The 57,671-nt window shown below is 49.3% G+C and carries 51 protein-coding genes, 4 tRNA genes and 1 pseudogene (1 of these 56 running past the window's edge); 32 read left to right on the top strand and 24 right to left on the bottom strand.

Annotation, left to right across the window (positions count from 1 at the left end):
- The 6 genes from RDU59_00005 to hisD form a co-directional block, all read right to left on the bottom strand.
- On the bottom strand, nucleotides 1-301 hold a 301-nt coding region (locus RDU59_00005), incomplete at its 3' end, for a GTP-binding protein (GenBank protein MDQ7836870.1).
- Between the two features lie 65 nt (nucleotides 302-366).
- Nucleotides 367-442, bottom strand: a tRNA-Thr gene (locus RDU59_00010).
- A gap of 101 nt (nucleotides 443-543) precedes the next feature.
- Nucleotides 544-620 (bottom strand) — tRNA-Gly (locus RDU59_00015).
- Nucleotides 621-738: 118 nt separating this feature from the next.
- Nucleotides 739-823, bottom strand: a tRNA-Tyr gene (locus tag RDU59_00020).
- 18 nt (nucleotides 824-841) lie between these two features.
- A tRNA-Thr gene (locus tag RDU59_00025) sits at nucleotides 842-917 on the bottom strand.
- Nucleotides 918-1,337: 420 nt separating this feature from the next.
- Nucleotides 1,338-2,642: a histidinol dehydrogenase gene (gene hisD, locus RDU59_00030; GenBank protein ID MDQ7836871.1), complete on the bottom strand. Its 1,305-nt coding sequence runs from the start codon at nucleotides 2,640-2,642 to the stop codon at nucleotides 1,338-1,340.
- Nucleotides 2,643-2,966: 324 nt separating this feature from the next.
- Between hisD and RDU59_00035 the strand changes: the two genes are divergently transcribed.
- From RDU59_00035 to RDU59_00060, 6 genes are all read left to right on the top strand, one after another.
- Nucleotides 2,967-3,761 (top strand): glucose-1-phosphate thymidylyltransferase, encoded by a 795-nt coding sequence (locus tag RDU59_00035; protein ID MDQ7836872.1) that lies wholly within the window; start codon nucleotides 2,967-2,969, stop codon nucleotides 3,759-3,761.
- A 28-nt stretch (nucleotides 3,762-3,789) separates the two neighbouring features.
- Complete coding sequence (locus tag RDU59_00040; GenBank protein MDQ7836873.1) at nucleotides 3,790-4,671, top strand: peptidylprolyl isomerase; 882 nt, start codon at nucleotides 3,790-3,792, stop codon at nucleotides 4,669-4,671.
- 204 nt (nucleotides 4,672-4,875) lie between these two features.
- A complete protein-coding gene (locus tag RDU59_00045) occupies nucleotides 4,876-5,361 on the top strand; it encodes an adenosine-specific kinase (protein MDQ7836874.1) in 486 nt (161 codons plus the stop codon).
- A 45-nt stretch (nucleotides 5,362-5,406) separates the two neighbouring features.
- A complete protein-coding gene (locus tag RDU59_00050) occupies nucleotides 5,407-5,706 on the top strand; it encodes a hypothetical protein (GenBank protein ID MDQ7836875.1) in 300 nt (99 codons plus the stop codon).
- A gap of 747 nt (nucleotides 5,707-6,453) precedes the next feature.
- The gene (locus RDU59_00055) at nucleotides 6,454-7,341 is read left to right on the top strand and encodes a diguanylate cyclase (protein MDQ7836876.1); all 888 of its coding nucleotides are present in this window, start codon (nucleotides 6,454-6,456) and stop codon (nucleotides 7,339-7,341) included.
- Between the two features lie 117 nt (nucleotides 7,342-7,458).
- On the top strand, nucleotides 7,459-7,623 hold the full coding sequence (locus RDU59_00060) for a zinc ribbon domain-containing protein (GenBank protein ID MDQ7836877.1): 165 nt from the start codon (nucleotides 7,459-7,461) through the stop codon (nucleotides 7,621-7,623).
- A gap of 158 nt (nucleotides 7,624-7,781) precedes the next feature.
- On the opposite strand, the gene hisA is transcribed toward RDU59_00060, so the two are convergent.
- From hisA to hisB, 3 genes are all read right to left on the bottom strand, one after another.
- A complete protein-coding gene (gene hisA, locus RDU59_00065) occupies nucleotides 7,782-8,522 on the bottom strand; it encodes a 1-(5-phosphoribosyl)-5-[(5-phosphoribosylamino)methylideneamino]imidazole-4-carboxamide isomerase (GenBank protein ID MDQ7836878.1) in 741 nt (246 codons plus the stop codon).
- 193 nt (nucleotides 8,523-8,715) lie between these two features.
- Nucleotides 8,716-9,390: a hypothetical protein gene (locus RDU59_00070; protein MDQ7836879.1), complete on the bottom strand. Its 675-nt coding sequence runs from the start codon at nucleotides 9,388-9,390 to the stop codon at nucleotides 8,716-8,718.
- A gap of 29 nt (nucleotides 9,391-9,419) precedes the next feature.
- Nucleotides 9,420-10,019 carry an imidazoleglycerol-phosphate dehydratase HisB gene (hisB, locus tag RDU59_00075; protein ID MDQ7836880.1) on the bottom strand — a complete coding sequence of 200 codons (600 nt, stop codon included), beginning with the start codon at nucleotides 10,017-10,019 and terminating at the stop codon, nucleotides 9,420-9,422.
- Between the two features lie 121 nt (nucleotides 10,020-10,140).
- On the opposite strand from hisB, the gene RDU59_00080 reads away from it, so the two are divergent.
- Together RDU59_00080 and RDU59_00085 are read left to right on the top strand one after the other, a co-directional pair.
- Nucleotides 10,141-10,701 carry a hypothetical protein gene (locus RDU59_00080; protein ID MDQ7836881.1) on the top strand — a complete coding sequence of 187 codons (561 nt, stop codon included), beginning with the start codon at nucleotides 10,141-10,143 and terminating at the stop codon, nucleotides 10,699-10,701.
- A 213-nt stretch (nucleotides 10,702-10,914) separates the two neighbouring features.
- Nucleotides 10,915-11,220: a hypothetical protein gene (locus RDU59_00085; GenBank protein MDQ7836882.1), complete on the top strand. Its 306-nt coding sequence runs from the start codon at nucleotides 10,915-10,917 to the stop codon at nucleotides 11,218-11,220.
- Between the two features lie 42 nt (nucleotides 11,221-11,262).
- Here RDU59_00085 and RDU59_00090 read toward each other — a convergent pair whose 3' ends face one another.
- Nucleotides 11,263-11,778, bottom strand: coding sequence for a hypothetical protein (locus tag RDU59_00090; protein MDQ7836883.1), 516 nt, complete (start codon nucleotides 11,776-11,778; stop codon nucleotides 11,263-11,265).
- 193 nt (nucleotides 11,779-11,971) lie between these two features.
- Nucleotides 11,972-12,685, bottom strand: a complete 714-nt coding sequence (locus tag RDU59_00095; protein MDQ7836884.1) for a hypothetical protein — start codon at nucleotides 12,683-12,685, stop codon at nucleotides 11,972-11,974.
- A gap of 276 nt (nucleotides 12,686-12,961) precedes the next feature.
- Between RDU59_00095 and RDU59_00100 the strand changes: the two are divergent.
- From RDU59_00100 to RDU59_00115, 4 genes and pseudogenes are all read left to right on the top strand, one after another.
- Nucleotides 12,962-13,072, top strand: a pseudogene (locus RDU59_00100) (phage integrase N-terminal SAM-like domain-containing protein).
- A 94-nt stretch (nucleotides 13,073-13,166) separates the two neighbouring features.
- The gene (locus RDU59_00105; GenBank protein MDQ7836885.1) at nucleotides 13,167-15,914 is read left to right on the top strand and encodes a PD-(D/E)XK nuclease family protein; all 2,748 of its coding nucleotides are present in this window, start codon (nucleotides 13,167-13,169) and stop codon (nucleotides 15,912-15,914) included.
- A complete protein-coding gene (locus RDU59_00110; protein MDQ7836886.1) occupies nucleotides 15,907-19,311 on the top strand; it encodes a UvrD-helicase domain-containing protein in 3,405 nt (1,134 codons plus the stop codon). Before RDU59_00105 ends, RDU59_00110 begins: the two co-directional genes overlap by 8 nt.
- Nucleotides 19,312-19,317: 6 nt before the next feature.
- Complete coding sequence (locus RDU59_00115; protein ID MDQ7836887.1) at nucleotides 19,318-21,270, top strand: ATP-dependent DNA helicase; 1,953 nt, start codon at nucleotides 19,318-19,320, stop codon at nucleotides 21,268-21,270.
- On the opposite strand, the gene serS is transcribed toward RDU59_00115, so the two are convergent.
- On the bottom strand, nucleotides 21,236-22,516 hold the full coding sequence (serS, locus tag RDU59_00120; GenBank protein MDQ7836888.1) for a serine--tRNA ligase: 1,281 nt from the start codon (nucleotides 22,514-22,516) through the stop codon (nucleotides 21,236-21,238). The genes RDU59_00115 and serS overlap by 35 nt on opposite strands.
- Nucleotides 22,517-22,875: 359 nt before the next feature.
- On the opposite strand from serS, the gene deoC reads away from it, so the two are divergent.
- Nucleotides 22,876-23,559: a deoxyribose-phosphate aldolase gene (gene deoC / locus RDU59_00125; protein MDQ7836889.1), complete on the top strand. Its 684-nt coding sequence runs from the start codon at nucleotides 22,876-22,878 to the stop codon at nucleotides 23,557-23,559.
- Between the two features lie 14 nt (nucleotides 23,560-23,573).
- On the opposite strand, the gene RDU59_00130 is transcribed toward deoC, so the two are convergent.
- The gene (locus RDU59_00130; protein MDQ7836890.1) at nucleotides 23,574-24,209 is read right to left on the bottom strand and encodes an MBL fold metallo-hydrolase; all 636 of its coding nucleotides are present in this window, start codon (nucleotides 24,207-24,209) and stop codon (nucleotides 23,574-23,576) included.
- Between the two features lie 212 nt (nucleotides 24,210-24,421).
- On the opposite strand from RDU59_00130, the gene RDU59_00135 reads away from it, so the two are divergent.
- The gene (locus RDU59_00135; protein ID MDQ7836891.1) at nucleotides 24,422-24,571 is read left to right on the top strand and encodes a hypothetical protein; all 150 of its coding nucleotides are present in this window, start codon (nucleotides 24,422-24,424) and stop codon (nucleotides 24,569-24,571) included.
- An 87-nt stretch (nucleotides 24,572-24,658) separates the two neighbouring features.
- Here the strand turns inward: RDU59_00135 and RDU59_00140 are convergent, their stop codons facing one another.
- Both RDU59_00140 and RDU59_00145 read right to left on the bottom strand, forming a co-directional pair.
- The gene (locus tag RDU59_00140) at nucleotides 24,659-25,363 is read right to left on the bottom strand and encodes a nuclease-related domain-containing protein (GenBank protein ID MDQ7836892.1); all 705 of its coding nucleotides are present in this window, start codon (nucleotides 25,361-25,363) and stop codon (nucleotides 24,659-24,661) included.
- 139 nt (nucleotides 25,364-25,502) lie between these two features.
- A complete protein-coding gene (locus tag RDU59_00145; GenBank protein MDQ7836893.1) occupies nucleotides 25,503-26,063 on the bottom strand; it encodes a hypothetical protein in 561 nt (186 codons plus the stop codon).
- Nucleotides 26,064-26,243: 180 nt separating this feature from the next.
- On the opposite strand from RDU59_00145, the gene RDU59_00150 reads away from it, so the two are divergent.
- Nucleotides 26,244-27,092, top strand: coding sequence for an HDOD domain-containing protein (locus RDU59_00150; GenBank protein ID MDQ7836894.1), 849 nt, complete (start codon nucleotides 26,244-26,246; stop codon nucleotides 27,090-27,092).
- A 121-nt stretch (nucleotides 27,093-27,213) separates the two neighbouring features.
- Here the strand turns inward: RDU59_00150 and RDU59_00155 are convergent, their stop codons facing one another.
- On the bottom strand, nucleotides 27,214-28,884 hold the full coding sequence (locus RDU59_00155) for a LysM peptidoglycan-binding domain-containing protein (protein ID MDQ7836895.1): 1,671 nt from the start codon (nucleotides 28,882-28,884) through the stop codon (nucleotides 27,214-27,216).
- 815 nt (nucleotides 28,885-29,699) lie between these two features.
- Between RDU59_00155 and RDU59_00160 the strand changes: the two genes are divergently transcribed.
- The 17 genes from RDU59_00160 to RDU59_00240 all read left to right on the top strand — a co-directional run bounded on the left by RDU59_00160 (nucleotide 29,700) and on the right by RDU59_00240 (nucleotide 48,591).
- The gene (locus RDU59_00160) at nucleotides 29,700-30,635 is read left to right on the top strand and encodes an aspartate carbamoyltransferase catalytic subunit (GenBank protein MDQ7836896.1); all 936 of its coding nucleotides are present in this window, start codon (nucleotides 29,700-29,702) and stop codon (nucleotides 30,633-30,635) included.
- Complete coding sequence (locus RDU59_00165; protein MDQ7836897.1) at nucleotides 30,632-31,945, top strand: dihydroorotase; 1,314 nt, start codon at nucleotides 30,632-30,634, stop codon at nucleotides 31,943-31,945. The genes RDU59_00160 and RDU59_00165 overlap by 4 nt, the downstream gene beginning before the upstream one ends.
- A gap of 287 nt (nucleotides 31,946-32,232) precedes the next feature.
- A complete protein-coding gene (locus tag RDU59_00170) occupies nucleotides 32,233-33,612 on the top strand; it encodes a sigma-54 dependent transcriptional regulator (protein MDQ7836898.1) in 1,380 nt (459 codons plus the stop codon).
- 628 nt (nucleotides 33,613-34,240) lie between these two features.
- A complete protein-coding gene (locus tag RDU59_00175) occupies nucleotides 34,241-34,618 on the top strand; it encodes a prepilin-type N-terminal cleavage/methylation domain-containing protein (protein MDQ7836899.1) in 378 nt (125 codons plus the stop codon).
- Nucleotides 34,619-34,937: 319 nt separating this feature from the next.
- Nucleotides 34,938-35,714, top strand: a complete 777-nt coding sequence (locus tag RDU59_00180) for a prepilin peptidase (GenBank protein ID MDQ7836900.1) — start codon at nucleotides 34,938-34,940, stop codon at nucleotides 35,712-35,714.
- A gap of 122 nt (nucleotides 35,715-35,836) precedes the next feature.
- Nucleotides 35,837-37,411 (top strand): ATP-binding protein, encoded by a 1,575-nt coding sequence (locus RDU59_00185; protein ID MDQ7836901.1) that lies wholly within the window; start codon nucleotides 35,837-35,839, stop codon nucleotides 37,409-37,411.
- 170 nt (nucleotides 37,412-37,581) lie between these two features.
- Nucleotides 37,582-38,946, top strand: coding sequence for a sigma-54 dependent transcriptional regulator (locus tag RDU59_00190; GenBank protein ID MDQ7836902.1), 1,365 nt, complete (start codon nucleotides 37,582-37,584; stop codon nucleotides 38,944-38,946).
- A gap of 51 nt (nucleotides 38,947-38,997) precedes the next feature.
- Nucleotides 38,998-39,567 carry a transposase gene (locus RDU59_00195; protein MDQ7836903.1) on the top strand — a complete coding sequence of 190 codons (570 nt, stop codon included), beginning with the start codon at nucleotides 38,998-39,000 and terminating at the stop codon, nucleotides 39,565-39,567.
- A gap of 140 nt (nucleotides 39,568-39,707) precedes the next feature.
- Nucleotides 39,708-40,184 carry a GspH/FimT family pseudopilin gene (locus RDU59_00200; protein MDQ7836904.1) on the top strand — a complete coding sequence of 159 codons (477 nt, stop codon included), beginning with the start codon at nucleotides 39,708-39,710 and terminating at the stop codon, nucleotides 40,182-40,184.
- 8 nt (nucleotides 40,185-40,192) lie between these two features.
- The gene (pilV, locus tag RDU59_00205) at nucleotides 40,193-40,579 is read left to right on the top strand and encodes a type IV pilus modification protein PilV (protein ID MDQ7836905.1); all 387 of its coding nucleotides are present in this window, start codon (nucleotides 40,193-40,195) and stop codon (nucleotides 40,577-40,579) included.
- Nucleotides 40,580-40,707: 128 nt separating this feature from the next.
- Nucleotides 40,708-41,319 carry a prepilin-type N-terminal cleavage/methylation domain-containing protein gene (locus RDU59_00210; protein MDQ7836906.1) on the top strand — a complete coding sequence of 204 codons (612 nt, stop codon included), beginning with the start codon at nucleotides 40,708-40,710 and terminating at the stop codon, nucleotides 41,317-41,319.
- A gap of 17 nt (nucleotides 41,320-41,336) precedes the next feature.
- Entirely contained in the window at nucleotides 41,337-42,587 is a 1,251-nt protein-coding gene (locus RDU59_00215; GenBank protein ID MDQ7836907.1) for a pilus assembly PilX N-terminal domain-containing protein, read from the top strand.
- Nucleotides 42,588-42,613: 26 nt separating this feature from the next.
- Nucleotides 42,614-43,882, top strand: coding sequence for a pilus assembly PilX N-terminal domain-containing protein (locus tag RDU59_00220; protein MDQ7836908.1), 1,269 nt, complete (start codon nucleotides 42,614-42,616; stop codon nucleotides 43,880-43,882).
- Between the two features lie 116 nt (nucleotides 43,883-43,998).
- Nucleotides 43,999-45,357 (top strand): TolC family protein, encoded by a 1,359-nt coding sequence (locus RDU59_00225; protein MDQ7836909.1) that lies wholly within the window; start codon nucleotides 43,999-44,001, stop codon nucleotides 45,355-45,357.
- A gap of 97 nt (nucleotides 45,358-45,454) precedes the next feature.
- Nucleotides 45,455-46,636 carry an efflux RND transporter periplasmic adaptor subunit gene (locus tag RDU59_00230; protein ID MDQ7836910.1) on the top strand — a complete coding sequence of 394 codons (1,182 nt, stop codon included), beginning with the start codon at nucleotides 45,455-45,457 and terminating at the stop codon, nucleotides 46,634-46,636.
- A gap of 8 nt (nucleotides 46,637-46,644) precedes the next feature.
- Complete coding sequence (locus RDU59_00235; protein ID MDQ7836911.1) at nucleotides 46,645-47,349, top strand: ABC transporter ATP-binding protein; 705 nt, start codon at nucleotides 46,645-46,647, stop codon at nucleotides 47,347-47,349.
- A gap of 69 nt (nucleotides 47,350-47,418) precedes the next feature.
- Nucleotides 47,419-48,591 (top strand): ABC transporter permease, encoded by a 1,173-nt coding sequence (locus RDU59_00240; GenBank protein MDQ7836912.1) that lies wholly within the window; start codon nucleotides 47,419-47,421, stop codon nucleotides 48,589-48,591.
- 193 nt (nucleotides 48,592-48,784) lie between these two features.
- Here RDU59_00240 and RDU59_00245 read toward each other — a convergent pair whose 3' ends face one another.
- The 8 genes from RDU59_00245 to RDU59_00280 form a co-directional block, all read right to left on the bottom strand.
- The gene (locus RDU59_00245) at nucleotides 48,785-50,098 is read right to left on the bottom strand and encodes a Ni/Fe hydrogenase subunit alpha (protein ID MDQ7836913.1); all 1,314 of its coding nucleotides are present in this window, start codon (nucleotides 50,096-50,098) and stop codon (nucleotides 48,785-48,787) included.
- Nucleotides 50,095-50,835, bottom strand: coding sequence for an NADH:ubiquinone oxidoreductase (locus RDU59_00250; protein MDQ7836914.1), 741 nt, complete (start codon nucleotides 50,833-50,835; stop codon nucleotides 50,095-50,097). The genes RDU59_00245 and RDU59_00250 overlap by 4 nt, the downstream gene beginning before the upstream one ends.
- Complete coding sequence (locus RDU59_00255) at nucleotides 50,832-51,659, bottom strand: FAD/NAD(P)-binding protein (protein MDQ7836915.1); 828 nt, start codon at nucleotides 51,657-51,659, stop codon at nucleotides 50,832-50,834. Before RDU59_00255 ends, RDU59_00250 begins: the two co-directional genes overlap by 4 nt.
- A 2-nt stretch (nucleotides 51,660-51,661) precedes the next feature.
- Nucleotides 51,662-52,720 carry a 4Fe-4S dicluster domain-containing protein gene (locus RDU59_00260; GenBank protein MDQ7836916.1) on the bottom strand — a complete coding sequence of 353 codons (1,059 nt, stop codon included), beginning with the start codon at nucleotides 52,718-52,720 and terminating at the stop codon, nucleotides 51,662-51,664.
- Between the two features lie 269 nt (nucleotides 52,721-52,989).
- Nucleotides 52,990-53,544: a bifunctional pyr operon transcriptional regulator/uracil phosphoribosyltransferase PyrR gene (pyrR, locus tag RDU59_00265; GenBank protein MDQ7836917.1), complete on the bottom strand. Its 555-nt coding sequence runs from the start codon at nucleotides 53,542-53,544 to the stop codon at nucleotides 52,990-52,992.
- A gap of 191 nt (nucleotides 53,545-53,735) precedes the next feature.
- Nucleotides 53,736-54,806, bottom strand: coding sequence for a phosphotransacetylase family protein (locus RDU59_00270; protein ID MDQ7836918.1), 1,071 nt, complete (start codon nucleotides 54,804-54,806; stop codon nucleotides 53,736-53,738).
- Nucleotide 54,807: 1 nt separating this feature from the next.
- On the bottom strand, nucleotides 54,808-56,904 hold the full coding sequence (locus tag RDU59_00275) for an acetate--CoA ligase (protein ID MDQ7836919.1): 2,097 nt from the start codon (nucleotides 56,902-56,904) through the stop codon (nucleotides 54,808-54,810).
- Between the two features lie 166 nt (nucleotides 56,905-57,070).
- Nucleotides 57,071-57,671, bottom strand: partial view of an anion permease gene (locus RDU59_00280; protein ID MDQ7836920.1) — the 3' portion only. 329 nt of this gene lie beyond the right edge of the window; 601 of the gene's 930 nt are visible here — the last part of the coding sequence; its start codon lies off the right edge, out of view; the stop codon is at nucleotides 57,071-57,073.

Here is a 57,671-nt window from a genome sequence, read left to right on the forward strand (position 1 = left end):
CGTCCATCTGCGCCGCTCCCGTTATCATATTCTTTATATAGTCGGCATGCCCGGGACAGTCCACATGCGCATAATGCCGCTTATCCGTCTCATACTCCACATGCGCCGTCGCTATCGTTATTCCCCTCTCCCTCTCCTCCGGCGCCTTGTCTATCTGATCAAACGGTATATGCTCCGCATATCCCGCCTTCGATAACACCGACGTTATCGCACTCGTTAACGTCGTCTTACCATGATCTATATGCCCTATCGTCCCTATGTTTACATGCGGCTTCTTACGCTCAAATTTCTTCTTCCCCATCTCAAAATCCTCCTTAAATTTAAGCAGAATTATAAACTGAACATAATCTTACATACGCCCTAACGTGGAGCCCACGACCGGGATTGAACCGGTGACCTCTTCCTTACCAAGGAAGTGCTCTGCCAACTGAGCTACGTGGGCGCTATAACACAGAATTCAGAATACAGAACTCAGGAGTCAGAATTTAGCCCTTCTAATTCTGTCTCCCGTATCCTGAATCCTATATTCTGTTTTTTTCTTATTGGAGCGGGAAACGGGTCTCGAACCCGCAACCCTCAGCTTGGAAGGCTGATGCTCTAGCCAATTGAGCTATTCCCGCTTACACTTTCAGATAAACACGCCTAATTAAACAACGCCTTAAAAAATAATAACGTGGGCGCACTCTCTACAAGACCAGAAAAACCTGACCCTGCCTACTCCTGTATTCAACCTAAAAATGGTGGAGAGGGGAGGATTCGAACCTCCGAAGGCGTCGCCGGCAGATTTACAGTCTGCTCCCTTTGGCCGCTCGGGAACCTCTCCAATCTAAATAAACATGGCTGGAGCTGGCGATGGGACTCGAACCCGCAACCTGCTGATTACAAATCAGCTGCTCTGCCAATTGAGCTACGCCAGCAAATCAATCCATAAAACTTTATGTGTTAAATCAAATAAATATTACAAACGGCCATTTTGAGATAATGTTCTCTATTTAGTAAATATCTTTAGGGAATTTTAGCCGAAGTTTAAAAAAAATTATATACAATGAATAAATTATCTAGTCAAGAGAAATCCCTCTAAGGATTTCCAGGAAGAAAAGGTTCGGTCTGCCTCTTTAAATAGAGCAGTCAGCATTCAGCTCTCAGCTTTCAGGAAGTGGAATCGCGCCTTAAGCTGACCGCTGATGGCTGATCGCTATTTCCCAGCAAATGGACTTTTTACCGCAGAGATCGCGGAGAACGCTGAGATAACATATTGAATAGTTTACGCTTTTTTCTGCGGACTCTGCGTGCTCAGCGGTGAGAAGGCTTTTTTACGAATTGATCAACATTGTTGTCTATCTCTTCAGCCGGATAGATACCGCCCGGGCGTGGGCAGTAAGCCCTTCCCTCTCTGCCATTCGAATAACATCTCCGGCATCCTGAACAAAACCCTTCTCGGTATAATAAATAAGGCTGGTCCTCTTTAAAAAATGCTGAACCCCCAGGGCAGTAGCAAAGCGGGCCGTACCCATCGTGGGGAGGACATGATTGGGACCGGCTATATAGTCCCCCATGGGTTCCGGCGAAAATTCTCCCATAAATACCGCGCCGGCATGCCTTATCTCACCCAGCCAGGCAAAAGGTTCCTGCACTATAAGCTCCAAGTGCTCCGGAGCAATTTCATTAGCTATCCGTATGGCATCTGCCACATCATCTACCACAAATATAACCCCATTCTGCTCCAATGAGGCCCGGGCGATCTCATGCCGCACCAATTGCTTGATTTGTTTTTTGAGAAAAGCTATTACCGCATGTGCCAGTTTTACCGACGGGGTAAGCAATACCGCTGTGGCCAGGGCGTCGTGTTCAGCCTGAGATAAGAGGTCGGCAGCAACGATCTCGGGACGAGCTGTAGCGTCGGCAATAACCAATACCTCGCTTGGGCCGGCGATCATATCTATGCCTACCATACCGGATAATAGTTTCTTCGCCAATGTCACGTAAACATTGCCCGGACCAACGATTACATCTACTTTTGGCACTGTCCGGGTGCCAAAGGCCAGCGCTGCAATACCCCAGGCGCTACCCGCCTTATAGACCTCTTCTATACCCACTTCCTGTGCCGCCACCAACAAGTACGGATTTACTTCGCCCCCGGGAGAGGGCGGGGTGGTAAGGACAATTCGTGGGACACCGGCTATCCGGGCCGGAATGGCATTCATTAATACAGACGAGATAAGCGGCGTCTCTCCCCCCTTGCCGCCGGGTACATACAGGCCGGCAATATCTACCGGACGAACCAACTGGCCGACCATGGACCCGTTTTCTCTGGTTACTATCCAGGACTGTTCTCGCTGCCTGGAGTGAAAATCCTCAATCTGACGAATGGCCTTATTCAAAGTAGCATAGAAATTTTTATCCACCCGCCTATAGGCATTTTTGAACTCCGCCGCTTTAACTCTCAAAGAAGATTTTTTTAGATCAGGCGCATCAAATTGGCGTATATATTTAATAAGGGCCTTATCACCGCCGGTCCGCACCTCTTCCAGAATCCCGGCTACAGCCAACTCATGATCTTTAGCAAAGTTGATTTGCCTGGTCCCAAGGGCGCGTAATCTTTGACGGCCCTCTTCACTATCAGCACGAACTAAGGAGATCATCCTCCCCCCCTCTCGCTTTAGCCAAATTTTGCCTTTATATAACATGATCTATCAAAAAATTAAACTATTCCAGTTTTTCCTTGCATCTTTACCCGCAATCTCAGATAATTGAAGCTCCCCGCAGTAAACTGCGGGGAATCTCCGTATGCAAGGTAAAATGCATCATATTCGCTCGCTAACCCTGCTGCCCGCCAAGGTCGGACCTAGTGGCAAGCAGCGGGGAATGCGCTCGCTATGCATATTCATAACAATTTTCCCCCACGCCAGGCGACATAAAGATAAAAAGCACACGGAAAAGATTTACCATCTTCTAAGGAGATGAACTTGCTAAAGCCGGAAGACCTATTTGACCTGGAAGGGTTCCATCACCGGGACTTATTCGCGGGGGTTAATCTGGTTTGGGAAGCGTTACCAAAATTAAAAGCCTACCTATTGCAGGCTATAGCGGTTAACCCTGTAACCGGCCTGCCTCTTTCTATACCACTTAGGGCCACCCTGGCGGTACATGAAGGGAAACTACTGCAAAAAGGTATAGAGATAATACCCGGAGATGCCACCAAGGGAAAGATGAAGGTCGTCAAAAACGGAAAGGTTCTGGAGGGGGCCTCTGTTTTGTATGCCGGCTGTGTCCTGGCGGATGAAGGAATAGCTATTGGCCGCGGCATAGTCGTTGAGCCCGGGGCCCTGATCAAAGGCCCGACCATAATAGGCGATCAGACGGAGGTCCGTCAGGGCGCTTATATCCGGGGGACTTGCCTGGTTGGCGCGCATTGTATAGTAGGGCATACCACCGAGATAAAAAACTCTATCATGCTGGATGGCGCCAAGGCCGGACATTTTGCCTACATGGGAGATAGCATCCTGGGAAGCAACTGCAACCTCGGGGCCGGAACCAAATTGGCCAACCTGAAACTCCTTAATGCACCTATCACTATCAGGATTCAAGGGAAAGAATATCCCACCCTGCTCCGTAAACTCGGCGCAATCTTAGGTGACGGCGTACAAACGGGCTGCAACTCGGTCACCAATCCAGGGACTATCCTTGGACAAAGATCATTGGTCTATCCAAATACCACAGTCAAAAGCGGTTACTATCCCCCCGGATCCGTCATCCGCTAATAATAAACAAAATAGAAAGGAAACGTTTATGAAAAGATCAAGTCTGGTTGTTCTATCTATCTGTCTGGGAGTTGTCTGTCTTTTAGTATCATCCCTGACCTGGGCAGATAAGTCTGCAAAAAATGATAAGATCGTCGCTAAGGCAGGCAAACAGGTCTTGACGGCTGAGGCCCTCGACCAAAGGGTGAATTCTTTACCGCCGGAATATCAGAAGATGATCAGGCAAAACCCTCAATTCAAACAAAATCTCATTGATCGCTGGGTACAAATCTCTTTGCTCTCTCAGGAAGCGCGAGCCCGTAAGCTGGATCGCAACAAGGCCCTGGCCGAAAAAATCAATGAGCTGGTCGATACCCTCCTGGCCCAGGAATTTGTAACTAAATATGTCTTTGATAAGATTAAGGTAACAGATAAAGAGATAACCAACTATTATTCTGAGCATAAAGCCGAATTTGAAGAGCCGGAGATGGTCAAGGCACGGCATATCCTGGTCAGGGTTTCATCTGAAGCCAAACCCGATGACTGGGGGGCAGCAGAAATCCGGATACGCGAAATCAAGAAGCGTCTGGATGGAGGAGAGGATTTCGCTGCGGTGGCCCAGGCTTCCTCAGAAGATCCGGGCAGCAAAGATAAGGGGGGCGAACTCGGATTCTTTCCGCGTGGACAGATGGTTCCGGAATTTGAGAAAGCAGCCTTCGCGCTCAGGACAGGAGAGGTGAGTGAACCCGTGAAGACTGCATTCGGGTATCATATCATCAAAGCAGAAGATAGAAAGGAAGCAAAGACTAAGGTCTTTGATGAAGTTAAGGAAGAGGTCAAAAACAGGTTGATAGAAACAAAGCAGGAAGAAGCTATGGGGAAACTTTTTCTGGAATTAAAAAACAAATACGGCGTAACTATAACTCCATAGTAACCGTTCACCGTTGTCTGTTCACCGTTCACCGAAAAAAAGCTTTTCAGGTTCTTACGGACAACGGTGAACTGATACAATCCATAGCCCTGGCTACAGGCGATGTCACCGGTCACTTCACTGGGCATCAGTCACTGGTTAAACGTGGAAAACTTTTAACCAGTGACAAATGACTATTGACTAAGCGATAAGGAGGGAAGGACGATGGATTTATTAACAGAACGTTTGGACGTCCCGGCAAACAGTAATATTATCTTAGGCCAGACCCACTTCATCAAATCCGTGGAAGATCTTTATGAGATATTGGTAGGCTCAGTCCCGGGCATAAAGTTTGGATTGGCTTTTTGTGAGGCCTCCGGCGACTGTCTTGTCCGGGTAGCCGCTAATGATGAAGAACTCAAAGAAGCTGCCATAGCCAACGCCGGAAAGATAGCGGCCGGCCACTCGTTTATAGTTATCATGCGCAACGCCTTTCCTATTAATGTCTTAAATGCCATAAAACTATGCCAGGAAGTATGCACCATTTACTGTGCAACGGCCAATCCTGTAGAGGTGATCATCGCTCAAACAGAACAGGGGCGAGGGATACTCGGAGTCATTGATGGCTATTCACCAAAGGGGGTAGAGGAAGAAGGTAATATAACCTGGCGGCTGGATTTACTGAGAAAACTAGGGTACAAGGCCTCTTAAGGACCGGCGACTATCCTAAAACTAAAAATATAAAAGGGAGACCGGATGGTCTCCCTTTTATTATCCACTTCGTGCCACAGCTTGATTAATGGCCGGCCGGAGGTGCCTCAGGGGCTGGAGCCGGAGCTGCCTCAGGAGCCGGAGCTGCCTCAGGAGCCGGAGCCGGAGCTGCCTCAGGGGCCGGAGCCTCTGGAACTGCCTCCTCCTTCTTCTGGCAACCAACCGCTACGGCCAGAGACAATGCCATTACTAGCACAAGAAGAAAAGATAAAAACTTACGCATACCTTATCACCTCTTTTCTTTTACAGATTTTGCTTTTCTTAACGATTACCGCCAACTATTGACGACCAAATATTTCTTCCGTCAGAATTTATTTTCGAAATTCTAGATAAGTCTGAATGAAATGTCAATAAAAAATCACCGCAAGCTACAAGAAATGATTTATGCGGGCTTGCAGCAAGGTTTTATCGGGAGATTCGCCACGACAAATTCGCTGGTATAAAATTTTTAATTATAAATAAAAATAAAGAAATCAATATGTTATGAGCACAAATAGCTATCTGTCCCGCACTTAGTTAAATTTTTTGAACCCGGATCATTTCTCACCCAAGGGATCAATATATATTTATGCAATAAAATCCAACTGTTACATTTATGGCCCTTTTGGGCATGAACGTTGCATGGTTACTAATATCGAGTAAAAAACCTTTCTCCCTATCCGTAGAACAGCCGGGATTATCAGCCGCCCGGCTGTTCTTTTTTATACACAGCGGCATGGGTTCGAGGCGCTCGATCAGGCAAGGAACGAGCGAGGAGCCCGCGGAGCAGCCTTGTGGCGCTGTGAGCAGTCACCGCAGCGAGTGACGCGGCATGTCGGGATGGATCGGACTTATGTCGCTGTGTATAAAATCCTGCGCAATAAAACACCACTAAGCCCTAATTAAAAAACTCAATATCGGTTAAATAGATTGACGAATAAAAAAAATCCCTTATATAATTTGGTAAAAAGCTGTAAAATAAAAAAATCGTCACGGCGGACAACCGGACCTGTTACAACGCCGTCAACTTACTCTAAAAAAGCGATCGACGATATGGAAAAACAGAAAATACTGGCCGTAGATGATGATCCGTTTATTCGGGCCCTCCTGGCAGAGATTATGGACAAGCTGGGGCATGAATGTGATGTGGCTGAAGATGGCCTGGCTGCCCTGGATAAACTAGCCGCCGATTCTTACACCATCGTGATCACAGACATAAAAATGCCCCGTTTGGACGGGGTTGAATTAACCAAAAAAGTAAAAGAAAAGTACAACAACACGGATATAATAGTTATTACTGCCTACAATGCAGACTACAAATACACCGATGTAATAAGGGCCGGGGCCAGCGATTTTATATCCAAGCCTTTTAATATAGATGAACTGGAAGCCAAATTTAACCGCATCATTCGTGAAAGAACCTTGCGTCATGAATTGGAAACCCTTTCTATAAGGGATGCACTAACAAACATCTATAACCGGCGACATTTTAACGTCAAACTGGAAGAGGAATCTTACCGGGCGTACCGCCAGGGCTACAATCTATTTCTTATCCTCATGGACATAGATGACTTTAAAGACTTTAACGATCAAAAGGGACACCAAGAAGGAGATATTCTACTTCACAAACTGGGAGAGGTAATCCTGTCTTCTGTGCGCGAAAACGTGGACTGGGGGTTTAGATACGGTGGGGATGAATTTGCTGTTATTGTCACTCAAGCCACCGAAGACCAAGCCAAGAAGATAGCCGAACGTATCCGGACAAAATACAATGCTGAACACCTGGAGCCAACTTCCTTGAGCATTGGCCTGGCTAAGCTCATCTACAGCCCCAGCCTAACCCCACAAGAAAATATGGATATCCTCATCCGTGCCGCAGACAAAGCCCTTTACAGCGCAAAAAGCGCAGGGGGCGATCGAATTACTTTAGCCGAGGCTTAAAAAGGCGGGTTGCCGTGAACCCTGTCGATTTACTATAGTGATGGTCGCAAATATCTTGACCATAACAGGAACATATAATTTCAATAAGTTGAAAGTTGGGGAGAGGGAAAAGACAAAATGCCCACGTATGAATATCAATGTATGAAATGCAATGAAGTCTTCACGGTAGTGTTAAGCCTTGCAGAACATGAAAAGAAAAAGGCCTCCTGCCCAAAATGCAAAAGTAAAAAGGTCAAACAGCAGATTAGTCACTTTATGACCAAGACTTCCAGGAAAACCTAGATAGTGTTCATCCGGAAACTACTGTTTCCGGCTTCACGCTTTCAGCAGTCAGCGCTTAGCTGTCAGCAAAAAACCAAGACAAACAGCATCTTAAGCTGAACGCTGATAGCTGAGTGCTGATTGCTCCATCCGGAAGGCTGAAAGCTGATTTCTGATAGCTAGCGTGCGGCGGCCGGGCTTCGTGTAAACAATACGGCCTCCCGGAAAATTAACGTCCCGCTATAAATTGCCCTACCCGTAATGACTCCTTCTACACCGTAATCTTCTATGGCCGCGATTTTCTTAATATCATCCAGCGTCGAAACCCCGCCGGCGACGTAGATAGGCACGCCTACCGAACGGGCCAGATCTTTCGTAGCTTCGATATTGGGGCCAGTCTGCATACCATCGCGTTTGATATCGGTAAAAATGATGGCCCGCACTCCAAAATCTTCGTATTTTTGGGCCAGCGTCAGGACATCGGTATCCGTTGTTTCTGTCCACCCTTCGACAGCCACTTTTCCATTTCTGGCATCGATTCCAACCACAATCCTTCCCGGAAAGATGCGGCACATCTCCTTCACCAGGTCTGGATTTCTGTGGGCTACCGTGCCCAGAATCACCCTATCTACACCCCAGGAAAGATATGTCTTAATGGTCTCACTATCACGGATACCGCCACCAACCTGCACCGGTATTTTTAACGCCGAAAGAATATTTTTGATACTTTCGTGGTTTGCCGGTCTTTTACTTACCGCGCCGTCTAAATCCACAATATGCAGCAATTCTGCCCCATCCGATTCCCATCTAAGCGCCATCTCCACCGGGTTGTTGGAAAACACCGTTTCCTGAGCCATATCGCCCTGTCTCAGCCGAACACATCGGCCTTGTTTCAAGTCTATAGCCGGCACAACAATCATAACGTTATAGATAGCGCTCCTTCATGCTGATCAGTTCACTCCCATTATAACGTGCTCAATGCACTACCCCAAGCAAGCTACGAGGTATCGCGCACCTGTTTTTCACAATCTAAACGTAGCAAACTTCGGGGAATTTAACCAATAACTCGCGAAAACCTGTGTAATCTGCGTAAGCTGTGGATTAGACCTATCGCTATCGAGGGAAATCCTCCATCACTTTATCCACGCCTTCTCCAGCCAGTTCGTCGGCCGTAAGCCATTTAAACCCTCTTTTGAGGTAGGAAGGAAGCCTGAGTATATTTTCCATTAAAGAGGTCTGTGTCTCATCAAAACGCCCCTTCCATATAATAACGCCGTCAGAAGTCCGCACCAGATGCAGATCAAACGCCACAGAGGCAGGACGCTGGACACTATAAGTACGGCCTTCCCGTTCTTCATACCGGAATATCCGTCCGTACAATACAGCATCAGTCCCTGACTTCTCGCCAATCCTTTGCAAAATCTTCGTATATGGCATACCTCCCGACTTGGCCAGGGCATCCGCCCACAATCCCTTGCTCTGCCCGGATGTTAGCAGGATAATATCCGGTTTGTCCTTCAACTTCTCAAAAAGCAGGTCAGACAGGACAGTTTCCGCCTTGGGCTCAATATGTCCCCCTTTATAGGCGCTACCGCAGACACTGCAGGTCACATATTGCTGGCCTGCCTCTCCCGCCGCTTCCACCTCAAAAGGGAGAACCGCTATGGCCTTTGCCGTCAGCCCGGCTTTCTTCTCTAACTCAGCATGCTTACCGCCGCAGCCTATGCATACAGAACACAAAATCCAAAGCGTAGTCACCCAAAAACAGGCTTTACCTATATTATTCATTGTACTCCCTCACATGGAGCCGCTAACAATTAAATAAGACCCTTGGTTGAAATTACACCACTAACCCGGCCATCTAAGCTGGTAGCCATGTCCAAAGCCCTCCCCAGGGCCTTAAAAACAGCTTCAATTATATGGTGGGCATTCCGGCCATACATAACATTAACATGGAGAGTGATACCCCCGCGCGTGGCAAGGGCTTGCAGGAACTCAGGGACCAATTGTGTGTCAAACATCCCTACCTTGCCCTGTCTCATTTTAACATTATAGACCAGCAACGGCCTGTTGGAGATATCTATTGCCACCTGGCACAATGCCTCATCCATCGGAATGATGGCCTGCCCATAGCGCCTTATCCCCTGTTTTTCACCCAGGGCCTCCCGCAAGGCGTCTCCCAGACATATACCAATATCCTCAACGGTATGATGGAAATCCACTTCTATATCTCCCCTGGCCCTTAAGACCAGGTCAAAAAATCCATGGGCGGCAAAAAGGGTGAGCATGTGATCGAGGAAGGCAATACCGCTATTGATATCGCTTTTACCCTCTCCATCCAGGCTGAATTTCAGAGAAATATCCGTTTCTTTCGTCTTTCTTTCTACTTTGGCCTTACGCCCTGGTTTCTTGTTCATGAATCCACCCGATGTAAGTATCCTTGTGACAAAAACCAATTGACTTTATTAGGCTTTTAGCTATAGTCTTTAAACCAATCGCCTGTAAAAGTAAATTAAAAAGTGTCTCCTGAACTATTTTATGGATTATAGGAAAAACCTGATTTTTAACATTATAACGATAATTGTCAGCATATCGGCTGTTACTTTTTCGGCTTACGCCCTCTGGCGGCTGGATCAATCCCAGAAAAAATGGGGAGAGATGGATAATGCCATAGCCACTGCTCAACTGCGTATAGACAAACTCGAAACCCACCTTCTTAACATGGAACTTACCAACTTTATTAACATTACCAGCGCCCGCCTGGCCTTAAATCTCAACAGGCAGTTTGTATTCTATGGCCTGGTCAACCAACCTCCATTGACCCATGATATAATCATCTCCCTCTACACGCGGGATGACTTTTTCAAGACAGAAGATCCGGAATTAAAGAAATTTATTATCAATCTTGTCAAACAACATACAGAAACCGTCTTACAAACAGTAAAGGTCACCAGCGGGATAACCGGGACCGAAGTAGATCATCTCACTATAAATTTTCTCGACAACACGGACTCTAAAAACATACTGGCACAGTACAAAAACAAAAAACTCAGGGTAAAAATAAACAATACCTTCACCCCGGTATCCATCCAGAAATAACCACCTGTAACTTTTCCTGCATTTTATCAGCCAGTTAAAAATATTCGTCTTTATTTGTTTAAGTTGGTGCAGCGCATTGCCGATATGACAATAGAAAGTTGCAACTACCAATAAAGATGATGAACTCGTAAAAGGTCAAAAATAACAGTGGAAGATTCCTTGATGGAAAGTCCTTTAAAATCTTACCGGAGAAAAATACGTCAGGTCCAGTGCATGACAAAACTTGACAAAATTATAGAGACCTTACGTCGCAAATTCCATTTCAAAATCAAAATATTCCCCCTGGAAAAAATTCCCGACGCTATAACCTGGGCGGAGCGAGGTTTCATATCCATACACGAAAACTATCTTTCGCGGCGAAAAAAATCTTATCATATTATATCTACAGATAAAGAAAGGCTCCTTCGCCTCTGCCGGGAACTTTCCATACCGGAAGGCTCTATACGGTCTTCGGACTTTTATAAATTTTGGCACACAAACTGGATCCTGGAAAATGAAAGGTGCAAGGCAAAAAAGTAGATATCCGCTACCTCTTTTACAAACTAACCGAACACATATAGCCTAGCCGGCCTTCCTAACTCCATCCTGTATCGTCTTCAATTCATCACACATTCTCTTTCGGGTTAGGGTTATTTTCTCTATGGAAGAAATAAACCTGCGTTGTTTACGGGGCGGCCATTTCTCGATAACTTCCAGTAAGGGTTCACAATACCACCAGTTACAGCGATGCGGCCGCATGGTGCGGGTCAGGACGCAGCCCCTTTCTGCCAGAAACTGGCACGGCTCCTCATCTCTCAAACCATCCCTGAAAGGGGGCAATTCCAGCCCCAGCGCCGCCAAATAAATCAGGTCACACCAGTCAAACCGGCCGTTTAGATTCGTACAATTTGAGCTTTTGCAGTGGGGACAGACTTCCGAGGTCATTTCCTGGATCAGCGGGTCTATAGCCTCGATACCGGTCTTTACCCCAACGGCTAAGCGAAAGATATTCTCAGCTTCGCGCGGATAAGATTCAAAAATGGACCGGATCTCTCTATATACTTCTCTTAGTTCTTCTGACGTACTTGGAGTTGTCATACACTATAAACCACTCTTTACTATTACTATGACAATTAAAAAGCCTAATCCCGCCCAATAATATGATGCAAGACACCAAGGGCATCCAATCTCTCGCTAATATTGTCATAGTCTCCCATATCTCATAAACGCATCCGCACGTTAAGCATGTTCTGCACGACCATCCCGGCATACGGCACGCCGTAGTTATATGCTAAGTTTGAATCTGACTCAGGAGGTACTTGACCACCTCGTCAGCGAATGCAAAAACGGACAAGACATTGTACTCATCTACCCACGGTTTGACTTGAGCTTGAATCATCGGATGGTCTTTGGCCGCCATATCGACCTCAGCTACCGCCCCAGTCTTCGTGTCTACCTGCTTCACTTTTCGAGCGACAACTCCAGAGGTAATCTTCTTGATGTTATAGTGGCTGTAAGGGTTTCTGATTGTTTCCCTGAAAGAATGGAGCCTCTTTGCCATCTTGGCATCTAATACACCAGTTCTCTTCGCTCGATTTATGGCCTGACCAAGTTCCATGTTCTCAAATTGATCCCAGTCTTGTGCGTTGGCCTTTTGATAACCTCCAGCCTCCTTTATGAAAACCGTGTGCTTGAGAACAAATTCGATAAGGATTGCGGACATCGTGATCGTTGCCCCATTCAGACCAAAGAATATGCATTCCCTAATCTCTTGATAAAGGGCTTGTACAGCCGGTGGTAGTCCTTGTGGAAGTGAGGGCAGTTGTCCTATTTTCAAAAAAGCATTTTGCTTTCTTTGGTCAAACAGCTGATCGATCGTAGGAGCCGGAACGGTGTCGAAAGGAACCCCAGCGCTCCTAAGCTCCTCCAGTGTTTCTGGGTTGACTATAATCGTATTAGAATCTCCAGCAAGTTCTGTCATGATCTTTTCAATATCTTCTATCATTTAGGTTCCACGCTTATCGGCGGATGTTGAGCCATTGGCTCTTCACGCCCTTGAGGCTCCGCGAGCGCTCCGCTTATTGCTTTTTTTCTTATTGGTTTCCATATATTGCGATATTATATGATTAGGATATGGAAAGTCAAAAGGAAAAGAAACCAATGTCAAGCCAATTTAGAAATGTCCTATTTTTACCAAAATAGAAATGTCCGGTTGTCATGGTGGTGTTATTATTGGTTATTTTTGTTCATATTTTTTACTTTGTCTCCCGAACTCAAACTTATGGACCAAGTGCGCGAGGTTCTTCGTTATTACCACTACGCCTATCGTACTGAACAGACTTATTGCCAGTGGATACTTCGCTATATCCATCATTTCGGCGGCAAGACCCATCCGAACTGACCTAGCCTCCCTTGCTTTTACCCCTGTGATATTGTACCTTTCATCCTGAGAAGAGCTGAAAGCTGAACGATAAATGCTGATGCAAATGGGCTACTTAACCGCGCGTACCACCCAGGAACTACAGGCTAAAATCATAGAAAAGGCCGACGAGGAGACTCTAATCCTCACCCCGGGTCGCCGTCTGGCGCGTCGGCTCCGCCATGCCTTCCGTATGTCCCAAATTGAACAGGGTCGGCGGGCCTGGCTGCCACCAAAGATAGCAACCCTGAACTCCTGGTTAAACGAGACATGGCTTGAATCCTGGCCGGAGGAATGCATTATTTCGGATATAGCATGCCTTTGCCTCTGGAAAGAAGCGGTTGAGGAAACAGCCCTGCCCGAAGGCCTCGAATCTGACATCGGACTATATCGACTTCTCGATGAGACCTATTCGGCAATCATCCGCCACAAGATACCGCCACTACCCAGGGATTACCTCTCCCCCCTTATTGTCTGGCGGCAAAAGGTCATAGAAATTTTCGAAGGCCGCCTGAAGGCAAAAGGATACGTCCACCCGGCCTTTTTGCCTGCTCTTATAAAAGATAACTTAAAGGACGGTAGCTGTGCCCTGCCTAAACAAATTCTCTGCGTCGGCTTTGAGTCTCCGGCGCCGGTCGAAAACGACCTTCTGACCGGTCTGGCTAAAGACTATGGGGCTGTAATCTGCTCCACAGAATCAAACGAACCACCCTACCTAAAGGCCGTGAGCCTCCCGGACGTGGAGCAAGAGGTCATGTGGCTGGCCCAGGATGTACTGAAAAAGGCACAGGACACGCCACTGCACCGGATCGGGGTAGTCGTACCCAACATGAGCGCCTACGCGCCGCTTGTATCCCGGGTATTCCAGGAATTGATCGGCAGCCCCACTGCCGAAAAAGGTGAAATATTCATGCCCCAAGAAGGCACAAAGAACAACGGAGATAATCCCCCCTTACCCCCCTTTAGTAAGGGGGGGGCATTATCAGGGGGGAATTACAATATCTCCCTCGGAGAATCACTCCTCAGTCAGCCCCTCATCCAGGCTGCCCTCTTGCCCTTACGTCTTATGCTCGAAGGTGAAAAACGAGTTTCATTTCTTTCCCTGCTGCTTTCACCCTACTATGGCCTCTGGGGCCGCCACCGGGATATCCTTGCCCAGGCGGACCGTGTCTGGCGCGAATACTCTGCCGATCAGGGTCTCGGTGATCTACTGTATATCCTGCAAAAAAAGAAACCGGAAATCTTATCAGTTATCCACCCCCCCGGCCATGACCTGGCCCGTCTTATTCAAAGTCTCACGGGGAAACGGACAGGAGCCGGGTGGATTGAAACGCTTTCCCGCCTGTGGGATATAACGCAATTCCCGGCCATCGGTAACGAGCATGAAAATGGTATATTCAAACACCTCGAGGAAAACCTGAGTACGCTGGCAAATAACCTGGGGGAGGGAAAATTAGATGCATCAACCTTCTATGCGTGGCTTAAATATGGCCTCGAAGAAACCAAAGTCAATGTCCCCGGATACGAAGAAGCGGGCATCCAGGTCATTGGTCTCATCGAGTCCCGCGGCCTGTCTTTTGATCATCTCTATGTAGTTGGCCTTTCAGCCGGAAGCCTCCCCCAACCGGTACGCCACTTTCCTTTGCTCGCCAGAGAAGAGAAAAGTCTGGTACAGGGGGCTACAATTGACAGTCAGCATTTGTTTGCTGAGCAGGCCTTCGCCCATTTGATGACGGTGGCCCCGGCCGTCACTCTCACCCGCCCTCTGGAAGAAAAAAGCGATCTCCTGCCTGCATCTCCTTTCTGGCCGGAAGGTGAAGAAAATACCGCAGTTAACTACTGGCTGGAGCCGGGGCAGGCCTCTCTGCGGGCCGGATGGTTACGCCAAGCCCACGAAGGCTGGCGGGATTATCCCATCCCCTACCCGAATGAAGATACGCCGTTTGTACCTGCGCCCCTTCCAGATGAACTGTCAGTGACAGCTATAGAAAAAGCTATATCCTGTCCCTTTAAATTCTTTGCCGATACCGTATTGCGGCTAAGTGAGCTGCCGGAACCAACTATCGGCATTTCATCCCAGGAAAAGGGGAACAGACTGCACCGGCTCTTTGCCCTGTTCACAAGCCGGATGCGCAAGCAGGGCGTCTCCCTTACCGACGCAGGACAAAGTGAATCCATACTGAAAGAGTGTATAGCTGAGGCGCTGGCCGACGTCACAGATAATCCATACTGGCAGATTGAACGGGAACGCTGGTCAGGGCTGCTGTCCGCCTGGCTCTGCCTGGAAAGAAAGCGGGGGGAGGAAGGCTGGCGTTGGCTCCTCGAAGAGGCCAATTTTTCGAGCCTGCAAAACGCCTCCTGGCCATTTACTGTCCACGGTCGCATCGACCGGATAGATATAAACGATGGGGAACGCAAGATATGTTGCTGGGACTATAAGACCGGCAGCGCCCCTCCGCCCACAGATATACATACCCACTTTCTTGCCCCTCAGCTCCCGTTGTATCTTCTGGCCCTCCGGAATGGAAAGATTTCCCTGCCGGTTTCATTTCAAAATCTGGCCGGGTATATCAGCCTGAAATCCGAGGGAGAAGTCCAGTTCGGTGAGCCGGTCAAAGACGAAGCGGGTTGGGAGACCTGCCTTTCCGCCTGGGAAAAAGAGATCACCAGTCTCGGCCAACGGCTTAGCGCCGGTAACTTCCCGGCCGATCCCAAACCAATACCTAAAGGCCACAGGAACGGGGCCTGCCAGTACTGCCCTTACCTGACCCTTTGCACTTATTGGAAAAAAGAGGAAGAAAACGGCCATGTCTAAAGAACCAGCGGATACACAAACTCGCATCCGCGCCTTATCTCCGGCCGAAAGCTTTCACGTCGAATCCCCGGCCGGCGCAGGTAAAACCTCTCTTCTAACCGCACGGTTTATCCGTCTTCTTTCCGTAGTCGATCATCCGCATGAGATACTGGCCCTTACCTTTACCAATAAGGCGGCAAATGAGATGCGGGAGCGGATTAATGCTCTTTTGCGCCAGGCGGAAAAGGGTGCATCGCCCGATGACCCCTGGATCAACAGCCTTTTGCCCCATGCGCAGGAGGCATTAAAAAGACACAAGATTCACATCAACCTGCTTAAGTCCCCGGACGGCCTCCGTATCATGACCTTTCACAGCTTCTGTCTCCTCCTGATCAGACAATCCCCCTGGGAGGCGCAGGTACCCTTTGATGCGGTTGTTGCCGGGGACGAAGATCAGGGGGATTTGCTCACCGAGGCCGTTCGAAATACTCAGCAACAAATCTTCGCCCTGCCCCCGGACGACCCGTTGCGTCAGGCGCTGAAACAGCGTCTCCTCCACATGAACACCAACTGGCCTGCCCTGGAGGCCGAACTAAGGCAGCTCATTGCCAGGAGAGACCTCCTGGCCGATCTTATCACCGAGGTAAAAGCAGTGCCGGATAAAGATCGCCTTGCCCGGGCCTTGGCCGGACGTCTGAGCGCTTTTATTTCCTACAGACTGGCAGAATTGCGAAGCTCTTTTCCGGCTACGGAACTGGGCGCTAACTGGTCCTTTCTCCAGGCCCACCTGCATGAAAATAATCCCTCCTCACCCCCCCCGGCCTCCATCCCCGGTTCAGCCTGGGATGATCTGCCGGACTGGCTGGTCATAGCCAACCTGTGTCTCACAAAAGACGGTAAGCCTCGGAAGCAGTTCAGGATCACAGACGGTTTCTGCAAGAACTTTGGAGGAACGCATTGGGCAGAATGTATTAAGAGCTTACCGGAAAGAGTCGCTTCACAGCTCCGTTCACTTAGAGAACTGCCTTTGCCTGATACGCCGCTTACCGACCCGGAGGCGCTCTTTGACCTTATCCTTATGGTCGGCAAAACCATCCAGGCTTATAACGCACTATGTCGAAGGCGCGGGGTTATGGACTATGTAGAATTGGAACTGGCAGCCCTGCGTGCCCTTGGCGGTGAAGATACCCCCGCTGATCTCCAACTGCTTCTCGACCGGAAGATACAGCATATCCTTGTTGATGAATTCCAGGATACAAGCCGCAACCAGTGGCATCTCCTGCAGCACCTTTGCGCCGGCTGGCAACCGGGCGACGGCCGCACTGTTTTTATCGTCGGCGATCCCAAACAGTCTATCTATGGGTTTCGCAAGGCCGAGGTCTCCATTTTTATGGAGGCCAGGGAAGGCATCCCCATCCCCGGCCAGGGCTATCTAAAACTCACCCCCGTCAATTTGACCACAAACTTTCGTTCCTGTGCCAAATTGATCGATTTCACGAATGAAGTCTTCGGCCAGACGGTCATGGCCAGTCCGGATGAAGAAGTGGATGAAGTGCCTTACCAGGCATTTCTACCCGCACCGGGCAAAGAAGGCAGGGGTAGAATTGTCCTGGCGGCCTTCACCAAAAATGACGGCTCGCCGGATGAAGCCAGATTCCGGGAAGCAGGTTGGCTGGCTGGGGAAGTAAAAAGAATTTCGGCAAATTGTGACGGTAAAACCATAGGCATCCTGCTCCCAGCCCGCACCTATCTGGCTGCTTATCTGAAGGCCCTGACCGTAGAGGGCCTTCAGGTGCAGGTTCAAGAGGGAATCTTACTAAAAGAACGCCCTGAAGTAGTGGATATGCACTCCCTGGCCCTGGCCCTGGTAAGGCCCCACGATGACCTGGCCTGGACCTCGCTCCTCCGTTCCGCCTGGTGCTGGGTAGGGTTAGATATCCTCTATGGGGTATCCAGACAGAACGGAATAAGTTGGTCACAAAAGATCGAAAGGTTTAAACACAGCGCCGTCGCCCCGGAAGCATTAAAAAACCTGTGGGAATCCATCGCCTTCTACTCACCACAAATAGGACGCCGGCCACTAACCGAGGTCGTAGGTACAATATGGGAAAGCGTAAACGGCCCGGTTACAGTATGTGCCCGGTTTGGGCCGGCAGGGGTGGAAAACTGTCGCCGGTTTCTAAAAATCCTGACGGATGCTGAGTCCGGTATCCCGGAAGAGACCCTCTCCCGCCTTAACTTATTACTGGAAACCGCCTATGCCCCGCCGGATCCCCTCTCCGTTCGTTCACCGGTACAGATAATGACTGTCCACCGTGCCAAGGGTCTGGAATTTGATGTTGTCTTCCTTCCCTACCTGGACTGGAACCCATTAGGGGGCAGCGGTAAAGACTCGCCGCCTTATCTCCTGGAACGCCTGCCCGGCTCCGCAGGTGAGCACCTTATCGCCCTGAGCCCCGACCGGCGCTTTAAAAAAGAGGATAAGACCTATAACCTCCTGAAAGACATCCGGAAGAGACGCCAACTGGGTGAATCCAAACGCCTCTTTTATGTAGCCGCAACCCGGGCTAAAAAGGAACTTTACCTGAGCGGCCTGGTCACAGAACGAGACGGCGGATCTTCGGCCGTGAAAAACTCCTTCTTATCCTACCTCCTGGCCCACACCGAACTGAAGGCCAGGGTTGAATACCTGTCGAACCCTGTCCTCTCCGCAACAGGGGTGGCGGCGGCTATTTCACTCAAGTCAGAACTCCCGGAGCCTATTCCCTTTATTCCGGAAAGGCTGCCTTATCAGGTCATTTCTCCCTCCAGTCTTGCACATTTTCCCCTCTCCACCCCCAGGGGAGAGGGCAAGGGTGAGGGGGTATCTGCAACAGGGATTGATGGTTACAGTCTGGCCCGTGGGACAATAATCCATCGTCTTTTTGAACAGCTAAGCAAAGGAAAGACCCTTCCGTCAGAAAGGGCCGTAGCTGTAGCCATGCTGGCTGAGGGGGTAGATAAACATACGTCTCAGGGATCAGCTAAAGGGATACTGGCCGAGGTTAAGGCCTGCCTGAAGGAAGAATTCTGCGCATACATTCTACGTCCCGATCATCCCTTTGCCGCCAGCGAGTGGATGATTGAAGATCAGCCGGTCGCAGATGCGCCGGGGCGTGCGACAGGAACCGTACGGAGCGGCATCATCGATCGTGTAGTCTTCGATGGAAACTACTGGTGGCTCGTTGACTACAAAACCACTCCCTTGCCGTCAGGCATCGGCCTTGAAGAATTCTTAAAGGAACAGGAGATGCTTTACCGTAGACAACTCCTGACTTACCGGGAGATGCTCGCTCAGCAAAGGCAGATTGATCCGGTAAAGATAAGGCTGATATTGTATTTTACAATTATACAAAAGGCACATGAGATAAAAGATTAAATTCTAATGTCGAAAGTCCAAAACAATAATAAAATAAACAGAATCTTCGGCCCGGATGGTTTGCTTGCCAAATCCCTGCCTGGGTTTGAACACCGTCCCGGCCAGGAAAAGATGGCCGGGGCTGTGCTCGACATACTCATCCATGAGGGGAGGCTCTTGGTGGAGGCCGGAACCGGCATCGGCAAGACCCTGGCCTACCTCATTCCGGCGGCCTTAAGCGGGCGCAGGGTAGTCATCGCCACCGGCACAAAAAATTTACAGGACCAGATATTATCCAAGGAAGTCCCCTTCCTTCAGAAACATCTCTTTCCGGAGTTGGCCGTCGTATGTCTCAAGGGTAAAAAGAACTATCTCTGCCTGCACAAATGGAAACACCTCCAGATGCAAAGCGACATCCAATTTTCGGAGCAGCTCGACCTCTGGCCGCGATTAAATGCCTGGATAGCAGAGACAAAAACAGGCGACCGGGCTGAACTGTCCTGGCTCCCGGACAAGCACCCTCTATGGAACGACATCAGCTCCTCGGCTGAACAGTGCCTGGGATCGGCCTGTACCGAGGCGGAATCTTGTTATATAAACATCCTGCGCAAAGAGGCGGCCAGGGCAGATATCATTGTGGTCAACCACCACCTGTTTTTTTCCGACATGGTAGTGCGTGACTCCGGTTATGGCGAGGTCATCCCGCGTCATGAGGCGGTCGTCTTTGATGAGGCCCATCATATCGAAGACGTGGCCACCACCTATCTGGGCTACTCCGTGAGCGCCCATCGCCTTTCCGACCTCATACGGGATGCCGAAAAGGAGATGAACACCGGCCTGCTGGCCTCAAAGACAAAACTGGCCTGTCTCAAAAAGCTCGCTCAACTGCGCGAGCGCGTTGAGACCTTCTTTAATCTATTGCCGGTCACCGAGGGAAGGGTCAACATCCGTCGTCCCCTTGACCGGGAACCGGTTCTGGGCACTCTGCAGGAGGCCATAACCCGGCAACTGGCCGAGCAGGGCCGGGCCATGGAAGATCTGTCCGCAAAGAATGAGGGGGTTGCCCCTCTAAGCCGGCGTTTCTTTGACATAGCCCGGGATATGACCGCTATCGCCACCATGGAAGATCCCAATATGATCTACTGGCTGGAAAAAAAAGAGCGTTCCGTCGTGCTGGCGGCATCACCCCTTGACGTTACGTCTGCCTTTCAGGCTAAACTCTATAGCCATCTGCCGGCTTTTGTCTTTACCTCGGCCACACTTACCGTAAAGGGGAATTTTGACTTTTACAAGTCGCGCGTGGGGCTCGATGAAGAAACCATAGAGTTGAACATCCCCTCACCTTTTGATTATGCCAGGCAAACCCTTCTTTACATACCCAAAAATATTCCGGAACCGCAGTCACCAGTCTTCTGCGCCGCCCTCTCCCGGGAAATAGAAACCATCCTGGATGCCTCTTCCGGCCGGGCCTTAGTCCTTTTTACCAGCTATCGCAATATGCAGGAAGTTTACCACATCATTAAAGACAGGCTGCCCTTCCCGCTGTTAATGCAGGGGGAAAAACCACGCCCTGTTCTCCTGGAACTATTTCAGAGAGACGTTCAGTCCGTGCTCCTGGCCACAAACAGTTTCTGGGAAGGGATAGACGTCCCGGGAGAATCCTTAAGCTGTGTTATTATAGACAAGCTCCCTTTCGGCGTTCCCTCTGATCCGGTCATGAAAGGGCGAATCGATTGGTTGAACAGGCAGGGGAAAAATCCCTTTTCAGATTATCAACTGCCCCTCGCCGTCCTCAGTCTAAGACAGGGCATTGGAAGGCTGATCCGTTCGAAGAATGACCGCGGGCTTCTGGCCATACTGGACGTGCGCACCCTGAAACGGGGCTATGGCGTTACCTTCCTGCAAAGTCTTCCCCAAACCCGTCTCACCCATAATTTGGAAGAGGTCAGGCGCTTTTTTCTATCCGCGCCTTCCCCATAAGATAAGGCCTTAAAACCGGCGGAATAACCACGCTGCCATCCGCCTGCTGGTAGTTCTCTAATATAGCTACGACTGTGCGGCCGACGGCCACGCCTGATCCATTCAGGGTATGCACCAACTCCGTCTTTGTCTTGCCCGACCGCCGGAAACGAATGTTACCACGGCGTGACTGAAAGTCTTCAAAGTTGCTGCATGAAGATATTTCCCGGAAGGTTCCCTGACCGGGCAGCCAGACCTCAATATCATACGTCTTAGCTGCGGAAAAACCGAGATCGCCGGTACAAAGCTCTATCACTTGATAAGGGAGCCCCAACTGCTGTAAGACCTCTTCCGCATCCAGGAGCAGGTTTTCCAGCTCTAAGTATGATGTCTCCGGGGTAGTAAACTTAACCAGTTCAACCTTATTAAACTGGTGCTGGCGGATAAGTCCGCGCGTATCTTTACCGTAGGAACCCGCCTCGGCCCGGAAACAGGCAGAATAGGCCACATAGCGCTTGGGTAACTCCTTCTCCTCCAGTACTTCGTCCCGGTGGATATTGGTAACCGGCACTTCCGCCGTAGGGATGAGATAATAATCCCGGCCTTCCAGTTTGAAGAGGTCTTCCTTAAATTTGGGCAACTGGCCGGTAGCCGTCATAGACGTATCGTTCACAATAAAAGGCGGCCAGACCTCTGTGTAGTGATGCCGGCTGGTATGAAGATCAAGCATGAAGTTAATCAGGGCCCGCTCCAACTGAGCCCCAAGACCTTTGTATAGGGTAAACCGGGCCCCGGAAATCTTGGCCCCTCGTTCAAAATCAAGGATGCCTAACTCCTCGCCTATGTCCCAGTGCGATCTGGGTTCAAAATCGAACTGCCTGATATCACCCCAACGTTTGGCAACCGGATTATCACTGCTGTCCTTTCCGATAGGCACTCCCTGATGAGGGATGTTCGGAACAGACAATATAATCGCGGAAAGGGCCTTTTCTTTTTCTTCAAGAACTGTCTCCATCTCTTTAATCCTGTCGTTAACGACCCGCATCTCCTCCATAAGGTGTTCCGCTTTTTGCCCTTCTTTCTTAAGACGCCCCACCTCTTTGGAAACGAAATTGCGCCGGTTGCGCAGGTCCTCCACATCCTGGATGATCTTGCGCCGTTCACCATCCACGGCTATAAATTCATCCAAAGAAAGGTCAGAGCCTCTTTGCAGGAGCTTCTCCTTAACCAGATCAATATTATTGCGTACAAACTTTAAGTCCAGCATACCATGCATCCTTCCTGTATTGGAAAATACGACTGCCCACCAGAGAGGTAACAAAACCCTGCCGGGATGTCAAAATATTTTTACTGTGGTCTTCCTGAGCACCCTCTGGTTTCTTCGCTTCACGGCTTGCGCAGCGACCCTTTCGGGGCTCGCAGGTGGGGAATGCTTTTGCCCCTTCCAGCCACTAAAGGGCTGCCTTTCCCCTTCCTGCTCGTCCTCGATGGGTACCCCGCTGCTCCAGCAAGTTTCGCTCACAAACACAGAGGGTTCCCTAACAGACCGGAAAACTCCAGTTTTTTTACTTTACAACCGATTGTCCGCCAGTGTAAAGGCTATACCAATTTAGAGGGCCTCAAGAAATGGATACACGGGTTATTTCCTTTGCCTCATATATCGATCACACGCTGCTTAAACCAACCGCTACCCGGGCAGAGATAATCCGTCTCTGTGAAGAGGCCGTAGAATGCCAGTTTGCCTCGGTCTGTATCCCGCCCTGCTATGTATCCCTGTCCGCAGACATACTAAATGGCACGTCCATTGCCCCAGGCACGGTCGTTGGTTTTCCTCTTGGCCATAACACAACCGCCACCAAGGTAAAAGAGGCGCAAACGGCCCGGAAAGATGGCGCGCGGGAGATTGATATGGTCATCAATCGCGGTTGGATAAAGGACGGCCTCTATTCGCTGGTGGTGAAGGAAGTCCGGGAAGTAATGCAGGTCGTGCCTGATATGATCGTTAAAGTCATCATGGAATTATGCGATTTGACCGGATCAGAAAAAAGAGAAGCCGCCGCCGCCCTGCTGGAAACCGGCGCCCACTTCCTTAAGACCTCCACTGGACTGGGCAAGGCCGGAGCGACCCTTGAGGATGTGCGTTTATTGGCAGAGATTAGCCGCGGCCGCATGAAAATCAAGGCAGCGGGAGGTATTCGCCACGCCTCTGAAGCCCTGGCCTTCATAAAGTCCGGGGCTTCTCGTATCGGCACAAGTGCGGGTGTACAAATTATACAAGAGCAATACCTTTTACTGAAAGCTGATAGCTAAAAGCTGACAGCTTGTTATTTACCCTTAGGTAATATGCGCACTTCTACCTTACCCTTTAGAAGTTTCTGGAACTTTTGGGCGTCACTCTCCGTGCCGACAATAGATCCATAGTGCATGGGAATGGCTACGGCAGGCTTGATAGCCAGGGCCGCCTCTGCCGCCTCTTCGGCAGTCATGACATAGGTGCCGGAAACCGGCAGAAGGGCGATATCAGCCTTTATGGTCTTCATATCCGGGGTAAAATCCGTATCGCCCGCGTGGTAAATACGAACACCCTCCACAGTGACAATAAATCCCAGGCCGCCCGCTGCCCGGGGATGAAATTTCTTATTCAAGTTGTAAGCGCTAACCACCTCCACCTGGAAGCCGTCTGCTGTAATTTTGTCACCTGGTTTTACCACATTGATATTGCCCTTTAATTTGGCCGCCGAGGTCTTATCGGTGATAATGACCGTCCCTGCCTTTTGAATCCTGGCCACATCTTCCGGCGAACAATGGTCAAAATGCTCGTGGGAAATAAATACGATGTCCGCAGGCCTGCTATTTGCCGGCAACTGAAAAGGGTCAAAATAAATCACCTTGCCGCCGCTAATGAGTAAAAAGGCGGCATGCCCCAGCCAAATCAAATTTTTTAAAACTTCTGCCACCATTTGTGTCAACCTCCCATGAAATTTCCCCGGAATCAAAAAGATACTATAATCCTAAAGATATCATCCTCGCGATGTCAAGGGGAAAGGATAAAAACACCTCTCCGGGACAGGCGGCCCACCTCCGAAAAAATTCATGTTTTTGTCATTTTCACCGATAAGAATATTGAAGGCTTATTCATACTACACAAAACTGTCCGGATAAACCCAAGGCCATGTCTAACCTCTTCCCGAAGCTTAGGCAAAAGATATCCGGTTTCAGAGAAATGATACGCCGGCGCCGGACCTTACGATACCAGTTGAAAGAATTAAAACGTATCCGGGAAAGGTTGATGTACAAACGAAAGGCCGTTACCAGTCTTTAATTTTAAGCGCTCAGCTATCAGCGACCGGTTTTCTGACTATTGACTAGCGACTCCTAACTTCCGTATTCTGTCTCCTGACTACTGGCTCTATATCCCGCCTCTTTGTCTGGCCAAAAAACCACTCAAGATAAAAAGAAAACTCTTATCCAACATTTCTTCCTGATAAGCGCCAATAACTTCAGGCAAGAGTTTAAGGTCAACAACGGCCGCACCTTTGACAGTAATGGGAGCTTCTATAGACATGCGCGGGAGGCACAGCACAGGAAACATATCAATATCCTTCCGGAATTCCTTCTGTATAAGCTCCTGAAATAAATGTACCTTGTGCCAGATTTCCTCAATTAAAACATCGGCCTCTTTACCGTCTATTTGCAAACGCTTACCATTACTATACAGCCGTCCTGAGATACCACGGGTATAAATCAGGATACATCCCTGCGGCGTTAAGACCAGATGATCGATATCTAAATCCTTAAAAACTAAATTATGGAAGGCGAAACATTTCGGCGGAAGATCAGTCAGGGCCTTTGCTGCCTCGGCCCTGGCCTTTTCATCTGCGGGAATCGGTCTAAACCATACAGATTGGACATGCGCCCATCTCCTGAGGATCAGGCTAATCAGTAAAAAGAAGGCAGTAATACTCCCTATGATTATACCCATTGCCGGGCGGACAAACAGTCCCAACCCAAAGAGAGACAATAATTCCCTTATGGCGAACAAAACCACGATCGTAAAAAAAATTATCCATAGCCCCACAAGATGAGGATGGTAACTAGAAACCCTGTCCTTCATATAAGGAGATAACACACCCTTCTAGAAGAATAACCAACCAGCGGGAAAAAAGAATTGCAGGGCACGGGAGTAAAAAAGGGAATTCGTAGATTCACATCCGCCAGAGGCGGACATCTTCGACCGTAGGAGAAAGAGTTTGTTACAACACAACTTCATAGTCTTGCTTTATGCCTTTAAGGAATTTTTCGTAAAGAATGTCCTCTTTCATTAAGAAAAACCACTTGACCTTGAGTATGGTTTCCAGGCTCTCATGCCCTATAAAATACCTGGAAAAGGTCTCCCCTAACTTCGTGAGACTATCCAAGGTCTTTTGGGTATCAATATTGATACAACTGATACCGGAAGCGACCTGCTGATACTCACTGAACCTTTCATCCAATATACGTTTAAACTCCCTTTCGCAAGTTACGGGCCCCGGCCTACCATAGGCAGGTCTTGCCTTGCCTGGTTCGGACATTATTTTTTTTACATACAACTCACGGAGCTTAGTCGCTGCTTCTCCATTAAAAGTCCACCTGAGACACAGGTAATCAATAAATACCGATAAAGCTAAAAATTCGCAAAAATGTTTATCCGATAATTCTGCTTCGGGAATCGTCGCTGCAAGCTCCTCATACATTTTAGCAAATTGACCGCGCTCCAACGCCTTCTTAGTAAATAACTTTATAAATTCCTCAGGGGTTATTTTTTCCCTACGCACCGGCAAGGCATCCTCCCCTAGGTGAATCAGTCATCAGACGAATCCATAGGACTTAAAACTAAACTCAAATCTTCTCTTGTGGTTATATTAGATTGAATGATGCTGGTCAAGATATTTTTGGATTCCCACTCGCCTTCCGATAAGAAATTAAAGTGCACTCACAGGAGAATAACAGCCACCATGTTCGATATGGCCAAAGTTTTAAAATCCATAGACCAGCTTCCGCCCCTTCCTGAGGTCAGCCGAAAGATTCTCCAATTGGTCAATGACCCGGATTCCTCAGCCTCTGATATCGTAACAGTAGTCCGTCACGACCAGTCCATAACCGCCAATGTCCTCAGGCTTTGCAACTCAGCTTATTTTGGTTTGAAACGCAGGGTTGATTCGTTAGTCCAGGCCGTTGTCCTCATAGGACAAAACCAACTCGCAGAATTAGCTATGATCAGCAGTTGCATCCATCTTTTCCGTAACGAACATAAAGGATACAATATGAAAAAAGGCGAACTGTGGCGACATGCTATCGCCTGCGCCCTTCTATCGCAAATCATTCTCAAAAAAATGGGGTCTGCTCCTGACCACGGCCTTTACACCGCTGCCCTTCTCCATGATATAGGCAAAGTGATCCTGGACAACCACATGAAAGATAATTATCAACAGGTAATCGGCCGGATTCAAGAGGCCAATGTGCCATTTCACGTTGCAGAGCAGGAAACGCTGGGGATAGATCATGCCGAAGTAGGCGCGCAAATTATGGAAGTCTGGAATTTACCCGACAACATAGTCAGGGGAATTCGTATGCATCACCGGCCTGAAGTCAGGTTCGGGTCTAAGGATTTCGGCTCTATCATACACCTGTGCGACCTGCTCAGCCTGCATAAAGGCATAGGCAGAGACTTCCATGAAACAGATGCAGTTACCCTGAAAACCTTCCTGGAAATGGCACAACTCTCAGAGGAATTCGTGGACTCCTGCACCCAGGAATTAGGAGAAGAGATGGAAAAAACGGCGGCGGTTATCGGTTTCGTCTAATGCCCAAGCGGGCCTTCAGCTTTCAGCCTTCAGCTTTGGGCTTTGACATTCATTTGAACTTTTAACTTTGAACTTCACCAACCAGAATCTTCGGGTTATGGGATCGAGATTGTCTGCGCGCTTACGTAGCAGTGCTTGCTCGAACCCTAAGTCTTGTTCCTGGTAAAAGGGTATCCCTCTGCATATTGTTCCATACGCGAATGTTGGCCGGGGTAACGTTATATTTCTGGGCGATATTCCACAGGGTATCCCCTCTACGCACTCTATGGTATCTTGCCTTTGGCTTACCGGCATAAATTTTCTTCCCCTTGCCGGACCTGGCCGCCAGGATCTTCTTTGAAGTTTTAGGTTTTATTATATCGCGCCCAAGCGCATCTCCGACACGTCCCGGCGTATCTACGACCTGATCCTGTTTATATTCCGAGGCGTCAACAAGAAGTGTACGGCCGGCCCTAAGTTTTGCATCTGCTGCCAGGTCGTTTTGACCACAAAGAGCCTTTACGCTTACACCAAACCGCCTGGCAACACCGTAGAGGGTGTCTCCTTTTTCTACCTTATAAGTGTGGCCTTTTTCTGTGGCCATCTTCTCATCTTCCCGGGTGTCAAGAGAGGCCATTTTCACAGCAGGCTTTGATTTCTTCGGGGCAAGAGCATATTCCTTAACCTGATAGGGGATCTTCAGCACCTTGCCTTTTTTTATAGAACGTTTCCCTTTTATCTTTATTTTATTCGCACTGGCCAGAGTTTTTTTCGAAGTACCAAACTTTTGAGCTATCCTGGCTAAAGTATCCCCTTTTTTAACTACGTACCGGTGATAACAGGTCTTAACAATCGTCTTGACCCGGTCAAAATTATCCTCGAAGAATTGCGCGGCGCTTTTTGGGATATTGAGCAAATAGGACTCACCTGGCGGAGTACAGTCACGTCTGAGTGCAGGATTGAATTCCTTAAGAATATGATAATCCACTCCACTAGCCAGGGCTGCGGCCCTTAAATCCGTTTGGGGTGGGACAGTCACCTTTGCACAGGGAACAGGCTGCTGGTACTCCACATCTGTAAATCCATACTTCTCCGGGTTTTTGGCCATAATGGCCGCGGCTATCATCTGAGGGACATAATCCTTGGTTTCCCTTGCGAACAGGTCGTAATCGCACATTTCCCAAAAGTCGGTAGTCTCATAGGTGCTGATCCCCCGGCGAACCTTGTTCTCGCCCGCATTATATCCCGCCGCAGCCAGGTACCAGCAGCCAAATTCCTGATAAAGATCCCTAAGATAATTTGCCGCGGCCCTGGTTGCCTTCTCAGGATCACGTCGCTCGTCCAGCCAGGAGTTAACCTCAAGACCATAACGCCGGGCTGTCCCCTCTATGAATTGCCAGGGACCACAGGCCTGTGCAGGTGAATAAGCGCTTACATTGAAACCGCTCTCAATCATGGCCAGATACACTAAATCTTCCGGCAGCCCATTTTCGCGTAGTATTTCGCGCATGCGTGGCACATAGCGTGTGGAACGCGCCAGCCAATTACGAAACACCCTTCTTTTTTCAGTTTGAAAATAATTAAGGAAGTATTCTACCCGGCCATTAATTGTGATAGGAATGTCAATTGAAACTTCGTCAGAAAGATATCCGGGAAACCCGCCTTTGCTACAATTCCCTTCTGCTTCGGCAGAAGAACCCGCAGGTAATGGAGAAAGGTTAGCCGCTATTATTTCTTCTGCTTCTGCGATACTTAAAGAACATAACGTCATCCATATAAAAAACAGTATTACCCATTGGCCTGTTCGCTCCATGAACTTCCCCTTTTATAAAACGTCAATGGTCATTAGCCACTGGCAAAAGACACCAAATAGTTAAAAATTTTCCCACCTGGCCCATGGCTGATGACAAATGACTATTGACTTATTACATGCACTTTAAGGTCTTCTACAATAAAAGGATTTTTACTGTCAACCAATTTTATCGGCGATTTTCCTGAACTTCTTAAATGCGAAATATATTAACCCGCCCAGTACCGGCAAAAAAATGATGATCAAAAGCCAGATCATCTTTTTTTGCGGGTCATCGAAAGGTCTATGAACAACATCCCTGATCGCCAAAAAGGTAGGCACCATCGGTAATAGCAGAATAAGGATAACGATAATGAGACGCATAGTAAGCTATTTTATTTAAAATTAATTAGGACGCAGATTTTCGCTGATATGCGCAGAAAAGCCTTTTCACCGCTGAGCACGCAGAGTCCGTAGAGAAAGATTGCGAGACATACAATATGTTATCTCAGCGTTCTCCGCGATCTCTGCGGTAAATATTAAGCCGTCGATATCCTGGTAACCTGCGTTCATCTGCGTCCAAAATAGAAATTCCTGTGTCTTCCTTCGGGAAGATAGCAGCCTAAGCGACTTTAGTAAACAAAAAATCCATAGCTGATCGCTGACGCTGAAAGCTGAGAGCTAATTTAGTGCTTGACTCATGTAAAAAAGTGATGATAGATTACCAATCGGGTTTGACAGAGAAAGCGATGAAGATACCTCCAATAAGTCTATTTAATCATGGGGCGCCCGGCCTCCTTACTCTCTGAGGAAGGAGGCTTTTTTTTGAATACGGACTGATGAAAGAAAAACCCTTTACGATAAAACATATCCTGGACATAGCCGGCTTAAGCCCGGACCAGATCACCTATATTCTGGACACCGCAGAATCTTTTAAGGAAATCTCCACTCGCTCTATCAAAAAGGTGCCCACCTTACGCGGCAAGACAGTAATTAACCTCTTCTTTGAACCCAGTACCCGCACCCGGGCCTCTTTTGAAATAGCCGCAAAAAGACTAAGCGCCGATACCCTGAGCATTTCCGCCTCAACCAGCAGCGTGGTAAAGGGGGAGACCTTAATCGACACTGCCCGGAACTTAGAGGCTATGCAACCCGATGTAATCGTCTTGCGCCACTCATTATCAGGCGCTCCCCACCTTCTAAGCAGACATGTTCGGGCCTCGGTCATCAACGCCGGCGATGGCGCGCATGAGCACCCCACCCAGGCCCTTCTGGATTTACTCACGGTACGCGAAAAAAAGGGGGAAATTAAAGGCCTTAAACTGGCCATAATCGGGGACATTGCACACAGCCGGGTAGCGCATTCCAATATCCTCGGCTTTACAAAAATGGGAGCAAATGTTGTAGTGAGCGGCCCGGCAACTATGATACCGCCTTATATAGAAAAACTGGGGGCCAAAGTTACTCTGAGTATAAAAAAAGCCTTGCAGGGTGCAGACGTGATCATGGCCTTACGCATTCAACTGGAACGGCAGAACAAGCTCAGCTTCCCTTCCATCCGTGAATATGCCACTTATTTCGGACTCAACACCCAACATCTGGCCCTAGCCGCCTCGGACGCCATAGTTATGCATCCTGGCCCCGTTAATCGCGGGGTAGAAATAAGTCCGGAGGTGGCTGATGGCCCTCATTCTGCAATTCTTGATCAGGTGACAAATGGTGTAGCCGTACGCATGGCCCTCCTTTATCTTCTCCTGGGGAGCGAGAGTCAATGAATCTATATCTGAAAGGTGCAAGAATAGTCGATCCCTCTGATCTGACAGGCGAAACGCCTGTCTTAATTAAAACGAAGGCACTCTATGATATATACATCCGTAACGGCAAAATAGCTTTCATAGCGCCACAGGGCAAAGAACCCATACCGGCTGCCGCTAAGGTAATCGACCTTGCCGGGAAAATCGTCACTCCCGGCCTCATAGATATGCACACCCACCTGCGCGAACCGGGTGAGGAATATAAAGAAACCATAGCCACGGGATGTCTGGCCGCGGTCTCTGGCGGGTTCACGGCCATAGCCTGTATGCCCAATACCAAACCGGCCAATGACAACAAATCCGTAACCGAATATATTCTGCAAAAGGCGCAGGAGGCCGGGCTGGCCACTGTCTATCCCATCGGGGCTATCAGCAAAGGGCTTCAGGGAGAAATCCTGGCCGAATTCGGTGATATGAAAGCCGCCGGGATAGTGGCGGTTACAGACGACGGCCGGCCCGTCATGAATGGCGAACTCATGCGCCGGGCACTGGAATATGCCCGAAACTTTGACTTACCGGTGATCTCACACTGCGAAGACCTGACGCTTTGTTCAGGCGGGGTAATGAATGAGGGGTCTGTATCCACCCAGCTTGGATTACTCGGCATCCCGGCCGTGGCTGAAGAAGTCATGATCTTCCGGGAAATCAGGCTGGCCAATCTTACCGGTGGATCAGTCCACATTGCCCATGTAAGCGCCAGGAGCTCGGTCGATTTGATAAGACAGGCCAAGGCCTCCGGGATTAACGTCACCGCGGAAACCGCCCCGCATTATTTTTCCTTGACCGAGGAGGCCGTAGCAGGCTACGACACCAACGCCAAGATGAACCCTCCCCTCAGGACGACAGAGGACGTAGCCGCCGTTATCGAGGGTCTCAAAGATGGAACCATAGACGCCATTGCCTCTGACCACGCCCCACACAGCACGCTGGAAAAAGATGTGGAATTTAATATGGCGGCCAACGGCATCGTAGGTCTCGAAACCATCCTCCCGTTGACCCTGAAACTTGTCCATGCCGGTCATCTTTCCCTCTATGAAGCCATCGTCAAACTTTCTGCAAATCCGGCCCGCATCCTGCGAATTGAGGTCCCTTCCATCCAGATCGGCAAAAAGGCCGACCTCACCATCATCGATCCTGACCGCAAATTTATCGTCGATGTCCACAAATTCCAGTCCATCAGCAAAAACTCACCCTTCCACGGCTGGGAATTAAAGGGCAAGGCCGTAATGACGATAATAAATGGTAGGATCGTCTTTGATGACCTGGATTAGAATTTTTCTCACCGCAAAGGCGCAAAGAACGCGGAGAAAGATAGGGTTAAAAGATAAAAATTAAAAATGAACGCTTAGGTTTTTGAAAAATATGCCTAAGCAAGGCGCTATAAGAGCCAAAACCCCCCTCAATCCCCCTTTCCCAAAAGGGGAAGTGTTTCTCCTCCCTTTGGAAAAGGGAGGTCGGGAGGGATTTAAGAATACTTTTGCAAAGAACTAAACTGATACAACATGTTTTCTCTGCGTTCTCTGCGTTCTTTGCGTCTTTGCGGTGAAAGTATCTTTTTATGAGACCCTGCGCCCGGATAATGGTAGTCGATGACGAACTGAGCATGCGTGAGTTCTTCAAGCTCATGCTGGATAGCGAAGGCTATCAGGCCGAGTGCGTCCCAAATGGCCGGGAGGCCGTCTCTCTCATCCAAAAAAACTTTTACGACCTGGTTATCACCGATATCCGCATGCCGGGCATGGATGGGATTGAGGTCCTGAAAAAGGTCAAAGAAATAAGCCCGGAGACGATAGTGATTATGATCTCCGCTTATGCCACCACGGAAACAGCCGTTACGGCCATGAAGCAGGGGGCTTATGACTACATCCCCAAGCCGTTTAACGTTGAAGAAATAAAGTTAATCATCCAGAAGGCCCTGGAAAAAAGGCAGCTTCGACAAGAAAATGACCGCCTCAAGGAGGAATTAAGGAAACATCACCGCTACGAAAAACTGGTAGGCAGCTCTCCGGCCATGCTGAAGGTATATGAACTGATCAGAAAGGTCGCCCAGACCCGGAGTAACGTCCTGATTTATGGAGAAAGCGGAACCGGCAAAGAGCTGGTAGCCCGGGCTATCCATGTCGAAAGTCCACGCAGTAAAGAGAACTTTGTGGCCATCAATTGCGGCGGCATACCGGAGACGCTTATCGAGAGCGAGCTCTTTGGCCACAAAAAAGGCGCCTTTACCGGGGCCGTTACTGAACAAAAAGGCCTCTTCGCCTCTGCCGATGGCGGGACAATATTTTTAGATGAGATAGCCGAACTTTCTCCGGCCCTCCAGGTAAAACTCCTTCGCATACTCCAGGAAAGGGTATTCAGGCCGGTGGGAGGGACGGAAGATATTGCTGTGGACATCCGCATAATATCGGCCACGAACAAAGACCTGGAACAGGAAGTGGCGGCGGGAAATTTTCGCGAAGACCTCTTTTACCGGCTTAATGTCATCCAGATAAGGGTCCCGCCCCTCAGGGAAAGGAAGGAAGATATACCGCTCTTGGCCCGGCACTTCCTCAAAAAATATGTAGATGAGACGCAGAAGCAGGTGGATAAAATATCGCCCGCAGCCTTAAAAATACTGATGCAATATGACTTTCCGGGAAATGTACGTGAACTCGAAAACATTATCGAAAGAAGCGTGGCTCTCGCCTCCTCCAGCACTATTCAGGCGGAAGACCTATCGTTTATAAATATAAACAACGGCAAAGGAGCGAAGATCGGCACACCAGCTGTGACCATCCCGTCGGATGGCTTCGACCTCGAGAAATACATAGCCAGGACAGAAAGAGATATCCTCCTTAAGGCCCTTGAAATCAGCCGGGGCGCCAAGCAGAAGGCCGCCGGCCTCTTGGGCATCAGCTTCCGCTCCTTCCGGCATCGCCTGAGCAAATACGGCCTGTAAAAAATCAATAAGGCCGCGGATTTTCGCCGATGTTCGCAGAAACTACTTTTGAAGTTAAAATCGACTCTAATCCACAAAAAGCCCGAAGAACCCCAAGATATTGGAAATCTGCGTTTATCTGCGGCCAGCAACTCTTTCCTGCCAACATTTGTCAAACCAGTGACGAAATTTGTCACTTTCAGCTAATCCTCGCAATCATTAGGGCGCTATCGGGGCTAATAATCCACAATATATTGTGCCATTAATTTATTAAGGCCTATATCTTGGCCATAGCCAAGATTGGCATTACTATTGCTACTATAAAAAGCAAAAAAAAATTAAAGAAATCATATAAAGACCGATAAGGAGCTATATACCTCGTAAATCCCTTCTCCCCTAGCGGGAGAGGGTCAGGGTGAGGGGGGATATAGCTGAAAGCCAAAATTTAATTCTAAACAACGAAAGGGAGGTGAACGAAAAGTAAAATTTTACCGCAGAGATCGCTGAGAACGCTGAGATAATATATTGAATAGTTTACAGTTTTTCTCTGCGGACTCTGCGTGCTCAGCGGTGAAAAGAATCTTTTACGAAATCATCAAATCTAAGTTAAGTAAGAACAAGGAGGCAAAAAATGTTAACAAAGATAAGAATGAAGAGAAATCAAAAAGGTTTTACGCTTATCGAACTCATGATCGTCGTGGCCATCATCGGCATCCTGGCCGCCATCGCGATACCGCAGTTTAACGAGTATAGAAAAAGAGGCTATGTCGCGACGTTAAATAGCGATGCAAAGAATGCCTTTACTGCTTCTGCAGCATTGATTGCCGATGACCCTAATTTAGCGGCTATGACCGTTGCAAATCTGCAAGCTGCAGGCTATACCGCATCTGCCGGCGTTACCCCCACTGTTGCTTTCACTACTATTGATAATTACACCATAACGGTGACCGGGACTGCAGGGTGGGGTCTTACTACTAACACGGCTACAATTACCCAGGATGGCGTATTAACGCCAGCAGCGCCTTAAGCGCGAAGATTGGGGACGTCGCGAAGATTGGGGACGTTCTTGAAAACTTTCACTTAAGGCAAGAGGCGTCATTGAAAAAAGGGCTGTCTTACCGGACAGCCCTTTTTATTTTGTGGAATAATTCGCTCCACACTGCAGTTTAACGGCATCAATTTTAAATTGTTTTGAATAGCTCTTTTTCTTTATTGTCATGTTTCACCTCCAAAAGTTTCGTTCCTATAACATGCCTTTCGAGGTGTCCGCTATGACTTTACCATTTCATTGTTCCCAATTAGCTTACAGATCGAAGCGCGTTGGCCGATAAGATCAATCAAAGCCTATGGACCAATACATCGCGATAATATTTGCTCTGACCCTCGGCCTTTGCGTGGGTAGTTTTCTGAATGTCCTCATCTACCGCCTGCCGCCGGGCAGATCAATTGTAAGGCCCGGCTCTGCCTGTCCAAGCTGTGGCGCCGGTATCCGGTGGTATGACAACATCCCGGTTCTAAGTTACATTTTACTGCGTGGGCAATGCCGCCACTGCCAATCGCGCATCTCCCTCCGCTATCCGCTTGTAGAACTTGTAACCGGATTGCTCTACCTGGCCATTTTCTTTCGATATGGCGTATCTTGGGCCTGCCTATTCTATTTCATTTTTATCTCCGCCCTCGTCGCCATCATCTTCGTCGATTTCGACCACCAGATCATCCCCGATGTTATTACTTATCCCGGCATCATAGCCGGCTTTATCTCTTCCCTCATTCTGCCGAATATTACTTATAGGGATTCACTCATCGGAATAATTCTGGGAGGTGGCATTCTTTACCTGATCGCCCTTGGCTATCTCATGCTGGCCAAAAGGGAAGGCATGGGGGGAGGGGATATTAAGCTTCTGGCCATGATCGGCGCCTTTCTGGGGTGGCAGGCCCTGCCGTTCACCATCCTGGTAAGCGCACTCCTCGGCTCAGGGGTAGGTATTATAGCCATGCTCAAAACAGGTAAGGACACCACGATGGCCATCCCGTTCGGACCTTTTTTATCCATTGGGGCCATTCTTTATCTCTTCTGGGGAAAAGCGGTAACCCAATGGTATCTGGGTCTCCTCCTTGCATAAATAACAGAAAGATTTACCGCGGAGAACGCAGAGAAGCGCAAAGATGGGACACAATCTGAAAGGGATATAGGAGTACTTTCTCTCTGCATTCTCAGCATGCTCTGCGGGGAACTAATAAGTTTATGAAAAAATACGGCCTAAGTATCCGCACCAAAATCGCCCTTACCTTTGTGTTTCTCTTGCTAACCGGGATGTTCCTGGTGGCCGTTGTTTCCGTAAAGATGGCCGAACGGAGCATCGCCCGGCAAAAGATAGACAGCGCAGCCATTCTGGTCCAGAACCTTGCCAACGTAATCAACCAGCTATCGAGAGATTCAGACATACGGGAAAACGGACCGGGTGATGTCCAGTCCCTGCTCAGTTCTTATCTCAGCCCATCCAGTTTTGACTACATAGCCCTGGTAAGAAGCGACGGGGTGATCGTCTCAGAAGCGGCATTTGAAGCCATAAATTTGCCCCCCTTATCCGCCGAAGCAAAGCTTCAGGCCTCGGCTGAGAGACCGGTTTGTAACCTTACCGGGGCAGACAATTTCTCCTTTTTCAGGAGAGACCTGCGCCTTGCCGCCGTGTTCCCCATTTTCAAGGACGGCCGCCGGTGGGGTGTTATATATGCCAAAAGTCTGCTCAGTGACCTGCGGCAGGAGATAGCGCAGATCTACAAGCTGACCTTCTTTTACATTGTTCTTGATGCCGTGCTCCTTTTCCTTTTCGGCTATCTTCTTATCTCCAGGGATGTCGTCCGGCCCATAAGACGTCTGACCTCCCTTGTGGATACCATCGGCAGTGGAGACCCTGGCCCTTTTATACATTCCGAACAACAAAATGAAATCGGAAAACTTTACCACGCCTTTGCCCGTATGGATAAACGTCTAGGTGAACAAAAAAAAGAGATAAAGGAATACATTGCCTCCCTGGAAAATGCCAATCGTGAGCTTAATAAGGTACAGGAAGAGGTAATCCGTTCTGAAAAACTGGCCTCGGTAGGCCGGTTAGCCGCCGGAGTGGCCCATGAAATCGGTAATCCATTGGCCGCCATCATAGGTTACGTTGAGCTTTTATTACAACGTGCGGTCAGTGAGGAAGAGGAACGTGATTTTCTCGCCCGTATCGCCTCGGAGTTGCAGCGCATAAATGGTATCATACGCGACCTGCTCGATTTCTCCCGTCCCTCCCCCCAAAAGATCGAAGGAGTGTCTGTTAACGAAGTTATCGAAGGCAGTCTTTCCCTCCTTTCACATCAGAAAACCATGCGTTATATCGGTATCCAGACTGACCTACAGCCAGACCTGCCACTCGCCCGGGCCAACGCCCAGCAGTTAAAACAGGTCGTTATCAATATCCTGGCCAACGCTGCCGCCGCCATGCCTATCGGCGGAGACCTGCGCATCAAATCAGGGCTAAAGGAAATAGCCGAAAATGACGAACAACAGAGATATGTAGTGATTGATATAGAAGACAGCGGGACCGGGATCAAACCGGAAGACCTGCCCAGGGTCTTTGATCCCTTCTTCACCACAAAACTACCGGGAGAAGGCACAGGTCTGGGTCTGGCGATCTCTTTGCGTATTATGGAATCGTTTGGCGGAAAGATAACCGTAGAAAGCGCCATAGGCAAGGGCACAAAATTCAGCCTTATCCTAAAAGAATGGAGGCATTCAGCAATCAGCAGTCAGCCATCAGCTATAAACGGTGAATAGTAAATTATAAAGTAGCTACCCAGGTCCAAAGTTCCAAGGTTCACGGTTCAAGATTAGAGAGCGATGAAGATTGATATGAAAAGCGCAAAGTAGCCAACCGTGAACCTGACAACCTAAGTAATTACATTATAAATGCTGATAACTGAACGCTGATAGTTGAGAGCTACGATATGTCTAAAAATCGTATTCTGGTCATAGATGATGAAGAAAACATGCGGCACGTGTTGACAGCCATCCTTAAAAAAGAAGGCTATGCGGTGGATACGTGTCCGGACGCGGTTTCCGGCCTTAAAAAACTGGAAGAACAGTGCTATGACCAGGTCTTATGTGATATCTGCATGTCAGGCATGGACGGCCTATCCTTTTTAAGGGAGGTTGGGGCTCGAAATTTTGACACTACAGTTATAGTCATGTCGGCTTACGGGAGTGTAGATACGGCTATTGAAGCCATTAAAATCGGCGCTTATGACTATATAGACAAGCCCTTTAAGCCTAATGAAATCATCCTGACCCTGAAAAAGGCGGAGGAGCGTGCCCGACTCAGGCGGGAAAATATCCGTCTTAAGGAAGAAGTAGAGAGAAGTTATTCTTTCAGTAACATCGTAGCCAAGTCTGCGGCTATGCTTCAGATATTTGATATGGTCAAAAAGATTGCCGATTACAAGACAACCGTCCTCATACTCGGTGAAAGCGGTACTGGAAAAGAGTTAATTGCCAAGGCCATACACTATAATAGTGTGCGGCGTGGGAAACCGCTTGTTACCATAAACTGTGGCGGCATACCGGAAACTCTCCTGGAAAGCGAGCTATTTGGGCATGTAAAAGGCGCTTTTACGGATGCCTACCGGGCCAAAAAAGGCCTGTTTGAAGAAGCCCATGGCGGGACACTTTTCCTGGACGAGGTGGGCGAGCTGCCCATGTCCCTCCAGGTCAAACTACTCCGTGCCCTGCAAGACGAAGAGATACGCCCTCTCGGAGACACACGGGCTACAAAGGTCGATGTCCGGATTATTGCCGCCACCGCCAGGGATCTGGCCAGGGAGATAGAAAAAAATACCTTCCGGGATGACCTTTTCTATCGTCTTAACGTCCTTTCCATCCACGTGCCGCCGCTACGGGAAAGGCGGGAAGATATTTCCTTACTGGTCGTCCATTTTATCCAGAAGTACAATAGCCGTCTGGGCACCAATGTTGAAGGAATTTCCCCGGAAGCCATGCATCGCCTCATGGAATACGAATGGCGGGGCAATGTGCGCGAATTGGAAAATGTAGTGGAACGGGCCATGGTGCTCACAGAGAGCAAAATAATGGGGTTGGAATACTTCCCGTCCTCTATACAAAAGGGCCGTGATACCTTTCCCGACGAAATCCTGGAAGGCGTAACATCCATCAAAAAGGCCACCAAGTCCGTGGAACGGGCATTGATCAAGCGCGCCCTGGAACAAACTAAAGGAAACCGAACGCAAGCTGCTCATATACTAGAGGTAAGCCTTCCGGCCCTGCTTTATAAAATGAAAGAATATAAGATAGGGTGATTCGTTGAATCACCCCTCAATGCTAGAATTTGAATAAAAGATTTACAAGAATTGGAGGGTCGGGGTACGCGGAATAAATATAACCCTGAAATACACCGCCGACGTTCCATTCGTCTGAAAGACTACGATTATAGGCAGGCCGGGGGCTATTTTGTAACTGTATGTACGCAGAACAGGGAATGTTTGTTTGGTGACGTAGCGGATGGAGAAATGCGGTTGAACGAGGCCGGACGAATGACGATAAAGACATGGATTGGTTTGACGGATCGTTTCCCGTTTATTGAATTGGATGAATTTGTGGTTATGCCCAATCATATGCACGGAATAATCCTTCTCGTAGGGGCAGGGCTTGCCCTGCCCAATAGGGGCGCAGCAAGCAGCGCCCCTACCTTGGGGGATGTTATGCGAACGTTTAAATCAATTGCTACAATCAATATAAATCGTCTTCTTGAACGCACAGGACGAGCTCTCTGGCAACGCAATTATTACGAACATATCATCCGCAATGAAGAAGACTTGAATCGTATCCGTGAATACATTACTAACAACCCCACCCGTTGGGCAGAGGATGAAGATAATCCGGAAAACATAAAACAACATGCAAATCTTTTAAATATGTAAAATTTTTTTATGATCATTTTCCCCTTTACGTTTCACAGCATCTGCTATTTTTTCAACAATTTCTTTAAGTTATAACATACGGTGCCGATAAGAAACAGTAGGCACGCTTCTTGCTAGCAAGTACATTCAGGAGGATTAAAGTGCCCAAGAGGAAGTACAGAATGAACCTGCCGGGGAATCACCGTGGATTTACTCTGACGGAATTGATGATGGTGGTGGCTTTGATGGCCATCATGGCAGCCATAGCCGTCCCCAACATTATCGCACAGATGCCGAAATATCGGTTGAACGGAGCGGCCAGACAGGTCCTGGGAGATTTGGTAGCCGCAAGGATGCAGGCCGTCAGTCAAAATAATGAACTCAAGGTGTTTTTTTTAGATAACCATCGCTACATGATATTAGACGATGATGATAATAATGGCACGGCTGATACCGGTGAGGCAACACAGACAAAAGACATTCAGACGGATTATCACGATGTCACCTTTAACTCAAACAATGACCCGATATTCCAACCAAACGGCACAGCCAGCAATCTAGCTACTATAACTCTGAGCAATACCAGTGGGTCGTATAGTATTACCATTAGCAGCGCCGGACGGGTGAGAATAAATTGAGGGAAGAAATGGATATTCCTATGGTGTGCAACCTACAGAATAAAAAAGGTTTTACATTGATCGAGGTCCTCGTTGCCATGCTGGTACTGGCCATAGGATTGTTGGGCTTAGCAACTTTGGCCTCAACAGTGATAAACGGTAATGCTTTCAGCAACGAAATGACCACGGCTACGACCCTGGCCCAGGAAAAACTGGAAGATATTCAAGGGCAGGGTTATGCCAGTGTATTTTCAACTAGCGAGAACTACGGCAGTATCACAGGTTACAGTGCCTACAAGAGAGTTGCAAGTGTAGCTACGGACTCCCCTGCTACAGGGATGAAAACGGTGACCGTTACGGTTTCCTGGGACGCAGATGCCCATTCGGTCGATCTGAAAACTATCCTGGCGGAATAAAAATGAAACATTCAGGTCTCAAAGAGATACAAGAAACAATGAAAACAATCCCCCCTCACCCCCCTTTACTAAAGGGGGGAATCCGTGAAGTTCCCCTTTGGAAAAGGGGGATACAGGGGGATTTTCAGATGAAAAGGGATCAGAATAAAACGCCCGGTTTCTCCCTGGTGGAGCTCCTTATTGCCATCGCCATCAGCGGGATGGTTCTGGCTGCCGTGTCCAGTCTATTTATCATGCAAAATAAATCCTACAGCGTCCAGGAACAGGTTGCTGAGATGCAGCAAAACGCACGGGCGGCTATGGATATCATGACCCGTGAGATAAGAACGGCAGGATGTGACCCGAGTGGCTCTGCCAATGCGGGCATTGTAAGCGCCGCCTCTGGTTCTATCAATTTTACCCAAGATATTACTGATGATGCAGGCACAGGTGATCCCGATGGGGACACGGCCGATGCCAACGAAAATATCACCTACTCACTTTATACTTCCAGCGGCATACAAAAAATCGGACGTGATACCGGCGGCGGCAACCAACCCGTTGCGGAGAATATTCAAGCGCTCACCTTTGCCTATTATGATAGCGCTGGCAATACTACTGCCGTACTGGCCGATATCCGCCAGATAGAGCTCACTATAACCGCCAGGACTGCCAATCCAGACCCTGATTATACTACCAATGGCGGGTACAGGACCTGTACTTTGACTTCTCTGATAACTCCAAGAAACCTGGCCTATTAATTAAGGGGGTGGGAGATATGGTCCAAAGACTAAAGTCCAAGAAATTCCGGCACAGTGGGATGTTATATAAAAATGAAAAAGGAATTGCCCTGATTACAGCGCTCCTTTTTTTAATGGTTCTCACTATCCTGGCAACCACCGCTATCGTGATAAGTAGTACAGATATCAAGATCGGCGGTAATTATAAGTTAACTAAACAGGCACTTTATGATGCCGAGGCTGGTATCCAATACGCAATCAAAAATATCGAAAACGGCCTCGCCGCAGAAACTCTTTCTCTTACCGGAAGTTCAATAGCCGTGAACTATACGGCGCCATCCGGCTTCTCTTTTGATCCGATCACCAATCTCACACAGGTAGGAAGCAATAATAACTATAGCTTTCGGGCTACCGGACACTCTGCAAGTAGCGCCAAGGCTACTATTGAAGTGGTCATAAAACAGGATCCAGTCTTTAATTATGGCGTTTTTGGGGACGACTTAGTCGATCTGAAGGCATCTGGTTGCGTTTATAGTTATAACTCGCATACAACTCCCAACCCACAGCCATCTGACTCCACCGGTGAGGGGGATGTCGGCTCTAATGTTGCAGTCCAGACGTACATGAGTACTTATGTTGATGGTGATGTGGCGCTGGGAAATGACGAAATTGGCAACGAAGGGGTTTATATCCCGAATGGCGTTCCCATAATCACCGGCACTGCCGGCGTGGATGTTGATCGGGTGGACCCGGATCCATTGGGCGCCGTCAGTGGCGACCTGGCATCAACATTTTCAACCGTCAGCAGCGGCAGCAATGATAATGCCTGGGGTGGAATAACCGGTGATACCATCAATCTGGGCACCGGCAATACTATGATATTGTATGGGAAGGCAGGAGGCGCAAATTACTACGTAACTGATATCAACCTTAACAATGGAGCAACGCTGAACATCGATGCGACAGCCGGACCGGTCAATATCTATTTAGCCGGAGGGTTAGATGCCAAAAACGGATCGGCTATCAACATCACCGGAGCGCCACCTGACTTCACCATTTACTCCAATTCGACGGATAGTATTGTATTTAGGCATGGAGGTACCTTCAAAGGTACGGTTTATGCTCCATATGCCCCGGTTGAGATGAAAAACAGTTCGGATGTATACGGCCTTATCTGGGCCAATACTTCAGACATAAAAAACACGGGAGAATTCTACTTCGACACAGCATTAAAAGATAAGTACCTCTCCGATAATGTCTCCATATTATCCTGGAGAGAAGTTAGGTAAAAAACCTTTCCGGCGAGGGGATAAAAATGCAAATAGCTATAATACAAAAACCTCACACAGTAAAACTACTCGGAGCCTTTTGTAGAGATGAAAGAGGAATCGTACTAATTACAGCGCTCCTTTTCTTGATGGTTCTCACTGTCCTGGGAACTACGGCTATCGTGATAAGTAGCACAGATATCAAGATCGGCGGGAATTATAAGTTGAGTAAACAGGCGTTTTATGATGCCGAGGCTGGTATCCAATACGCAATCAAGAACATCGAAAACGGCCTCGCCGCAGAAACTCTTTCTCTTACCGGAAGTTCAATAGCCGTGAACTATACGGCGCCATCCGGCTTCTCGTTCGATCCGATCACCACCCTCACACAGGTGGGAAGCACCAGTAACTACAGCTTTCAGGCTACGGGCCACGCCGCAAATAATACGAGCAGCGCCATCGAGGTAGTCATAAAGCGTGATACCTTACTCAACTATGGCATATTTGGGGATGACGAAATAGACATGAAAAACTCAGGAGCAGCGTACAGCTACGACTCCCGCGTGACTCCGAATCCGACGCCGGCCGACTCCACCGGTGAGGCGGACATCGGCTCTAATGAGCATGTAATAACTCACAATGGTACAATTGTCGATGGGGATATAGCTCTGGGAGAAGACGAATCTGGAAACGATGCGGTTTATGAAGAGCATGGCGGCAGTCCCGGCCCCACAGTCACCGGCGTGGAAGGAGTAGATGTGGACCGGGTCAATCCTGACCCACTAGGCGCTATAGGCGGCGACCTGGCCACCACGTTTTCGACTGTCAGCAGCGGCAGCAATGATAATGTCTGGGGTGGAATAACCGGTAATACCATCAATCTGGGCAACGGCGACACCATGATATTGTATGGGAAGGCAGGGGGTGCTGATTACTATGTAACCGATATCACTCTTCACAATGGCGCCACACTGAATATCGATGCGACAGCCGGACCGGTCAACATCTATTTAACCGGAGGTCTGGATGCCAAAAACGGATCGGCTGTCAATATCACCGGAATGCCGCCGGACTTCACCATCTACTCTAATTCAACGGATAAGATAGACTTTAAACACGGCAGTGCTTTCAAGGGCACAGTCTATGCCCCCTATGCCCCGGTTGACATGAAAAATAGTTCGGCAGTATATGGTTTAATCTGGGCCAACACCGTGGACATAAAAAATTCCGGTCAATTTTTCTTTGATACAGCGCTGAAAGATAAGTTCGCCTCCGATGACATCTCTATAGTCTCGTGGAGAGAAGTCCGGGAATAAAAACCTGGAAGCCCTGCCAAGTACTTGGCAGGGCTTCTTTTTCTCCTTCGGCGAATCTACGACATCAATTTTCTTCTCCTTGCCAATTGACTTAATTCCTAGTATCATTCCAGATCATGTTCCGGGAAAAAATTCTTACTATTCTCTGGCCTGTAATCTTTCTTGCATTTTGCCTACCATTGACTGTGTATGCCGAGGACGGCTCCCCCTTCAAAGAAGGAGACGTCTTAACCTTAACGCAATGTATTGAAATCGCCCTAAAAAACCAGCCCACCCTAAAAGCGGCGCGTAGTTCGGTTGAGGTCGGCCAGGCCCGGGTAACCCAATCCAAGGCCGATTATCTGCCGCAGATAAGCCTGAACTCCGCCTATGACCGTGTACATACGGAATTTTCCGGCCGCTTTATGTCGGCAGGCGGAACCACCAGTAATTATTCGTCGGGAGTTAACCTTACTCAACTATTTTATGATTTTGGCCGAACGGGTGGAAAGATAGAGGCCAGCCGTCAGAATCTGACTATGAGCGAATATGAGGCGCTGGATGTTATACAAGCGGTTATTCTCAACGTTGAACAGGCTTACTATAACCTGCTTAAGTCACGAAAGTTGCTGTCCGTAGCTGAAGAAACGACACGCCAGCGGGAAGAACACCTCAAACAGGCCCAGGCCTTCTACCGGGTGGGCACCAGGGCAAAAATCGACGTCACGAAGGCTGAGGTGGACCTGGCCAATAGCCATCTGGACAAAATCAAGGCTGAGAACGCCCTTAAGGTCGCCAAAGCCTCTCTGAATAATGCTATGGGGGTCAGAACTTCTATAGCTTATACAGTGGAAGATAACCTGCAATTTGTCCCTTTCCGTGAAGAGCTTACTGCCGTCACCGGGGAGGCCCTTAAAAGCCGCCCGGACACCCTGGCCCTGGATGCCCAATACAATTCCCAGAAGGCAACCTTAGAATCTGCCCTGGGAGAATATTATCCGAGCCTTAGCGGTAACGCCGCCTACAACCTCGAAGGGGATGAATACCCTAAGGACAAAAACTGGAACCTGGGGGCTACTATAACCTTTCCTATTTTTTCCGGTTTTGCTACAAAAGGCAAGGTGGCCGAAGCGCGTGCCCAACTCCAAAAGTTACAGGCAGAAAAAGAAGTCCTTGAACAAAATGTATGTCTGGAAGTTGAACAGGCCTTTTGGGCCACAAAAGAGGCTGAAGAATTGATACAGACTACGGAAAAAAATGTGATTCAGGCCCGGGAAAATCTGGATCTGGCTGAAGGCCGCTATAAAGCAGGGCTTGGATCAGCCATTGAGTTTATGGACGCCCAGATACTATATACAAAAGCAAATGTCGATCATATCCAGGCGCTTTATGACCACAAGGTAGCCGTGGCAACGCTCTTAAGGGCGGTGGGGAGATTAACTTTCAGCGCTCAGCAGTCAGCGATCAGCGTTCAGCAGACGGGAGACAGAAAATAGAGTTCAGAGACAGAAGCATGGCACAGAGAAAAGTGGATTAAAGAGACAAAAAATTATTCTCCGCGTTCTTTGCGTCTTTGCGGTGAAGGTGTTTCAGATGAAAAAAAAGCAATTTTATATAGCCCTACTGATCTTTCTTATAGCCATCGGGGTCGTTTTCTATGCCTTGAAGGGCGAAAAAGATACGGTTGGATACAAAACAGTAAAAGTAGAACGGGGAACTATTGCATCTACCGTCCTGGCCAGCGGAACAGTGAATCCGGTTGTTCTGGTGTCGGTTGGAAGCCAGGTCTCCGGCACTATCGAAAAAATCTACGTTGACTTCAACTCTCGAGTAGAAAAAGGCCAAATTATTGCCCAGATCGATCCCGCCGTTTTTCAAGCCGAGGTGGAGAAGGCCCGGGCAAACCATAAGAGCGCCCTCGCCAATCTGGAGCAGAAACAGGCACAGGTTACCGATGCCAAGAGAACATTCGAGCGTTATCGCGAATTAATAAAAAATGACCTGATTGCCCAGAGCGATGTGGATACGGCTGAAACCACTTACCAATCGGCCTCGGCCTTCTTTCGCGCCGCTGAAGCTGCTGTTTCGCAGGCCAAGGCCGCCCTTAACCTGGCGGAATCAAATTTGCGGTACACGACAATACGCTCCCCTGTAAACGGCATCGTGGTGTCACGAAATGTGGATGCGGGACAGACGGTCGCTGCCAGTTTTCAAGCGCCGGTACTCTTTACCATTGCCAAGGATTTGACTAAGATGCAGGTGGATACAAGCGTCGATGAAGCCGATATCGGCGTCACGAAGCCTGGGCAGAGAGCGGCGTTCACCGTTGACGCTTATCCAAGCGAGACCTTCATCGGAAAGGTGCTACAGGTACGCAATGCGGCTCAAGTGGTGCAGAACGTAGTGACCTATGATGTCATAGTCAGCGTGGACAACTCCTCTCTTAAGCTGAGACCGGGAATGACCGCCAATGTTTCCATCCTGATTGACGAGCGATCAAACGTCATCAAAATCCCCACTGCGGCGCTGCGGTTCACGCCACCGGAAGGAGAACGCAAGAAGGGCGCGCAGGAAACTCCCAAAGGCCCTCTCGTATGGAAATTACATCCCGATAACCGTCTTGAGCTCGTAGCCGTCAAACTTGGGATCGCAAACAGTCAACACGCAGAACTCCTCAAGGGCAACATCGCGGAAGGTGACCTCCTGGCAACAGAAACGCTTTCTACGGGGAAAAAGTCTGAAGCAAACAAGTCGCCGCAGTTCAGGCCCTTCTAAAAAGACGTATGCCACCGCTGATCGATACCCGAAACCTGACCAAGATATATCGCCTAGGCGATATATCCGTTAGGGCGTTGGACAATGTCACCCTTTCCATCGGCGCTGCAGAGTTCACGGCCATCATGGGGCACTCGGGATCCGGTAAATCAACCTTCATGAATATACTGGGGTGCCTGGATCGGCCCACAAGCGGTCAATACCTGCTGGAAGGGGAAGACGTCAGCAACCTTTCCACGAAACAGCTGGCCACCATTCGCAATCGCCGGATAGGTTTTGTCTTCCAGGGGTTTAACCTTCTGCGTCGCACCTCTGCGCTGGAAAACGTAGAACTCCCCCTTATCTACAGCCACATTCCGGCAAAGGAACGCCGCACGAAATCCCTTGAGGCCCTGGAAATCGTAGGCCTTTCCGGGCACGAACACCACCATTCCAACCAGCTGTCCGGCGGCCAGCAGCAGCGGGTAGCAATCGCCCGAGCCCTCGTCAATAGCCCATCCATTATCCTGGCTGATGAGCCGACCGGCAACTTGGATACGAAGACCAGCCTGGAAATAATGGCCATCTTTCAGACCCTCAACAGCGAACAGGGAATTACGGTTATTATAGTAACCCATGAGCCGGACATCGCTGCCTTTACGCGTAGGCATATAGTATTCAGAGATGGACAAATTATAGAAGATAAAGCAAATGAACCCAGAATAGGGAACTAACTGTTAACACCAAACATGTTCATTTCAAACAGTCTAAGAATTGCCTTGAACGCCCTCAAGGCTAATAAAATGCGGTCGCTGCTCACCATGCTTGGCATTATTATCGGCGTGGCGGCAGTGGTTATCATGGTGGCCATCGGTTCCGGCGCCAGCGCCCAGATTGCCCGTCAGATTGAAAGCGTAGGATCTAATTTGCTCATCGTCATCCCGGGAACGACAACCGCCGGCGGCGTACGTATGGGGGCCGGCACGGTTTCAACCTTAACCCTGGCCGACTCAGAGGCAATCGTTCAGAACTGTCCGAGCGTAGCCCGGGTAGCGCCTGTTTGGGGTGGAGTAGCCCAGGCCGTTTACGGCAACCAGAACTGGAGTACAGGGGTCACCGGGACAACAATTTCAATGTTTGCAATCAGGGATTGGACGTTGACAGCGGGCCGCTTTTTTACGGGACAAGAGACAAAAGCAGCGGCAAAGGTGGCTCTTCTTGGACAGACCGTGGTTAACAATCTTTTCGGTGGCGCCGATCCCATAGGCGAGATAGTGCGGATCAAAGGTATGCCTATGCAGGTCATTGGGGTACTCGCAGTCAAGGGGCAGTCCCCTCGTGGCGATGACCAGGACGATGCTATCTATGTTCCCATCACTACCGCGCAGAAAAGACTGTTCGGGACCCATATCCCGGGCACAGTACGCGTCATAATGGTACAAGCCAGGGATACGGAACTCATGGCCAAGGCCGAGGAGGAAATTAACCCTCTTCTGGAACAGCGCCACCGGATTCAGAAAGGCGCCGACCGGGACTTCACGGTACGCAATCTCTCTGAAATCCTGGCCGCAGCCCAGGCCGCATACAAAACTATGTCGCTCCTCTTAGGTTCTATCGCCCTGGTTTCGCTCATAGTCGGTGGGATCGGTATCATGAATATCATGCTGGTGTCAGTGACTGAACGCACCAGGGAAATCGGTATTCGTATGGCGGTGGGGGCACAGGAAAGCGATATCTTGACCCAGTTCCTGATTGAATCCCTGGTTCTGAGTCTTGTCGGGGGTGTAATCGGTGTCATCCTCGGATTGACCGGAGCTGAGATCATGGCTGCCATGTCGGACTGGCCAGTGCTCATTTCATGGCAGGCTTTGCTCCTGGCTTTCGCGTTTTCTGCGATGGTCGGGATCTTCTTTGGGTTCTATCCGGCCCGCAAGGCCGCCCGCCTCAACCCGATCGATGCCTTGCGGTATGAATAGCTTTTAGCCATCAGCGGTCAGCTTTCAGCTATCAGCCGTCAGAATCCAGAAGCCAGGGTCAGGATTCCAAAAAATAATGAGCGGCGAGTCGGGAGAAAGGTCTCGGGTTGTGAGTTACAAGTTGGAAGGTTTTTAACCCATAACACGGAACCCGCAATTGGAAAGCTCATAGCTGATTGCTGAAAGCTGATGGCTATTTTTTAAACTTCACCTTAAGATAGTGTGCCGAACACGAAATACACGGGTCATAGGCCCGAACCAGCATCTCCAACCCCAATTCTATCTCTTTCTCCGGCTTACCCAGCAATGAAGGTAAAAGGGCCTGCAGGTCGTGATAGATGTTATTGTGGTTCTGGTTGGTTGGGATGATCAGATTGGCCCCGATACATGTCCCGGCGTCATCGTACTGGTAATCATGGAAGAGTATCCCGCGTGGGACTTCCACGGCAGACACCCCGCGGCCGGCGCACACCTTGATAGGTGGAATATCCTCCAGCGCCAGACCCCGGCCGAGGGCTCTATCTATAATGTTTATGGAATCCTCTACAGAATGTACACACTCCACGATCTGGGCCACGTTATTCATGAAGCTGTTATAACAAACCGGCTTAAGTTTAAAGAGCCCGGCCACGGCCCTGGCTTCCGGGGTAAGTCTGTCGGAGTTCAGATTGAACCGGGCCAAGGCCCCCACCATGTAAGAATCGCGGTTATGTTTTGTATATTTGGCCGTGGAGTGCGGAACGCAAAACTCGTTAGTTACCTCTTTATACTGGCCCGGCGCCCATGTCCCTCCATCGCTTGAACCGACCTGGCCGTGGTACATGGCATATTCCTGGTTTGACTTGAGGGCGATATACTCTGTTTCCCGGCTAAATGCCGGAAAGCGTTCCGCCAATGAACAGACTAACCGGGCTACTTCTTTCAGATCAGAAAGCGCCTCTGTAAGCCCCTGGCGCAGTTTCTTTAACTCATCCACCTTTGGATACTTGACAAATCCACCCGGAACCAGCCTTTGCGGATGCGTAGTGCGGCCGCAAATCGTATCACTAAACTCGTTAGATAAGCGGTGAATACGAATAACAGTCTTCAACTCAGCCGGATGAGATCCGGCCAGTGGTACAACGCTACCCACACCCATCAGGTCCGGCAAAACAAGATAGCCCACATGGAGAATATGGCTCTGCAGGTTTTCCGCATGGAGAGCCAGCTTGCGAAGGAGCACGGTCTGCTCCGAGACCTCAATACCCAAGGCCGCTTCCGTGGCCTGGAGCGAGGCTAAGGTATGCCCGATGGAACATATCCCGCAGATGCGGCAGGTAATGTGATGCATCTCATACCATTTTCGTCCTCTGACCATGGCCTCGAAAAACCGGGGGGCCTCCACTACCTCCCAGCGGCAATCCTCGATCTTGCCGTTGGAGACATTGACTACTATATTGCCATGCCCTTCCACCCGCGTTAAATGATCCACCCGGATATGAAGTTCCCGTTTAGCAGACTTGCTCATCTGGCCTCCTCCCGATACCCATCGTAAAGCCTTATTTGCCCAAGTGCTTCACCGGCAGAGATGCCAAAACGCCCCAACAGCTCGCGGGCAGCATCCATATTGGGGTCATCTACCAGGCCGCGGCAGCCCCAGCAATAGGCCCCCTCGGTAATACAACAGGCCCCGCAGCCGGCCCTGGTCACCGGCCCCATACAAAACTGGCCCTTGAGAAGCACACAGACATTCCCCGCCTTCTTACAATCCACACACACCGGATAATTGGGGATAAAAGGCTTCTTGCCCTGCAACAGGGCCTTGAGTACCTGGACAAACTCCTCACGGTTTATCGGGCAACCGTGGACATTGGCATCTACCGGAACTACTGCCGAAACCGGTCGGGCCGCATAAGTATTATACCAATGGGCCTTATCGCCATAGACATAGCGCCGCACGAATTTTTCATCCTGAAAATTCTTCATGCAATTAATCCCGCCGATAGTAGCACAGGCCCCTATGGCCACCAGTATCCCGGCCTTTTCCCGGATGGCTTTTATCCGTTCTTCGTCACTCTTTCGGGTGATAGAACCTTCTACCAGGGCAATGTCATAATGGTCGCTCTGCTCCTTCATGGCCTCACGCCAGGTGACTATCTCCACCTGTCCCAAGACATCCAGCACGACCTCTTCCAGGTTAACGATCTGCAACTGATCGCCCTCGCAGCCGGCAAAATCAAAGATGGCCACCCTTGGCTTGCTCATGACAAGGCCTCCTCCAGATTCTTTATCGCCGCAAAGTTAAACACCGGCCCCTCCTGACAGACATAAACCGGACCCATCTGACAGTGGCCGCACTTGCCTAAACCGCACTTCATCTTCCTCTCAAGGGAAACGATGATATGATCATCGGCCAGACCCTTGGCCTTGGCCGCGGCTATGGCGAAGCGATACATCACCGGCGGTCCAACCATAATGGCATACGTCTTTTTAGGATCAATGGTAAACTTCGGGAAAAGGGTGGTAATGACCCCCACATTGCCCTTCCAGGAGGCATCGCCTACATCCACGGTCTCCAGGTATTCAAGGTCCGGACGCCTTGCCAGGGAGGCAATCTCTGCCTTGAAAAGACGGTCGGCCGGTGTTCGCGCCCCGAAGAGTACGATTATTCTGCCGTAATCCTTTCGCCTTTCCAGGGCATAGTTGATAAAGGACCTCAAGGGCACGATTCCCAGCCCCCCGGCCACAAATAGAAGATCTTTACCTTTGAGATCCTCAACCGGGAAGTGCGTGCCATAAGGGCCGCGTATGCCGATAACATCTCCCACTTTCAGGTTATGCAAGGCGTTGGTAACATTGCCGGCCCGGCGCACACACATCTCAAAATCTGCTTTTTTGTTGGGCGCCGAAGAGACCGAAATAGGACATTCACCCACACCAAATACAGAAACCTCGACGAACTGTCCCGGCTTATGCCCCAGAGGCTTCCCATCATTAGGACGGACTACAAACAGCTTTTCCATAGCCGTCTGCTCTTCGATCTTCATAATGGTGGCCAGACCGGGCAGGTAGGGAGATGGTGCGCCCATGATTAGATACCCTCCTTCAAACGATTAAAGACCGCTACGGGATCGGCTATATCAGACGGGCATTGTGCGGAACAACGTCCACACCCCACACAGGCAATATCGCCAAAACGCCTGTATATAAACTGCCCCTTACGATAAAAACGGTGGCGGTAGCGGTCGGCCCGATGGCCGCGGAAATTACCGCCGCCCGCTACCCGGGCAAAGTCGCTCAAAAGACACCCATCCCAGGTACGATTGCGGCTGCCTTTTTTAAGGTCTATGGAGACATCGTCCCGAACATCAAAACAGTAGCAGGTTGGACATACTAAATTACAGGTCCCGCAACTAAAACAAAGATGGGACTTTTCCTCCCAGATAACGTGTTCCTCATTGCCATCTAAAAGGGAAGGGAGTTCAAGATAAGAAAAACTCAACCGGTTGGCATCGCAACGTTTTCTCGCCTCCGCCCGTACCTTGTCCCTTTCTTTCACCTCAGCCGGCGCAGCTTCCCTGGTCCGGGGGGCCATCTTGAGAAGCGAAGCCCCTTTCTTGCTGCCCACGTCCACTACATAACACTGCCCGATATCCGTCAACATCAAATCGAAACCACCCGCCACAGTATCAGCCCCCATGCTGCTCCAGAAGGCCCTGGGCGCCACCTTAACCGAATCGATGCCGATAATCGTAGTCCGCTTACGACGTTCAAGGTAGTGATTATCCTGAGGAACAGCGGAAAACACTTTATCCATCTGGTTTATGGCTATAATGTCATACGGGTGTACGCCAAAAATAATCAACTCTTCTTTCGGTGCATCCGCCTTGATTGACCCCGGCGACAGGTTAAAGGTCAAAAGCTGCTCATAGGCCGGTAAGAGGTATTTCTTGGGAGGGATAAGCGTAACATCAAAAGAAAGGGTCATCTCCCCCGGTGAATTAATCGGAGCATAAGTGTAAAAGCCGCTATCCCCGGGTATGGAAGAAACTGCCGACTGGTCCTTTACGCCGACCACGGTATTCTTCTGGCGCAAAAGCTCCGCCACAAACAAATGCAGTCCTTCTTTCTCAATAATTGCCAGGCTCATATCGCCACCTATTAGACCTTTCCCCTGCTATAAGATCCTGAATCTTCTCACCGCTGAGCACGCAGAGTCCGCAACCCGCAACGTAGCAACGTAAGGGCGCTGCTTGCTGCGCCCTTATTGGGCAGGGCTTGCCCTGCCCCTACGCCAACTTCGGCGACCTCTGCGGTAATTTTTTACTTTTTACGAAGCCATCGATATTGAAGCACCATCCCTATATATGCAACCAGCTTGTCTGTGTCAAGAATTCTTGAATTAATTCCAGATGTTGTTCACCTTTTCTCAAGCCCGGACCCTGTCTCCAGGATAACCTTATCTTCCCCACCCACCTCTTTTAAAAAGACGTTTACCCTCTCGGAACAGGCGGTATTGATTTTTTTGCCTATATATTGAGGCTCGATGGGCAACTCCCGATGCCCGCGATCTACGAGTACCGCCAACTCTACCCCTCTGGGACGCCCAAAATCCATTAGGGCGTCCAGTGCCGCCCTAATCGTGCGCCCGGTAAAAAGGACATCGTCCACTAAGATAATCTTTTGATCCTCGACAGGGAAACCTATCTCTGTTTTATGAACCAATGGCTGGCGACCAATCATACTCCAGTCATCACGATAAAGGGTTATGTCCAGTATGCCCATGGGCACATCCGCCTGTTCCGTATGCATAATTTTTTCCTTCAGACGCTGGGCCAGAAAAACACCACCGGTTCGAATGCCTACGAGAGCCAGCCCCTCTACCCCCTTGTTCCTCTCCAGGATCTGGTGAGCCATTCTGGTCAAAACACGGTTAATCTCTTTCTCATCCATCAATGTTATTTCTTTGGACATTATCTGTATGACCTCGTTCCTACCTCGTGCGTCATTCCTGCGAAAGCAGGAATCCAGAAACTAAAAGACTGGATTCCGTGTCAAGCACGGAATGACAGATAAAAGGTATTCTCAGGCGAAAAACTATCTTCTTCTTTTATCACTTTAGGTCTTTCTTTCCGTCCTTTGCGCCTTTGCGGTGAGCCCAACGGTTATTCTTTCTTCAGACCAAGCTTGGCATACAGGCGATCAAAATCGACATATTCCTTAATAAGATGGACGCCTCTTTCTACCTTTTCCGTCTCGCGCAGCCTTATACGAAAAGAGAGCTTCTCCATACTCTTGGCAATAGTATAGGTGTCGCCGGACAGGACAACGATGGGAATTCCCTTTTCCTCAGCTCGACCGATAATTATGTCATTAGGATATAAGTTGCCGGTCAACAAAATACATCTGGCCCCGCCTTCTATGGAAGCCAGTTGGATATCCGACCGATCCCCTCCCACAATGACCCCCACATTCTTAGACTTTCTGAAATATTCCAAGAACATGTTAACCTGCATGCCTCCGATCAGAAACTGTTCCACCAGATTATCCAGGCGATGATGACAGCAGATGACTTTCCCGCCCAGTTGTTCCGCTATATATTCCACCTTGACCGAGGCCATCAGAGGATCATAAGGCACTACCCCCAGGACACTTATCCCTTTTTTCTCCAGATAAGGTACTATTAATTCCTGTACATCGCTCATATATTCAGACGTTATATTATTCAAAATGACACCGGCGAGGTGCTCCTTGAAATTATCCTGGGCATCCAGTATGCTGTCGACATAAAAATCCCCCCGATACCGGTCGATGAGGACAATTTTCGCCTCAAGCCTCTTTACTAATTTAGTTGCCGGTATGCCCATGTAACTACCGGTATGAAAACTGCCCGAACCGCCCACTATCATAACATCCTTGTTTATGGTCAGGGACTTAAAGGCCTTGATGATCTTGCGATCCAGTCCTTTCATATCCTCACGCAAGGCGTCTATCAAGACATCCTGAGTGATGACCACCGGGCAAACGAGCTCCAGGGGATCGGAAAGTTTTAAAAAACGATATATAAACCACGCATCTTTGTCCGTAAGGATGCCTTCAACTTCTTCCGGCAGTATCCCCACAGGCTTCTGGTAGCCAACACTAAAACCGTCCTTCTGCAATTGGGCGCCAATACCCATGGTAACCATACTCTTGCCGGAATAACCGGCCGTAGAACTCACATATAATGTAACCATCTTAGGCCCCCCTTATGGTAAACCTGGCATCAACCGCTATGACCCCTTCGCCCCTGGATTTGGCCAGCAGGGGATTTACGTCGGCTTCCACAATCTCCGGAAAATCCTGGGCCAGTTGAGACATTATAAGCAGGGCTTCCTCAACGGCCTCAATATCTGCAGATTGTTCTCCCCGCACCCCGCGTAAAAGGGGAAAAGACCTTATCTCCCTCACCATCTCATGGGCATCTTCCCTGGCTAAAGGCGCCACACGGAAAGATACATCCTTAAGTACTTCTACATAAACACCACCTAAGCCGAACATAATCAACGTCCCGAACTGCGGATCCTTACTCAGACCCAGGATGACCTCTCTACCCCCTGTAATCATCTCCTGTACCATCACCCCGAGGATAGGGGCCTGAGGAGCCCTGGCCCGTGCCCGTGAGGTAATCTCAAAAAACGCTCTCTCTACCTCTTTTGCCGTCTTAATGCCCAGAATAACGCCGCCTATGTCACTCTTGTGAATAATTTGGTGCGCGGCAATCTTCATAACTACGGGATACCCGATACTATTGGCAGCAGTCACCGCCTCCCTTGAGGTACGGGCCAGGATATTGGCCGGAATCTTAAACCCATAGGCCTGGAGAACTTCCCGCGCCTCAGCTTCTATAAGTTGATTACGGTTTTCATCGCGCACCCGGTCAAATATCTGCCATACCTTGTCCCGATCCGCCCGGTAACAAAGATGCGTGCGTGGGGGCTCATCCACCCATAAACGCTGGCGGTACATACTATCCATAGCGGCTATGGCATCCTCAGGATAATTATAATGCGGGATGCCCTCCCGTAATAATATTTTTCTCCCTTCTTCTACACGTTTCTTCCCCAGAAAGGAAGCAAAGACCGGTTTCGGCGATTGTTTCGCAAGTTCGGCAACAGCCCTGGCCGTTTCGGCCACGTCCACCATAGCCGTGGGTGTCAGCAAGATCAGGATGGCGTGTACCTGATCGTCTGCCTGTATGATGGCCAGGGTATCACGGTAACGCTCCGCTCCCGCATCGCCGATAATATCCACCGGATTATAAAAGGAGGCGATAGGCGGCAGTATTTTTCGGAGCTTATCTATGGTCTCCTTATTTAAGGAGGCCAGTATGAGATTGGAGCGGTCACAGGCATCCGCGGCTATTATGCCCGGCCCACCGGAGTTGGTGATAATGGCTATATTGGGACCTTTAGGCAAAGGCTGGTAGGCAAAGGCCATGGCGTAATTGAACAGGTCATTGATAGAATGGGCGCGGATAACGCCGCTCTGGCGAAAGGCGGCCTGAAACGCCGCATCCGAGCCGGCCAGCGCGCCGGTATGCGAGGACGCCGCCTTAGCGCCGGAGGCCGTGGTGCCTGACTTGATGAGAATAATGGGCTTCTTTTTGGAAACCTCCCTGGCCACGTCCATAAAGGCCAGACCGTCATTTATGCCCTCCAGATACCCCAGGACAACCTTGGTCTGCGGATCTTCCGACAGGGCCAGCAGCATCTCTATCTCGGAGATGTCCGTCTTATTCCCCAGGCTGACGAACTTGGAAAAGCCGATGTCTTCGGCCAGAGACCAGTCCAGGATAGCCACACACAAGGCCCCGGATTGGGAAAAAAAGCCGATGTTGCCTTTAAGCGGCATGCCTGCCGCAAAAGAGGCATTAACCCCGGAGGCCGTATCGATCAGGCCGACACAATTGGGGCCAACCATACGTATGCCGTATCTATTGATGGCCTCCTTTAATTCGCGCTCCAGCCGGGCCCCTTCCGGCCCGACCTCCTTGAATCCCGCCGTGATAACCACTATCGAGTCGATTTTGCTGGCCGCGCATTCCTCGACTACCTGAATTACATGAGACGCGGGCACGCAAATTACGGCCAGGTCAACCGGGCCGGGTACGGAGACCAGGTTCGGGTAGGCCTTAGTGCCCAGTATCTCCGTGGCAGCGGGATTAACGGGATAAATCTGCCCCTGGTATCCATAGCTCATCATGTTTTTTAAGACGTCATACCCGACCTTGCCCGGCTGACGTGAGGCGCCGACTACAGCTACGGAACGGGGGCTGAAAAAGTGTTCTAACATAACGTCCTGCTCAATTAATTTCAAATTCCAAAATTCAAAGTTCAAATCAAAGCCAAATGACTAAATATCAAAATTGGGCTTTGAGCTTTGAGCTTTAACCTTTGCAGCTTATGTTCAGGACTCTATTATGGTTCTCACAAGCATGTCAAGAATTTTAAAGAAGGGATCAGATCAGAGTTCTAATGATTGTGAAACAAGTTAAAAAGGCTAGAGCAGGCGCCAGAATCCAGCTTAACGCTATCTTTTTTAGTAGATTAACACTTACAGTGCCGGTTCCTTTTAGCACCCCGATGCCGGTAATTCCACCAATAATGCAATAGGTTGTTGAAATCGGCATGCCCAGGGAAGTAAAAAGAAAAACGCAACACCCGGCGCCAAACTGTGCGGCAAATCCTGAATAAGGATCTAATGCCGTTATTCCACTTCCGATGGTCTCTATTATCCGGTTGCTTAAAAGAACGGCGCCAAGGAACACTAAAAAAGAGCCTCCTAAAAAGGCCCATGTCTCATCGATCAAACCGGCATGAATGATTGGTCCCAGGATGGTGGCAAGCTCATTAGCTCCGGTAGTGTAGGCTATGATAATCCCGCTTGCGAGCAATAGCACCCTGATAATCCTTTCAATTTGCAGGAAGGGTAATTTGGAGAGGGTCTTTTCCATGGCCCGGTATAGCATAATTGACGCAAAAAAGGCCGCCAGGGGAGATAGCGCCCACGAAAGAAAAATCTCAAAAAGTGACCCGTAGTTCACGTCTGCCCCCAGGGCG

The organism is Thermodesulfobacteriota bacterium (assembly GCA_031082315.1).
In the GTDB taxonomy this organism is placed as follows: Bacteria; Desulfobacterota; QYQD01; order QYQD01; family QYQD01; genus QYQD01.

Coding starts and splice junctions, on each gene's coding strand:
- hisD (MDQ7836871.1), bottom strand. CDS start 2,642: ATGATCTCCTTAGTTCGTGCTGATAGTGAAGAGGGCCGTCAAAGATTA.
- RDU59_00040 (MDQ7836873.1), top strand. CDS start 3,790: ATGAAAAGATCAAGTCTGGTTGTTCTATCTATCTGTCTGGGAGTTGTC.
- RDU59_00045 (MDQ7836874.1), top strand. CDS start 4,876: ATGGATTTATTAACAGAACGTTTGGACGTCCCGGCAAACAGTAATATT.
- RDU59_00050 (MDQ7836875.1), top strand. CDS start 5,407: ATGGTCTCCCTTTTATTATCCACTTCGTGCCACAGCTTGATTAATGGC.
- RDU59_00055 (MDQ7836876.1), top strand. CDS start 6,454: ATGGAAAAACAGAAAATACTGGCCGTAGATGATGATCCGTTTATTCGG.
- RDU59_00060 (MDQ7836877.1), top strand. CDS start 7,459: ATGCCCACGTATGAATATCAATGTATGAAATGCAATGAAGTCTTCACG.
- hisA (MDQ7836878.1), bottom strand. CDS start 8,522: ATGATTGTTGTGCCGGCTATAGACTTGAAACAAGGCCGATGTGTTCGG.
- RDU59_00070 (MDQ7836879.1), bottom strand. CDS start 9,390: ATGAATAATATAGGTAAAGCCTGTTTTTGGGTGACTACGCTTTGGATT.
- hisB (MDQ7836880.1), bottom strand. CDS start 10,019: ATGAACAAGAAACCAGGGCGTAAGGCCAAAGTAGAAAGAAAGACGAAA.
- RDU59_00080 (MDQ7836881.1), top strand. CDS start 10,141: ATGGATTATAGGAAAAACCTGATTTTTAACATTATAACGATAATTGTC.
- RDU59_00085 (MDQ7836882.1), top strand. CDS start 10,915: ATGACAAAACTTGACAAAATTATAGAGACCTTACGTCGCAAATTCCAT.
- RDU59_00090 (MDQ7836883.1), bottom strand. CDS start 11,778: ATGACAACTCCAAGTACGTCAGAAGAACTAAGAGAAGTATATAGAGAG.
- RDU59_00095 (MDQ7836884.1), bottom strand. CDS start 12,685: ATGATAGAAGATATTGAAAAGATCATGACAGAACTTGCTGGAGATTCT.
- RDU59_00105 (MDQ7836885.1), top strand. CDS start 13,167: ATGGGCTACTTAACCGCGCGTACCACCCAGGAACTACAGGCTAAAATC.
- RDU59_00110 (MDQ7836886.1), top strand. CDS start 15,907: ATGTCTAAAGAACCAGCGGATACACAAACTCGCATCCGCGCCTTATCT.
- RDU59_00115 (MDQ7836887.1), top strand. CDS start 19,318: ATGTCGAAAGTCCAAAACAATAATAAAATAAACAGAATCTTCGGCCCG.
- serS (MDQ7836888.1), bottom strand. CDS start 22,516: ATGCTGGACTTAAAGTTTGTACGCAATAATATTGATCTGGTTAAGGAG.
- deoC (MDQ7836889.1), top strand. CDS start 22,876: ATGGATACACGGGTTATTTCCTTTGCCTCATATATCGATCACACGCTG.
- RDU59_00130 (MDQ7836890.1), bottom strand. CDS start 24,209: ATGGTGGCAGAAGTTTTAAAAAATTTGATTTGGCTGGGGCATGCCGCC.
- RDU59_00135 (MDQ7836891.1), top strand. CDS start 24,422: ATGTCTAACCTCTTCCCGAAGCTTAGGCAAAAGATATCCGGTTTCAGA.
- RDU59_00140 (MDQ7836892.1), bottom strand. CDS start 25,363: ATGAAGGACAGGGTTTCTAGTTACCATCCTCATCTTGTGGGGCTATGG.
- RDU59_00150 (MDQ7836894.1), top strand. CDS start 26,244: ATGTTCGATATGGCCAAAGTTTTAAAATCCATAGACCAGCTTCCGCCC.
- RDU59_00155 (MDQ7836895.1), bottom strand. CDS start 28,884: ATGGAGCGAACAGGCCAATGGGTAATACTGTTTTTTATATGGATGACG.
- RDU59_00160 (MDQ7836896.1), top strand. CDS start 29,700: ATGAAAGAAAAACCCTTTACGATAAAACATATCCTGGACATAGCCGGC.
- RDU59_00165 (MDQ7836897.1), top strand. CDS start 30,632: ATGAATCTATATCTGAAAGGTGCAAGAATAGTCGATCCCTCTGATCTG.
- RDU59_00170 (MDQ7836898.1), top strand. CDS start 32,233: ATGAGACCCTGCGCCCGGATAATGGTAGTCGATGACGAACTGAGCATG.
- RDU59_00175 (MDQ7836899.1), top strand. CDS start 34,241: ATGAAGAGAAATCAAAAAGGTTTTACGCTTATCGAACTCATGATCGTC.
- RDU59_00180 (MDQ7836900.1), top strand. CDS start 34,938: ATGGACCAATACATCGCGATAATATTTGCTCTGACCCTCGGCCTTTGC.
- RDU59_00185 (MDQ7836901.1), top strand. CDS start 35,837: ATGAAAAAATACGGCCTAAGTATCCGCACCAAAATCGCCCTTACCTTT.
- RDU59_00190 (MDQ7836902.1), top strand. CDS start 37,582: ATGTCTAAAAATCGTATTCTGGTCATAGATGATGAAGAAAACATGCGG.
- pilV (MDQ7836905.1), top strand. CDS start 40,193: ATGGATATTCCTATGGTGTGCAACCTACAGAATAAAAAAGGTTTTACA.
- RDU59_00210 (MDQ7836906.1), top strand. CDS start 40,708: ATGAAAAGGGATCAGAATAAAACGCCCGGTTTCTCCCTGGTGGAGCTC.
- RDU59_00215 (MDQ7836907.1), top strand. CDS start 41,337: ATGGTCCAAAGACTAAAGTCCAAGAAATTCCGGCACAGTGGGATGTTA.
- RDU59_00220 (MDQ7836908.1), top strand. CDS start 42,614: ATGCAAATAGCTATAATACAAAAACCTCACACAGTAAAACTACTCGGA.
- RDU59_00225 (MDQ7836909.1), top strand. CDS start 43,999: ATGTTCCGGGAAAAAATTCTTACTATTCTCTGGCCTGTAATCTTTCTT.
- RDU59_00230 (MDQ7836910.1), top strand. CDS start 45,455: ATGAAAAAAAAGCAATTTTATATAGCCCTACTGATCTTTCTTATAGCC.
- RDU59_00235 (MDQ7836911.1), top strand. CDS start 46,645: ATGCCACCGCTGATCGATACCCGAAACCTGACCAAGATATATCGCCTA.
- RDU59_00240 (MDQ7836912.1), top strand. CDS start 47,419: ATGCGGTCGCTGCTCACCATGCTTGGCATTATTATCGGCGTGGCGGCA.
- RDU59_00245 (MDQ7836913.1), bottom strand. CDS start 50,098: ATGAGCAAGTCTGCTAAACGGGAACTTCATATCCGGGTGGATCATTTA.
- RDU59_00250 (MDQ7836914.1), bottom strand. CDS start 50,835: ATGAGCAAGCCAAGGGTGGCCATCTTTGATTTTGCCGGCTGCGAGGGC.
- RDU59_00255 (MDQ7836915.1), bottom strand. CDS start 51,659: ATGGGCGCACCATCTCCCTACCTGCCCGGTCTGGCCACCATTATGAAG.
- RDU59_00260 (MDQ7836916.1), bottom strand. CDS start 52,720: ATGAGCCTGGCAATTATTGAGAAAGAAGGACTGCATTTGTTTGTGGCG.
- pyrR (MDQ7836917.1), bottom strand. CDS start 53,544: ATGTCCAAAGAAATAACATTGATGGATGAGAAAGAGATTAACCGTGTT.
- RDU59_00270 (MDQ7836918.1), bottom strand. CDS start 54,806: ATGGTTACATTATATGTGAGTTCTACGGCCGGTTATTCCGGCAAGAGT.
- RDU59_00275 (MDQ7836919.1), bottom strand. CDS start 56,904: ATGTTAGAACACTTTTTCAGCCCCCGTTCCGTAGCTGTAGTCGGCGCC.